This is a genomic window from Duganella sp. GW821-FHT07G03 (assembly GCF_059418605.1).
The window spans coordinates 1-57,671 of sequence record NZ_JBWKQE010000033.1 but is presented as its reverse complement, the minus strand read 5'-3'; the positions used below and the strand labels follow the sequence as shown (position 1 = coordinate 57,671).

52 protein-coding genes (1 of these 52 running past the window's edge) are annotated in these 57,671 nt (G+C 63.3%); 24 read left to right on the top strand and 28 right to left on the bottom strand.

From position 1 onward, the window contains the following. Positions 1–650: the 3' end of a gamma-glutamyltransferase gene (gene ggt, locus AC07OK_RS28680; protein WP_494693462.1), read on the top strand. Its footprint begins 1,111 nt before the window's first position; the window shows 650 of its 1,761 coding nt (coding positions 1,112–1,761); its start codon lies beyond the left edge, outside the window; it ends in the stop codon at positions 648–650. Positions 651–654: 4 nt separating this feature from the next. Here the strand turns inward: ggt and AC07OK_RS28675 are convergent, their stop codons facing one another. Then, positions 655–1,785, bottom strand: a complete 1,131-nt coding sequence (locus AC07OK_RS28675) for a cytochrome P450 (protein ID WP_494693461.1) — start codon at positions 1,783–1,785, stop codon at positions 655–657. Positions 1,786–1,907: 122 nt separating this feature from the next. Here AC07OK_RS28675 and lepB point away from each other — a divergent pair, with 122 nt between their 5' ends. Continuing rightward, positions 1,908–2,588 (top strand): signal peptidase I, encoded by a 681-nt coding sequence (lepB, locus tag AC07OK_RS28670; protein ID WP_494693460.1) that lies wholly within the window; start codon positions 1,908–1,910, stop codon positions 2,586–2,588. A gap of 101 nt (positions 2,589–2,689) precedes the next feature. On the opposite strand, the gene AC07OK_RS28665 is transcribed toward lepB, so the two are convergent. Beyond that, a complete protein-coding gene (locus AC07OK_RS28665) occupies positions 2,690–5,458 on the bottom strand; it encodes a TonB-dependent receptor (RefSeq protein WP_494693459.1) in 2,769 nt (922 codons plus the stop codon). Positions 5,459–5,884: 426 nt separating this feature from the next. Between AC07OK_RS28665 and AC07OK_RS28660 the strand changes: the two genes are divergently transcribed. The 5 genes from AC07OK_RS28660 to AC07OK_RS28640 all read left to right on the top strand — a co-directional run bounded on the left by AC07OK_RS28660 (position 5,885) and on the right by AC07OK_RS28640 (position 13,273). Next, positions 5,885–7,882 carry a glycoside hydrolase family 97 protein gene (locus AC07OK_RS28660; protein WP_494693458.1) on the top strand — a complete coding sequence of 666 codons (1,998 nt, stop codon included), beginning with the start codon at positions 5,885–5,887 and terminating at the stop codon, positions 7,880–7,882. Positions 7,883–7,959: 77 nt separating this feature from the next. Then, a complete protein-coding gene (locus AC07OK_RS28655) occupies positions 7,960–8,700 on the top strand; it encodes an ABC transporter ATP-binding protein (protein WP_494693457.1) in 741 nt (246 codons plus the stop codon). Next, entirely contained in the window at positions 8,697–11,084 is a 2,388-nt protein-coding gene (locus AC07OK_RS28650) for a CPBP family intramembrane glutamic endopeptidase (RefSeq protein ID WP_494693456.1), read from the top strand. Before AC07OK_RS28655 ends, AC07OK_RS28650 begins: the two co-directional genes overlap by 4 nt. 100 nt (positions 11,085–11,184) lie before the next feature. Next, entirely contained in the window at positions 11,185–12,255 is a 1,071-nt protein-coding gene (locus AC07OK_RS28645) for a DJ-1/PfpI family protein (RefSeq protein WP_494693455.1), read from the top strand. 22 nt (positions 12,256–12,277) lie between these two features. Next, positions 12,278–13,273 (top strand): GlxA family transcriptional regulator, encoded by a 996-nt coding sequence (locus AC07OK_RS28640; RefSeq protein WP_494693454.1) that lies wholly within the window; start codon positions 12,278–12,280, stop codon positions 13,271–13,273. Here AC07OK_RS28640 and AC07OK_RS28635 read toward each other — a convergent pair. Next, positions 13,270–14,079: an NAD-dependent epimerase/dehydratase family protein gene (locus AC07OK_RS28635; RefSeq protein WP_494693453.1), complete on the bottom strand. Its 810-nt coding sequence runs from the start codon at positions 14,077–14,079 to the stop codon at positions 13,270–13,272. The genes AC07OK_RS28640 and AC07OK_RS28635 overlap by 4 nt on opposite strands. Before the next feature lie 17 nt (positions 14,080–14,096). Then, entirely contained in the window at positions 14,097–15,659 is a 1,563-nt protein-coding gene (gene garD / locus AC07OK_RS28630; RefSeq protein WP_494693452.1) for a galactarate dehydratase, read from the bottom strand. A 282-nt stretch (positions 15,660–15,941) separates the two neighbouring features. Between garD and AC07OK_RS28625 the strand changes: the two genes are divergently transcribed. From AC07OK_RS28625 to AC07OK_RS28595, 7 genes are all read left to right on the top strand, one after another. Further along, positions 15,942–16,685, top strand: a complete 744-nt coding sequence (locus AC07OK_RS28625; RefSeq protein WP_494693451.1) for a FadR/GntR family transcriptional regulator — start codon at positions 15,942–15,944, stop codon at positions 16,683–16,685. A gap of 226 nt (positions 16,686–16,911) precedes the next feature. Beyond that, positions 16,912–19,635: a TonB-dependent receptor gene (locus AC07OK_RS28620; RefSeq protein WP_494693450.1), complete on the top strand. Its 2,724-nt coding sequence runs from the start codon at positions 16,912–16,914 to the stop codon at positions 19,633–19,635. Between the two features lie 11 nt (positions 19,636–19,646). Beyond that, positions 19,647–21,521, top strand: a complete 1,875-nt coding sequence (locus AC07OK_RS28615; protein ID WP_494693449.1) for a glycoside hydrolase family 28 protein — start codon at positions 19,647–19,649, stop codon at positions 21,519–21,521. Between the two features lie 57 nt (positions 21,522–21,578). Further along, complete coding sequence (locus AC07OK_RS28610) at positions 21,579–22,373, top strand: rhamnogalacturonan acetylesterase (protein WP_494693448.1); 795 nt, start codon at positions 21,579–21,581, stop codon at positions 22,371–22,373. Then, positions 22,370–24,997 carry a pectinesterase family protein gene (locus AC07OK_RS28605; protein ID WP_494693447.1) on the top strand — a complete coding sequence of 876 codons (2,628 nt, stop codon included), beginning with the start codon at positions 22,370–22,372 and terminating at the stop codon, positions 24,995–24,997. Before AC07OK_RS28610 ends, AC07OK_RS28605 begins: the two co-directional genes overlap by 4 nt. A gap of 10 nt (positions 24,998–25,007) precedes the next feature. Further along, positions 25,008–26,849: a glycoside hydrolase family 28 protein gene (locus AC07OK_RS28600; protein WP_494693446.1), complete on the top strand. Its 1,842-nt coding sequence runs from the start codon at positions 25,008–25,010 to the stop codon at positions 26,847–26,849. Positions 26,850–26,909: 60 nt separating this feature from the next. After that, complete coding sequence (locus AC07OK_RS28595) at positions 26,910–27,395, top strand: hypothetical protein (RefSeq protein WP_494693445.1); 486 nt, start codon at positions 26,910–26,912, stop codon at positions 27,393–27,395. Between the two features lie 10 nt (positions 27,396–27,405). Here the strand turns inward: AC07OK_RS28595 and AC07OK_RS28590 are convergent, their stop codons facing one another. The 11 genes from AC07OK_RS28590 to AC07OK_RS28540 form a co-directional block, all read right to left on the bottom strand. Further along, the gene (locus AC07OK_RS28590) at positions 27,406–27,666 is read right to left on the bottom strand and encodes a hypothetical protein (RefSeq protein WP_494693444.1); all 261 of its coding nucleotides are present in this window, start codon (positions 27,664–27,666) and stop codon (positions 27,406–27,408) included. After that, positions 27,666–27,887, bottom strand: a complete 222-nt coding sequence (locus tag AC07OK_RS28585) for a ribbon-helix-helix domain-containing protein (protein ID WP_494693443.1) — start codon at positions 27,885–27,887, stop codon at positions 27,666–27,668. Before AC07OK_RS28585 ends, AC07OK_RS28590 begins: the two co-directional genes overlap by 1 nt. A gap of 198 nt (positions 27,888–28,085) precedes the next feature. Then, complete coding sequence (locus AC07OK_RS28580) at positions 28,086–28,964, bottom strand: SMP-30/gluconolactonase/LRE family protein (protein WP_494693442.1); 879 nt, start codon at positions 28,962–28,964, stop codon at positions 28,086–28,088. Further along, positions 28,952–30,526, bottom strand: coding sequence for an aldehyde dehydrogenase (NADP(+)) (locus AC07OK_RS28575; RefSeq protein ID WP_494693441.1), 1,575 nt, complete (start codon positions 30,524–30,526; stop codon positions 28,952–28,954). Before AC07OK_RS28575 ends, AC07OK_RS28580 begins: the two co-directional genes overlap by 13 nt. A 69-nt stretch (positions 30,527–30,595) precedes the next feature. Further along, complete coding sequence (gene kdgD, locus AC07OK_RS28570; protein WP_494693440.1) at positions 30,596–31,507, bottom strand: 5-dehydro-4-deoxyglucarate dehydratase; 912 nt, start codon at positions 31,505–31,507, stop codon at positions 30,596–30,598. A gap of 144 nt (positions 31,508–31,651) precedes the next feature. Continuing rightward, positions 31,652–32,419, bottom strand: coding sequence for a FadR/GntR family transcriptional regulator (locus AC07OK_RS28565; protein ID WP_494693439.1), 768 nt, complete (start codon positions 32,417–32,419; stop codon positions 31,652–31,654). Positions 32,420–32,580: 161 nt separating this feature from the next. Then, positions 32,581–33,399 (bottom strand): HDOD domain-containing protein, encoded by an 819-nt coding sequence (locus tag AC07OK_RS28560; protein WP_494693438.1) that lies wholly within the window; start codon positions 33,397–33,399, stop codon positions 32,581–32,583. 114 nt (positions 33,400–33,513) lie between these two features. Further along, positions 33,514–34,095 (bottom strand): TerD family protein, encoded by a 582-nt coding sequence (locus AC07OK_RS28555; protein WP_494693437.1) that lies wholly within the window; start codon positions 34,093–34,095, stop codon positions 33,514–33,516. A gap of 18 nt (positions 34,096–34,113) precedes the next feature. Next, a complete protein-coding gene (locus tag AC07OK_RS28550) occupies positions 34,114–34,812 on the bottom strand; it encodes a TIGR00266 family protein (protein ID WP_494693436.1) in 699 nt (232 codons plus the stop codon). Between the two features lie 30 nt (positions 34,813–34,842). Continuing rightward, positions 34,843–35,418, bottom strand: coding sequence for a TerD family protein (locus tag AC07OK_RS28545; RefSeq protein ID WP_494693435.1), 576 nt, complete (start codon positions 35,416–35,418; stop codon positions 34,843–34,845). A gap of 95 nt (positions 35,419–35,513) precedes the next feature. Continuing rightward, the gene (locus tag AC07OK_RS28540) at positions 35,514–36,563 is read right to left on the bottom strand and encodes a DUF475 domain-containing protein (RefSeq protein ID WP_494693434.1); all 1,050 of its coding nucleotides are present in this window, start codon (positions 36,561–36,563) and stop codon (positions 35,514–35,516) included. 104 nt (positions 36,564–36,667) lie between these two features. On the opposite strand from AC07OK_RS28540, the gene nhaR reads away from it, so the two are divergent. The 6 genes from nhaR to AC07OK_RS28510 all read left to right on the top strand — a co-directional run bounded on the left by nhaR (position 36,668) and on the right by AC07OK_RS28510 (position 44,179). Beyond that, complete coding sequence (nhaR, locus tag AC07OK_RS28535; RefSeq protein ID WP_494693433.1) at positions 36,668–37,579, top strand: transcriptional activator NhaR; 912 nt, start codon at positions 36,668–36,670, stop codon at positions 37,577–37,579. A 272-nt stretch (positions 37,580–37,851) separates the two neighbouring features. Continuing rightward, positions 37,852–39,534, top strand: coding sequence for an OmpA family protein (locus AC07OK_RS28530; RefSeq protein ID WP_494693432.1), 1,683 nt, complete (start codon positions 37,852–37,854; stop codon positions 39,532–39,534). Between the two features lie 12 nt (positions 39,535–39,546). Beyond that, complete coding sequence (locus tag AC07OK_RS28525; protein ID WP_494693431.1) at positions 39,547–41,076, top strand: hypothetical protein; 1,530 nt, start codon at positions 39,547–39,549, stop codon at positions 41,074–41,076. Beyond that, entirely contained in the window at positions 41,073–41,903 is an 831-nt protein-coding gene (locus AC07OK_RS28520) for a hypothetical protein (RefSeq protein WP_494693430.1), read from the top strand. Before AC07OK_RS28525 ends, AC07OK_RS28520 begins: the two co-directional genes overlap by 4 nt. A 122-nt stretch (positions 41,904–42,025) precedes the next feature. After that, positions 42,026–43,363: a hemolysin family protein gene (locus tag AC07OK_RS28515; RefSeq protein ID WP_494693429.1), complete on the top strand. Its 1,338-nt coding sequence runs from the start codon at positions 42,026–42,028 to the stop codon at positions 43,361–43,363. 15 nt (positions 43,364–43,378) lie between these two features. Then, positions 43,379–44,179: a substrate-binding periplasmic protein gene (locus tag AC07OK_RS28510; protein WP_494693428.1), complete on the top strand. Its 801-nt coding sequence runs from the start codon at positions 43,379–43,381 to the stop codon at positions 44,177–44,179. On the opposite strand, the gene AC07OK_RS28505 is transcribed toward AC07OK_RS28510, so the two are convergent. The 6 genes from AC07OK_RS28505 to AC07OK_RS28480 are packed head-to-tail and all read right to left on the bottom strand — an operon-like array spanning position 44,176 to position 49,240. Beyond that, complete coding sequence (locus AC07OK_RS28505; protein ID WP_494693427.1) at positions 44,176–45,216, bottom strand: AI-2E family transporter; 1,041 nt, start codon at positions 45,214–45,216, stop codon at positions 44,176–44,178. The genes AC07OK_RS28510 and AC07OK_RS28505 overlap by 4 nt on opposite strands. After that, on the bottom strand, positions 45,216–45,815 hold the full coding sequence (locus AC07OK_RS28500; protein ID WP_494693426.1) for an SCO family protein: 600 nt from the start codon (positions 45,813–45,815) through the stop codon (positions 45,216–45,218). The genes AC07OK_RS28505 and AC07OK_RS28500 overlap by 1 nt, the downstream gene beginning before the upstream one ends. 2 nt (positions 45,816–45,817) lie before the next feature. Then, positions 45,818–46,711, bottom strand: coding sequence for a heme o synthase (gene cyoE, locus AC07OK_RS28495; protein WP_494693425.1), 894 nt, complete (start codon positions 46,709–46,711; stop codon positions 45,818–45,820). 27 nt (positions 46,712–46,738) lie between these two features. Next, positions 46,739–47,905 (bottom strand): COX15/CtaA family protein, encoded by a 1,167-nt coding sequence (locus tag AC07OK_RS28490; protein ID WP_494693424.1) that lies wholly within the window; start codon positions 47,903–47,905, stop codon positions 46,739–46,741. Positions 47,906–47,907: 2 nt separating this feature from the next. Then, positions 47,908–48,525, bottom strand: coding sequence for an SCO family protein (locus tag AC07OK_RS28485; RefSeq protein ID WP_494693423.1), 618 nt, complete (start codon positions 48,523–48,525; stop codon positions 47,908–47,910). Then, positions 48,509–49,240, bottom strand: coding sequence for an SURF1 family protein (locus AC07OK_RS28480; protein WP_494693422.1), 732 nt, complete (start codon positions 49,238–49,240; stop codon positions 48,509–48,511). The genes AC07OK_RS28485 and AC07OK_RS28480 overlap by 17 nt, the downstream gene beginning before the upstream one ends. A gap of 39 nt (positions 49,241–49,279) precedes the next feature. Here AC07OK_RS28480 and AC07OK_RS28475 point away from each other — a divergent pair, with 39 nt between their 5' ends. Continuing rightward, positions 49,280–49,483: a twin transmembrane helix small protein gene (locus AC07OK_RS28475; protein WP_494693421.1), complete on the top strand. Its 204-nt coding sequence runs from the start codon at positions 49,280–49,282 to the stop codon at positions 49,481–49,483. A gap of 99 nt (positions 49,484–49,582) precedes the next feature. On the opposite strand, the gene AC07OK_RS28470 is transcribed toward AC07OK_RS28475, so the two are convergent. From AC07OK_RS28470 to AC07OK_RS28440, 7 genes are all read right to left on the bottom strand, one after another. Then, the gene (locus AC07OK_RS28470) at positions 49,583–50,443 is read right to left on the bottom strand and encodes a cytochrome c oxidase subunit 3 (RefSeq protein WP_494693420.1); all 861 of its coding nucleotides are present in this window, start codon (positions 50,441–50,443) and stop codon (positions 49,583–49,585) included. A gap of 16 nt (positions 50,444–50,459) precedes the next feature. Next, the gene (locus tag AC07OK_RS28465; protein ID WP_494693419.1) at positions 50,460–50,666 is read right to left on the bottom strand and encodes a DUF2970 domain-containing protein; all 207 of its coding nucleotides are present in this window, start codon (positions 50,664–50,666) and stop codon (positions 50,460–50,462) included. 11 nt (positions 50,667–50,677) lie between these two features. Next, on the bottom strand, positions 50,678–51,235 hold the full coding sequence (locus AC07OK_RS28460; protein WP_494693418.1) for a cytochrome c oxidase assembly protein: 558 nt from the start codon (positions 51,233–51,235) through the stop codon (positions 50,678–50,680). Position 51,236: 1 nt separating this feature from the next. Next, entirely contained in the window at positions 51,237–51,350 is a 114-nt protein-coding gene (locus tag AC07OK_RS28455; protein WP_020704999.1) for a cytochrome oxidase small assembly protein, read from the bottom strand. Beyond that, the gene (gene ctaD, locus AC07OK_RS28450; RefSeq protein WP_494693417.1) at positions 51,347–52,936 is read right to left on the bottom strand and encodes a cytochrome c oxidase subunit I; all 1,590 of its coding nucleotides are present in this window, start codon (positions 52,934–52,936) and stop codon (positions 51,347–51,349) included. Before ctaD ends, AC07OK_RS28455 begins: the two co-directional genes overlap by 4 nt. Positions 52,937–52,951: 15 nt before the next feature. Then, entirely contained in the window at positions 52,952–54,190 is a 1,239-nt protein-coding gene (coxB, locus tag AC07OK_RS28445; RefSeq protein WP_494693416.1) for a cytochrome c oxidase subunit II, read from the bottom strand. 395 nt (positions 54,191–54,585) lie between these two features. After that, positions 54,586–55,512, bottom strand: a complete 927-nt coding sequence (locus AC07OK_RS28440; protein WP_494693415.1) for a methyltransferase domain-containing protein — start codon at positions 55,510–55,512, stop codon at positions 54,586–54,588. A gap of 71 nt (positions 55,513–55,583) precedes the next feature. Here AC07OK_RS28440 and AC07OK_RS28435 point away from each other — a divergent pair, with 71 nt between their 5' ends. The 3 genes from AC07OK_RS28435 to AC07OK_RS28425 are packed head-to-tail and all read left to right on the top strand — an operon-like array spanning position 55,584 to position 57,585. Then, positions 55,584–56,351, top strand: coding sequence for a ComF family protein (locus tag AC07OK_RS28435; RefSeq protein ID WP_494693414.1), 768 nt, complete (start codon positions 55,584–55,586; stop codon positions 56,349–56,351). A 21-nt stretch (positions 56,352–56,372) separates the two neighbouring features. Next, entirely contained in the window at positions 56,373–56,843 is a 471-nt protein-coding gene (gene trmL, locus AC07OK_RS28430) for a tRNA (uridine(34)/cytosine(34)/5-carboxymethylaminomethyluridine(34)-2'-O)-methyltransferase TrmL (protein WP_026335006.1), read from the top strand. A 4-nt stretch (positions 56,844–56,847) separates the two neighbouring features. Continuing rightward, complete coding sequence (locus AC07OK_RS28425; RefSeq protein ID WP_494693413.1) at positions 56,848–57,585, top strand: substrate-binding periplasmic protein; 738 nt, start codon at positions 56,848–56,850, stop codon at positions 57,583–57,585. The last annotated feature ends 86 nt before the right edge of the window (positions 57,586–57,671 follow it).

Genomic DNA, 57,671 nt, shown 5'->3' with positions numbered 1-57,671 from the left:
AGGCGCCGGCCGGCGATCCGTATCCGTTCCAGAACGACATCAGCGTGCCGCTGCGCCCCAACGCCAACAAGCTGCTGGCCGAAGGCGCGCACACCACCCACCTGACCGTGTCGGACAAGGACGGCAACATCGTCTCCTACACCTACACCATCGAATCCTGGGGCGGCAGCGGCATCGTGGTGCCGGGCTATGGCTTCCTGCTGAACAACGAGATGACCGACTTCGACTTCTCAGGCCCTGCGCCCAACGTGCCGGAAGCGGGCAAGCGTCCGCGCAGCAGCATGTCGCCGACGCTGGCCTTCAAGAACGGCAAGCCGGCGTTCTCGATCGGCAGTCCGGGCGGCGCCACCATCATCACCACCGTGCTGCAAACCATCTTCAACTACGTCGACCTGGGCATGAGCATGCCGGACGCGTTGAACGCGCCACGCCTGTCCGAGCGCAACGGCACGGCGACCGACGTCGAGCCGGGCTTCGCCGGCAGCGCGCAGGCCAAGGCGTTGGAGAAGACCGGCCAGCACTGGAACACGCCGGAAGAAATCGGCGCCGCCAACGCGCTGGTGTTCAACCCGGACGGCACCATCACTGCCGTCAGCGAAGGCCACCGCCACGGCGCCGGCAGCGCGCTGGTGCAGAAAACGGCGCACTAAGCATTCAACTGAAGACCGGCATGCGGGCATTGGGCGAGCGGCGATAAGTCCAGCTCAGCGTCCGCAGCAAAGTCGATTCAGCTTGCGCGTCCAACGCTGACATCAGCGCCTGCATCGCGCCGGTAGCCAAGGCGAGCGCCAGCGCCTGCCCCGGACACGCATGCGCGCCATGACCGAAGCCGAACTCGCGGCCTTCGCCGCGTGGATCGCGCCCTGCTGCGGCCAGCACCAGCAATATCGTTTGCCCCGCCAGCAAAGGCACGCCGCCGATCTCGCAATCGCGCGCCACGAAACGGCGCGTGTTCTGGATAGCCGGATCGAGACGGCTGACCATGCGCACCAGAGCGGCGGCATCTTCCACGCCGCTGCGCTCATCTGACGGTTGACGCGCCAGCGCCAGCACGCTGTTGCCGATCAGGCCGGCCGTGGCTTCGTAAGTCTGCGACAGCAGGCCGACCAGATTGGCCAGCAAGCCATACGACTCGCTCCACCCCACCGCCCGCGCCTCGGCAATCACTTGCGACAGCGGGCTGTCCTGCGCCGCCGATGATGCGGCCTCGCGCAGCAATTCCTCGAAACTGCCCAGCAGCGCCAGCGCCGCCGCATGCGCGCGCGCGATCTGCGACGCATCGCTGTACGGCGACAGGCAAGCCACGAACTCGCCCATCCACGCCGCCACCGCCGGCAACCGGCTGTCCGCAAAACCCAGCAGACTGGCCATCGCCGACACCGGCGCCTCGAACATCCACGCCGCCAGGCCATCGTCACACCACAAGCGCCGGCCGATCAACTCCGCCCGCTGCTGCGCCGCCTGCGCGCTCACGCCGGCCAGCGCCCGCTGCAAGGCCAGCTTGGGCACGGCATGCCGCTCGCCGTCGTTCATGCGCACCAGCGCGCCGAACACCTGCCCCGCCGCGCCGCCCGCGATCGCCGCCGGCACCGGCTCGGCCAGCGGCCGCACGCGACAATCGGGATGCCGCATCACCGCCATCACGTCGGCGGCGCTGGCGGCGATCCACAGCCCAAGATCCGCGTCGAAACGCAATCCTTGCAGTGCCGCCAATTCGTCGTAGTATGGATAAGGGTCGGCATGCGTCACCGCTGCCAGCGCGTGTTGGGGATGGTTTGTATTCATGTGGCCAGCATGCCACCATTTTCACCGCGATAGTTAGGCCTGCGCCGAAGTAAGCCAGCAGCTAAGCCATGTTTAAGAATCAGCCAACAAACTAAGCCACCGACACCACTCTGGGGAATGCAATGAAAAACTGGGCACGCGCCAACAAAGGCTTCTTACTCTTCCTGATGCTGTTCGGGATCTTCCGCACCGCCGTCGCCGACTGGAATCCGATCCCCTCCGCCTCCATGCACCCCAACCTGCTGGAAGGCGACGTGGTGTTCGTCAACCGCCTGGCCTACAACGTCAAGGTGCCACTGACCGACGTCGTCATCGGCACCACCGGCGAACCGCAGCGCGGCGACATCGTCACCTTCTCCTCGCCCAGGGACGGCACCCGCCTGATCAAGCGCGTGATCGCGCTGCCGGGCGACCGCGTCGAAATGCGCAACGAGCAGCTGATCATCAACGGCCAGCAGGCCGGCTACTCGGCCCTCGGCCACGCCACCGAATCCGTCAAGGGCCTGGGCGACATGGCCGCGCTGCACGTCGGCGAAGCCATCGCCGACGCCCGCGCCCACTCCATCCAGCTGATGCCGCAAGTGCAGGCCCGCCGCGATTTCGCGCCCGTCACCGTGCCCGCCGGCCAGTACATGATGTTGGGCGATAACCGCGACAACAGCGAAGACTCGCGCTACATCGGCCTGGTGCCGCGCGCCCTGCTGATCGGCCGCGCCGAACGCGTGCTGGCCTCGGCCGACATCACCGGCAACTGGCATCCCCGCACCGAACGCTTCGGCATGAGCCTCTACCCGTCACCGTAAAAAAAATCGTGGAGCGGCTTGCGCCGTCCACGATATAAAAGTTGCATCGGCAACGTCCGAGCAACTACTGGACACTCGGTCTAGCCCGCAAATACCGGGCCTTAGAACGCCACCCTGACGCCAACGCTGAAGCGTCGGCCAACATCCTCGAAGGTCAGGAACTGGCTCTCGTTATTGGCATATTCATGCATTTTTGAATTGTTCAAGTTAATCGCGTCGACATAGACCGCCACCGAGCGCGACACGTTGTAGCGCAGGCTGGCATCGGTCTGTCCATATGCTGCGCGGGTGCGCGGCAGGGTGCTGCCGCCGCCACAGTCGACCGAAAAACGGTTGCGCCAGTTGTAGCTCATCCGCGCCTGGAAGTCGCCGTTTTCAAAGAAGACCGAGCCGTTATACGATTGCGGCGACAAGCCGGGATAGCCGCAAGCGGGCGCGCCGCTGTCGCTGTCGCGGGTCGCGTTGGCGTCGACATAGGTGTAGTTGGCCGCCACACCAAATCCTTGCAACAACGGAATAGCGCTATCGAAGGCGTATTGACCTGCCACCTCCACGCCCTTGATTTTCCCTTCTTGCCCATTCCGCACGCGGGTGTCATGCACGATCTCGTTGAACTGCGGGATCTTCATGTCCACCAACTTTGTCTCAAGAAAGTTGGAGACCTTCTTCAGAAATATGGCGCCACCGATGAAATTGGTCTTCGACAGATACCATTCATACGACAGGTCCAGGTTTTTTGACTGCATAGGCTTCAGGTATGGATTGCCGCCGCCGGTTTGCACATCGCCGAAGCGTCCGCCGTAGGTATTATCAACACCCATTTGACTCAAGGTCGGGCGCGTCTCCGTTTTGGAGGCCGCCAAACGCAAGAGCATGGCGCTGGTCAGGTCGAACTTCAGATTGGCCGACGGCAGGAAGCTGTTGTAGCTATTGCTGACCGTGGTCGTGGTGCTCGGCCCCCAGTTGGAAATAAACGTCGTATCGTTGGGGCTCTTGACCGCCGACAGCAAGACCCGGCTGGTGCCGGTGGACGTGGAGTTGACGTGCACCATGCGCAGCCCCGCGTTCATGGACCAGCCGGCGCCTTCCCATTTGCTGTCCATGAAGACGCTGGAGACTTTCTCCTTGACGCCCCACATCGACGGCGTCGTGTAGTCGATCGCCATGGGGCCGTTCGGATACTTCGTCAGATTGGAATACGTCGCCGGATCATTGGATTGCCCCAACAACGCGGGCTGATTCAAATAGTTCATGTAGGCATACGGATCGTAACTGAGATAAGCGGCAGGCGTTTGTCCGGCGGCGCCAAAGAAGTTATCCATCGGCGTCACCGTGAACAGGGAGGCCGGCAAAGCAAGGTGATAACCGCTGAAGGAATTCCAGGCGTCGTTCTTCCACTCGGTTCGTTCAACCCCGCGCTGCGAATACGCCATTCCGGCATCAATGCCCTTGAAATAGCCGGCCTCGTGATCCCAGGACAAACTCAAGCGCCCTTCATGCAGGGCGTCGAGGTTGTTGACGTCGCCATTGGATACGGCATGGGCACGCACCGATGTGGGATCGGTGACGCCGTCGCCCAAAGCCAGCACGGGAGTGCTGCCAAAGGTCAGCAGGTCGCCATGTTTGGGCACGATGCCGGCCACCATGAACATATCAGGCGTTTTGGAGGTCGAGCGTGAACTCGACACATCGCCTTCCAGTTTCCAGTCTTGCGACAGCTTCCATTTCGAGTTCAAGCCAAAGGCCTGCGTGATCGACAGGCGGTCGCCGCCCTTGACGATCATGTCGTTGGCGTTGACGTCGGATAAAGGGTTGCCATTCCCCACCAGCGCCGGGTTGTTCGCGTAAAAGATCGAGCCCGGACGAATGAAACTGGTCACCTGCTTGTTGGTGTCATACTTGACAGCGAGCTGGGCTGGATTGTTCCAGTCGCTGAAGGCAAACACATTGTTTTTCTGGTCGAGACGGGAATACAGGGCGTCGGCGGTGATTTTCCAGGTCGGCGACGGGTTGTATTGAACCGTGACATTGGCGACCAGGCGCTTGCGGCTTTCCTCTTCCTGCTGATAGCCGAAGCTCGAAGGCATGTAGAGCTTTTTATTGGACACATTGGCCATCGTCAACCCTTTGGAGTTGAGATCGCCGTCGATCATCGTGACATCCCGGTAAGTCCAGCCGTCGTTGATGGCCTTTTTCTGCTTGGAAGCACGATCGGTGTAGGAGAGCGACCCGACCACGCCGAACGTCCGCGTCTCATTGGCGAAGGACCACATGCCGCTCAGGTTGGGCGTGTTCTTCTTCGAATTCGTATCGTAGGCATCGGAAGCATTGACCACGGCGGAGTAGCCCGCCTTCCCCGAGAGCGGCCGCGCCGTTTGGATGTCCACCGTCGACCCGATCCCGCCCTCCGGCAAGAAGGCTTGCGAGGTCTTGTAGACCAGGACTTTCGAAATCAGGTCGGAGGACAGCAAATCGAAGGAAAATTCCCGGCCGCCGGTGTCGCTGGTGATGGTCCGGCCGTTGACCAGGACGTTGTTAAACTCCGGCCCCAAGCCGCGTACGGAAATGTAGCGCCCTTCCCCGCCATTGCGCTGGATTTGTATGCCGGTAACCCGCTGCAACGATTCAGCGATATTTGTGTCTGGAAACTTCCCGGCATCCTCGGCCGAGACCGCGTCAACCACACCGTCTTGCAGCCGCTTGGTCGATAACGACGAGGCGAGCGAGGCGCGAATACCGGCGACGACGACTCGCTCCAAGTTATCAACGGGCGCTGGCTCAGCCGTGGTTTGCGCGGAGGCGCCAACTGACATCAGCATTTCAGCTATGAGCCCGGCCAATATGGTTTTACGCAAAGTATTTTTCTGCATGTTAATTATCTCCCTGTGTATCTTTTTTATGAATTTTGGAAATTTCCAAGCGCCTGCATGGATAGACCTGTTGCCGGCAGACGCCATGAGCGGCGCGAACATCCGCGTTCAGGCCGGGAATTGAATACTAGATGTGAAATACCTCGATTGCAATCGTTTGCATTGAATGTATTTGAATATCTATCTGGCATTGATTTGATTTGTTGTTAATCACAATTAGCAATAACAATAAACGTATAGATGTATGAAATTTTTCGTGTTTTTGCCCGCACCACATGTACGTGATTAACAACGCATTAACTCATCGGTCCGTATATTTGAATTGCAATCGTTTGCAATATAATTGTTTTGCATCTAGTATTCACCTCGCAATACCGGAACCGAATGCGAGTTTCGAACCAACAACTAATAATTAAGGAGTCGTCTATGTCACCCTATCCTCTCGCCGTCAGCGTCTTGGCGCTGTCCGCGGCATTTTCAACGCCGGCAGGCGCGCAAACCGTCACGGTCACGTCTCCCGATGGCCGCAATGTGGTCACGCTCGATAGCGACAAACTCATGTACTCCGTCAGTCGCGACGGCAAGCCCATCATTAATCCCTCGCCGCTCGGCCTGGTGCTCGATTCGATCCAGCTCGGCGCCGGCGCCAAGCTGGCCGGGCAAGCGGCAAGCAGCGTCAACGACACCTACCACATCGTGGTTGGCAAGGCCGCCAGCGCGCCCGATCACTACAACCAGTCCGACCTGGCGTTCACCGCCGGCGACAAGGCATTCAAGTTCAACATCCTGGTGCGCGCCTACGACAACGGCGTGGCGTTCCGCTATGCGGTGCCGGAGCAGGCCGGCGTGAGCGCCTTCAAGGTGAGGACCGAAACGACCGAATTCAGATTCGCCAAGGATTTCGATTGCTGGGGCTCCAATATCGGCCGCTTCGATTCCAGCTTCGAGGCCGAGTACGACCAGGTCAAGGCATCGAAGATCCGCAACTCCCACAACTTCATGGCGCCGCTGGTGTGCAAGACCGGCCAGGGCCAGACCACCTTCGCCATCGCCGAGTCCGACGTCAATGGCTACCCGGGCTTCTACCTGTCCGGCCGCGGCGATGGCGGCGTGGGTGTGGGAGTAACCCTGCCGCCGCGCTTCGACAGCGATCCTTACACGCGCTTCAAGAGCATCGTTTCCGCCGACGTCAAACTGTCCGGCAAGGGTTTCAAGACGCCTTGGCGCGTCGTCATGCTGGGCGACACGCCGGGCGCGCTGACCGCTTCCTCGCTGATACCGACGCTGGCGACGCCGTCGCAGGTCGCGGACACCAGCTGGATCAAGCCGGCCAAGACCTCCTGGGACTGGTGGAACGACTGGGCCGTCAACCTGCCGAACGCCGGCATCAACACGGCCACCTACAAGGCCTTCGTCGATTTTTCGAAGGAGATGAAGCTGGACGACATCCTGATCGATGAAGGCTGGTCGATCGGCAGCGATATCGAACCGCGGCCGGGCTCGGACGTGACGCGCGCCAAACCGGTCATCGACATGCCGGAACTGCTCAGCTATGCCCAGTCGCAGGGCGTGGGCGTGTGGTTGTGGCTGCAGTGGCAGCAACTGGACAAGCAGATGGACGCCGCCCTGGCGCAGTACCAGGCCTGGGGCATCAAGGGCATCAAGGTCGACTTCATGAACCGCAACGACCAGGAGATGGTCGAGTGGTATCACAAACTGCTGGCCAAAGCCGCGGAGCACCACATCATGGTCGATCTGCACGGCGCCATGCCGCCGAACGGCATGAACCGCACCTGGCCCCACCTGATGACCCAGGAAGGCGTGCTGGGCGCGGAAAGCAACAAGTGGAGCGCGCGCATCACCGCCACCCACAACGTCACCCTGCCCTTCACCCGCATGATACTGGGGCCGATGGACTACACGCCGGGCGGCTTCCAGCATGTCTCCGCCGCCCAGTTCAAGCCGCGCAACCACTCGCCGATGGTGCAGCACACCCGCGGCCAGGCGATCGCCATGTACGTGGTCTACGACAGCCCGTTCCAGATGGTCTCGGACGGTCCCGCCGCCTACAAAACCGCCGATGGCAAGGGCTGGGCCGACGGCGCGGAGTTTATCCAGACGGTGCCAACCTCGTGGGATGAAACGCGCGTGCTGGCTGGCGATATCGGCCAATTCATCGTCACAGCCCGCCGCAAGGGCGACAGCTGGTACATCGGCGCCATGACCAATGAACAGGCACGCAGCGTCAAGGTGTCGCTCGACTTCCTGGGCAAAGGCAACTACAGCGCGCGCGTCATGCAGGACGGCGCCGACGCCAGCCACCTGACCGTCGCCGAGCGCAAGGTGCTGGCAAACCAGAGCCTGACTTTAAAGCTGGCGCCGTCCGGCGGCGCGGTGGTGGTGTTGCGACTCACCAGCCCTTAACGCAGGACCGCCCCTCCCCGCCGGCTCCCGGCAATGCTATGATCAGTAGAAAATCTCATAACATTGTCGGGAACTTTATGATCGAATTCCAGGGACTGTCCAAAGTCTACGGCGGCTTCAATGCCGTCAAACCCCTGAACCTGGCCGTCCGGCGCGGCGAGGTGTTCGGCTTCCTCGGCCCCAACGGCGCCGGCAAGACCACCACCATCCGCATGATGATGGGCATCCTGGTGCCCAGCGCCGGCCAGGTGCTGATCGACGGCCTCGATTGCCACGCCGAGCCGGCCGAAGTCAAACGGCGCGTCGGCTACCTGCCCGACACCCCCATCTTCTACGACTACCTGCGCGGCCGCGAGATCCTGCAATTCGTCGGCGAGATGCACGGCTACTCACGCGCCGAAGCGACCGAGCGCGGCGCCCGCCTGCTGGCCGAATTCGGCCTGGAGGAAGCGGCCGAAGACTACGCCGTCAACTACTCGCTGGGCATGAAGAAGCGCCTCGGCCTGGCCTGCGCGCTGATCCACGATCCGGCGGTGCTGATCCTCGACGAACCGATCAACGGCCTCGATCCGCGCGCCTCGCGCGACGTGCAGGAGCGCCTGCTGGCGGCGGCCGCGCGCGGCGTCACCATCTTCGTCTCCACCCACTTGCTGGACATGGCGGAAAAGCTGTGCGACCGCGTCGGCATCATTCACCACGGCCAGCTGGTGGCCACCGGCACCCTCGACGAGATCCGCGCCGAAGCCTCGGCCAGCGGCTCGCTGGAAGACGTGTTCCTGAAGATCACCGACGAAGCCGCAGAGGAGCACACCCAATGACGCAGCAGGCGGCACAGCCGCTGTCGCCGGCGCGCGCCATCTGGCTGATGACCAAAATGCGCCTGACCCGCCAGCGCAACATGGTGGCCAATAACCTGTTCCGCAAATTCCGTAAAAAGAAGGCGCGCGACGGCATCTCCGGCAAGAAGAGCAGCCTGTGGGTGCTGACCCTGGTCATGGTGCTGTTCATGGCCTTCTCCTTCGTCAGCCTGTCGCGCAACGTGGTGCTCAACATGGGCTGCCACTTGGTCGCCGACAGCGCCTGCCACGTGGTCGACAAGGACGGCGAGCGCCGCGATAACATGGAGCTGACTGCGGACGAGCTGCATCAGGCGCCGTTCCAGCCCGAGCTGGCGCACGGCCTGACGATGGTGGTCACGCTGCTGTTCGGGATCGCCGTCCTGCTCCCGCTGGGCAGCAAGGAACTGGCGCAACCCGACTGGGATATGGAATGGCTGGTCACCATGCCGGTGGAACGCTCCACGCTGTTGTGGGGACGCCTGCTGGAACGCAGTGCCGCCAACTTCAGCGGCATGTTCGCGCTGCTGCCGCCGCTCGGCATCATAGGCTGGTACTCGGGCCTGGGCTGGTTCGCACCACTGGCCGCGCTGGCGGCCCTGTTCGTGCTGCTGCCACTGGCCGCGCTGCTGCATACGCTGGCCGACACCGGCTTGCGCATGTGGCTTCCGGCATCCCAGCTGCGCAACCTGCAAGCCGTCACCGGCTTGTTCAGCATGCCCCTGATGTACTTCGTCATGGCGCTCGGCATGCCCGGCGCCAGCGGCTTCGTGATGGACTGGGCGCGCGCCTTCCCGGCGTGGGGCGGCTGGACGCCTCCCGGCCTGGTGCTGCAAGCGATGCAGGCATCGAGCCTGGCGCACGCCGCGCAGGCCATCGCCCTGCTGCTGGTCCAAACCGCGGTGCTGATATGGGCCGGCGTGGCGCTGATGCGCTACCAGCTGCGCAACGGCGTCGTCAACGCGGGCGCGCGGGAGAGCGTGCGGCGCAAGCAGCCGGCCGTCGCCGGCGCAGCGGCGCGTGGCGGCCTGCGCGCCCGGCTATCGGCCAGCATGTCGCCGATCAAGCGCCGCGAGCTGCGCCTGCTGAGCCGCGACCGCAACTTCCTGGTGCAGACGCTGGTGCTGCCGGTGGTGATCGTGGCCAGCCAGATGATCTTCAACGGTAAATTGAGCAGCTTCGAAGAACTGGGGCAGCACCACACCACCACCGCCGCCATCGCCTTCGGCATCGGCGTCTACGTGCTGATGCTGTCGGCCTTCCAGACGCTGAACAACGAAGGCCAGGTACTCTGGCTGCTGTACACCGTGCCGCGTTCGATCGAGAGCGTGTTGAAGGAAAAGGCCCAGCTGTGGGGCACGCTGACGATGGTCTACCCGCTGGTCGTCATCGGCATCGGCGCCTGGTACACCACGCACTTCGACTGGTCGATGCTGGTGCTGCTGCTGACGGTCTTCGCCGGCATTCCGATCTACTCGCTGATCGCCGTCTCGCTGGGCGTGTTCGCCTGCGATCCGCAGGCGGTCGACGCGCGCGCCCGCGTGCGGCCGACCTACATCTACCTCTACATGCTGCTGGCCAGCTTCTACACCTGGTCGATCTACAGCAACGTGTGGTCGCAGAAACTGGTGGTGATGGTGCTGATCGCATCGATGGCGCTGGCGCTGTGGCAGAAGGCGCGCGACGCCCTGCCCTATCTGCTGGACCCGGCCGCCGCGCCGCCGCCGCGCGTCTCCACCTCCGACGGCCTGATCGCCGCCACCGCATTCTTCATCATGCAGGGCCTGGCCACGCTGCTGATCATGCAGGACACGACGACGCCAACGCTGAAGGCGGTGACCATGGCTTTCGCCGCATCCGGCCTGTTGGTCTACATGCTGATGCGCTTCGTCTACTGGCGCAGCAAGACCACCGGCGTGCCGGCCATCCTGCGCGGCGGCGACATGGTGCTGACGCTGGGCTACGGCGCGATGGCAGCGGTGGTAGCGTGCGCCGTCGGCCTGGCTTACATGGCCGGCCTTCAGCACTCGTCGCTGTGGCCCGAGGTCGCCAGGCAGATGTCCGCGTCGACCGGCACGCGCGGCTGGCTGCTGTTGCTGGCCGTGCTGGCGGCGCCCCTGTTCGAAGAGTTCATCTTCCGTGGCCTGATCTTCGGCGGCTTGCGCCGCTCGATGCCAGCAGTACCGGCAATGATAATGAGCGCCGCCGTCTTCGCCGTCGTCCACCCGCCGGTGTCGATGTTGCCGGTCTTCGTGCTGGGCCTGTGCACCGCCTGGACCTATGAACGCAGCAAGACCCTGCTCGGTCCGATGCTGGTGCACGCCGGGTACAACGCTGTCATCCTGTCCTGGCAATTCTGGATGTAGTTATCAAAAGCCGCCGTGGCAGGAATTGACTGTTTTATGTCATCCTGCCACGTCCCGCGCCCCGGATAATCCCTGCAAAGCCACATACAGGACCATCCCAATGCGCAAACTGATCTACCTCTTCCTGCTGATCGGCCAACTGGCCACCGCCGGCGAAATTCCCGCCTACCAGGACCGCTTCGGCCGCGTCAAACCGGTGGTTGCCGTGGTCGGCGAAAACAGCGGCACCGAATTGACCGATTTCGTCATCCCCTACGGCGTGCTGGCCCGCTCCGGCGGGGTGCAGCTGTTGAGCGTCGCCACGCAAACCGGCCCGTTGACCATGCGCCCGGCGCTGAAGCTCCAGCCCGACGCCACCACCGCCGAATTCGACCAACGCTACCCGCAAGGCGCCGATTACGTGATCGTGCCGGCCGTCGTCAAGCCGGACGACGCGGCGCTGGTGGCCTGGGTTGCCGCGCAAGGCGCAAAAGGCGCCACCATCGTCAGCATCTGCGACGGCGCGCTGGTGGTCGCCAACGCTGGGCTGTTCAAGGGCAAGCGCGCCACCGCGCACTGGGCCACCGAATCCTATCGCAAGGAGCACTACCCCGATACGCAATGGATCAGCAATATCCGCTACGTCGCCGATGGCAAGGCCATCTCCAGCGCCGGCGTCAGCGCCGCCATGCCGACCGCGCTGGCACTGGTGGAAGCCATCGCCGGCGGCGCGCGTGCCAACGAGGTGGCGCAACAGCTGGGCGTCGCCGACTGGAGCACCACCCATGACAGCGACATCTTCCGTCCACGGCTGGGCACCAACCTCACCGCCTACATCACCGGCTACACCAATCAATGGTTCCATGCCCGCGACAGCATCGGCGTGCCGGTGGCCGCTGGCGTGGATGAAATCACGCTGGCCTTCACTGCCGACGCCTGGTCGCGCTCCAAGCGCAGCAAGGTCTACACCGTCGCCGCCAGCGCCGAGCCGTTGCAATCGGCCTCCGGCCTGACCATCCTGCCGGATCGCGTGCAAGGCGCGGCCGACGCGCCCGACCTGCTGCCGGCCAGCGCCGGCATCGCCTTGCCCGGCAAGGCCCTGGACCGCGCGCTGGAAGGACTGGAACAGCGCTACGGCCGCCGCACCGCCCTGCTGGTCGCATTGGAATTCGAGTATCCTTCCTACCATTGAGGCCAACCAAACCAGTTCCGTCATGCCGTCCAAGAAAACCCTGCGCGTCGTACTGCTCGCCTACGACGACATGAACCTGCTGGATCTGTGCGGCCCCTTGCAGGCGCTCGCCACGGCCAGCAAACGCCACACAGGCAAGGGTCCAGCGTTGTACGAAACCATCGTCGCCTCGGCCGACGGCGGCATGATTACCACCAGCGCCGGCCTGCCGCTGATGACGGTCTCCATCGCCAGCCTGGACGGCCTGGTCATCGACACGCTGATCGCACCGGGTGGCTGCAAGGGACAGGAATACTACGCGTCGCCGGCGCTGGTGAACTGGATCGTGCGCCAGGCGCCGCTGGTGCGCCGCCTGTGTTCCGTTTGCGCCGGCGCCTTCCTGCTGGCGGCCGCCGGGCAGCTGGACGGCAAGCGCGCCACCACGCATTGGGAATGGGTAGACCGGCTTCAAAGCCAATACCCCGGCATCAACATCGACGCCGACAAAATCTTCATACAGGACGGTTCGGTGTGGAGTTCGGCCGGCGTCAGCGCCGGCATCGACCTGACGCTGGCGCTGATCGAAGAGGATTACGGCCATCACGTCGCCATCGAAACGGCGCGCCAGCTGGTGATGTTCATCAAGCGCACCGGCGGCCAGTCGCAATTCAGCGTGCCGCTGGCGGCGCAGGCGCACGAAGGCGGACGCTTCGACGACCTGCACGCCTGGGTCGCCGCCAACCTGCACGAAAACCTGAGCGTGGAACGGCTGGCGGAAAAAGCCGGCATGACGCCGCGCACCTTCGCCCGTACCTACGCCAGCCAATCGGGACGCACGCCGGCCAGGATGGTGGAAGCGATGCGGCTGGAGGCCGCGTGCCGCGCGTTGGAGAAGACCATGCTGCCGCTGAAAACCATCGCGGCCAACACCGGCTATGTGGAAGAGCAGAACCTGCGGCGCGTGTTCCAGCGCCAGCTGGGCGTGAGCCCAAGCCAGTACCGCAGCCGGTTCTCCGGCCACGGCGCTGCAGTGAACTAGTCCTTGTACTGCGGACCGGACAACAGAAAGCCGCCCCCCTGGTAAATGGTGGCCACATCATCCTTCGGCGGATAGGCGTCGCTGTCCGGGAAGTTCGCCGCAAACTGCGCCGAGCTGTCCTTGGGATTGAAGCCCAGGTGCGCCGCCTTGCTGTTGTCCCACCAGCTGGCCGGATTGGCCGACGTGCCGAACAATATCGTATGGCCCACGCGCGGCGTGAACAGCGACACCCGCAGCGACTCCACCAGATCATCGTAGCTGAACCACGTCACCAGCATGCGCGGATTGACCGGCTCCGGGAACGATGAGCCGATGCGCAGGCACACCGTCTCGATGCCGGCGCGGTCGTAGTAATAGCGCGACAGCGACTCGCCGAAGCATTTGCTCACGCCGTACAGGCTGTCCGGCCGCATCGGGCTGTCGGCGTCGATGCAGTCGGTGGTCTTGTAGTAGCCGATGGTGTGGTTGGAACTGGCGAAAATCACCCGTTTTACCCCGTGCTTGTGCACCGCCTCATACAGGTTGTAGGTACCGGCGATATTGGCCGCCATGATGTTCTCGAACGTGTTCTCGGTCGAGATGCCGCCAAAGTGCAGCACCGCGTCCACGCCTTCCAGCAGCTTGAACACGGCGGCCTTGTCGGCCAGGTCGCACTGGACGATCTCCTCGCCTTCGCGCGCTTCGCCCATGTCGCCGATATCGGACAGGCGCACCACATCGGCCCAGGGCTTGATGCGGTCGCGCAGGATTTCACCCAGGCCGCCGGCGGCGCCGGTCAGCAGCAATCGTTTGAATGGTTTGGTCATGATTCAGTCTCTTGTTATCAGGTCACCGGGGCCGGGTTGAACAGCACCAGTGCGTTATGCAATTTCCATTTTTCCGCCCATGTGCGGCGGCCGCTGGCGACATCGAGCAGCAGCTGGAACATCTCCCAGCCGACGTCCGCGATCGTGGCCTCGCCGCTGGCGATGGTGCCGGCGTTAATGTCCATCAGGTCATGCCAGCGCGCCGCCAGTTCGTTGCGGGTGGCGACTTTAATGACCGGCACTTCGGCCAGGCCGTACGGCGTGCCACGGCCGGTGGTGAAGATATGCACGTTCATGCCGGCCGCCACCTGCAGCGTGCCGCAAATGAAATCGCTGGCCGGGGTGGCGGCGTAGATCAGGCCCTTCTGCGTCAGCTTCTCGCCCGGCGACAGCACGCCGGAAATCGCGCTGCTGCCGGATTTGACGATGGAGCCCATCGCCTTCTCGACGATGTTCGACAGACCGCCCTTCTTGTTGCCGGGCGTGGTGTTGGCGCTGCGGTCCACGCCGCCGCGCTTGAGGTAATTGTCGTACCACTCCATCTCGCGGATCATCGCCTGCGCCACTTCCGGCGTGGCCGCGCGTGAGGTCAGCTGGTCGATGCCGTCGCGTACCTCGGTCACTTCGGAGAACATCACCGTGGCGCCGGCACGCACCAGCAGGTCGGTGGCGTAGCCGACGGCCGGATTGGCGGTCACACCGGAGAAGGCGTCACTGCCGCCGCACTGCACGCCGACCACCAGCTCGGAGGCCGGCACGGTCTCGCGGCGGCGCAGGTCCAGCGCGGCCAAGTTGATCTCGGCCTGCTTCATGATCGAGTCGATCATCGACATGAAGCCCACATGGGCCGCGTCCTGCAGGCACACCAGCGCCGGATCGGCGCCGCCGCCGTTCTGGATCGGTATCGAACCTTTGGGGAACAGGCGCGCCGGCTGCAGCTTCTCGCAACCGAGGCTGACCACCATTGCCTGCCCGCCGAAATTCGGATTGAGGCTGATATTGCGCAGCGTGCGGATCGGCACCATCGCGCCCGGCGCATCGATCGCCACGCCGCAGCCGTAGGTGTGCTCCAGTCCCACCACGTCGTCGACGTTGGGATACTTGGGCAGCAGTTCTTCCTTGATGCGCTTGACCGCGAACTCCACCACCCCCGCCACGCATTGCACCGTGGTGGTGATGGCCAGGATGTTGCGCGTGCCGACGCTGCCGTCGGGATTGCGGAAGCCTTCAAACGTATAGCCTTCCAGCGGCTCGGCCGGCGGCGGCAGGTTGGTCGATATCGGCAGGTTGACCAGTTCGCGCGCGGGCGGCATCTCCACCTGCGGCTCGGCGACCCAGCTGCCGGCGGCGATGTCGTGCGCGGCGTAGCCGATGGTGACGTTGTAGCGCCGCACCGGATCGCCCTTGGCGATAGCGCACAGCGCCACCTTGTGGCCCTGCGGGACGGCTTCCAGCAGCGCCAGGCCGCTGGCGAAGACCGCGCCGGCAGGCAGGCCGCCGTCGTTGACGACGATGGCGACGTTATCGTGGTCGTGCATGAGGATGTAGCGCGGCGTACCTGTGATCGTCGGTGTCGGCATGTGGATTCCTTGTCTTCCTGTTCCGGGCCCTGCGTCCCGGCGAACGTTGTTTTTCGCGTTATTTGGTGCGCTGCAAAAGTGGTCAGGCCACTTCCCATCGGGCCGGGCCAGCGCGGTTTGTGGCCTAGGCACCACAGGCGGAAACGGCTTGTTTGCTGGGCTACAGCCCTGTAAACTCCCCCTTCCCGCAGCTGCATGACGATTTTAGTATGACAGCTAAAAATTAATTTGGCTAGTCCACATTGCGTATTTGGTCTGACCACCTTAGAATGGCCTGACCAGATGGCGATATCCAGGCCACCCCACGAATACGAGACACAGATGCTGAAAAAGACTGCCGCCCCTGCCGATAGCAACGCCCACGAACCGCGCCTGTACCGCGTAGTGGCCGACCGCATCCAGGACCTGATACGCGAAGAGAAGATCGCCGGCGGCGAACGCCTGCCGTCGGAACGCGACCTGGCCATCAAGTTGAGCGTCAGTCGCGCCTCGCTGCGCGAAGCGCTGATCGCGCTGGAACTGGGCGGTGTGATCGAAGTGCGCGGGGGCTCCGGCGTCTATGTCAGCGAAAAGCCGGAACCCTCGACCGCAGACCTGCCGGAAGCCGGTCCCGGTCCGTTCGAAGTGCTGTCCGCGCGCCGCCTGATCGAATCCGAGATCGCCGCCATCGCCGCCCGCGTCGCCACCGACGGCGCCATCGACGCCATCCTCAAGGCGGTCGTCGAGATGGAACAGAACCACGCCAATTATTCGAGCAATGAGCAGGCCGACCGCAACTTCCACCTGGCCATCGCGCGCGCCACCGGCAACAGTGCGCTGGTCGGATCGCTGAACTACCTGTGGGACCAGCGCGGCCGCCTGTGGCACAAGTTGAAAGAACACTTCCAGACCGAGGAACTGCGCCAGGAAACGCTGAAGGATCACCGCCGCATCCTGGAGGCGATCGCCGCCCACGATCCGGCGGCCGCGCGCAAAGCCATGCGCGCCCACCTGGAACGCGTGACCCGCACCTTCTCGCGCGGATAAAAGAAGTCGTAGCAAGCAGTAAGGCAGCACCGCAGTAACGCAGGGCCGGCCTCGATGCCGGTCCGCGAACAAAGCAATAAGTTATCGACCGTTTTGCGACCTCGGCCCGTGTTCACCACGACGGCCCTCGTCTCAACGGCACGGAGTACGCGAGGTGCTCCAATCACGTCCAGTGCTTTTCCCAGCACGGCGCATAACTTTATTCAAAAAGACTTAGGAGACTAGCATGAACACGTCCGATCACTCGGTCCAGAACCGTTCCGCCCAACCCCGCCTGCTGCTGTCGGCCATCACCGTGGCCGTGCTGACGCTGGCCAACCAGGCGGCCGCGCAACAGAGCGCAGAACCGGCGATGACCCGCGTCGAAGTGACCGGTTCCAGCATCAAGCGCCTGGCCACCGAGGCATCGCTGCCGGTCAGCACCGTCAAGGCCGAGGACTTCATCAAGCAAGGCATCACCACGCTGGCCGACGTCATGATGTCGCTGCCGCAGTCAGCATCGCTGGCGCCGTCCAACGCCGGCTCGGGCACCAACATCAACCTGCGCGGCCTGGGCGTGAACCGCACCCTGGTGCTGCTCAACGGCCGCCGCATGGCCAACGAGGCGATCGCCGACGGCTACGCCAACCTGGACGTGATTCCGATGAGCGCACTGGCGCGCGTCGAGATCCTGCGCGATGGCGCATCGTCGATCTACGGCTCCGACGCCATCGGCGGCGTGGTCAACTTCATCACCAAAACCTCCTACGAAGGCTTGTCGCTGACCGGCCAGGAAGTACAGCCGGAGAAGAACGGCGGCGGCGACGAGCAGCGCGCCAGCATCACCTGGGGCAAGGGCAACCTGGAACGCGACGGCTGGAGCATCTACGGCACCATCGATGCCCACCAGCGCACCCGCCTGGCCGCGCGCGACCGCGCCGACCTGAGCTCCGCCGCCCTGCTGGCCTCCATCGGCCGCGCGCCGACGCTGGGCACCGGCGGCAACGCCACCCCGGCCAACTTCACCACGGCCACCAACAAGACCGCGCAGAATCCATACGCCGCAAGCGGCTGCCTGACGCCCTACTCGATCGTCGGCCAGAAGGGCACCTGCGTCCTCGACGCCAACGAATACGGCACCGCGCTGTACGCCAACCAGCAGGTCACGTTCTACGCCCGCGCAGCCAAGAAGCTGAGCGAAGACCACGTCGTCACCATCGACTACTCGCGCGGCGAGGAGTTCATCCTCGGAACCAAGAACCCGACCAATGCGCTGGCCGTCAGCGGCGTCAGCGCCACGCTGCCATCGACCAGTAAATGGTATCCGGGTAAGAGCGGCGGCGTGCCTGCGGTCGCAGGCCTGAACAATGCACCGCTGATCCTGACCTGGGCCGTGGCCGACCTGGGCCTGGCCACCACCAAGGACGTGCAGCTGAACCAGCGCCTGTCCGTCATGGATGAAGGCACCCTCGCCGGCTGGGACTACAAGGCAGGCTTGGTGGTCGGCGTTTCGCAGCGCGACAACTACTACCAATCCGGCTACGCCAAGGGCCAGGGCCTGCTGGACGGCCTGAAAAGCGGCGCACTGAATCCCTTCGGCGTGCAGGACGCGGCCGGCCAGGCCTACCTCGACACCATCAAGGTCGATGGCGCCAAGAACCGCACCTCCAAATCGACCTTCACCGGCGTCGACCTGACCGCCAGCCGCACGCTGATGGAACTGCCGGGTGGCTCGATGGCGCTGGCGCTGGGCGCGGACTTCCATCGCGACACCACCGAAGACACCAAGCTGCCGATCAGCGCCGAAGTCACCTACGCCAGTTCCTCGCCAGCGCACGGCGAAGGTTCGCGCAACGTCGCCGCGCTGTTCGCCGAGCTGAATGTGCCGGTCACCCAAAAGCTGGAACTGAACGTCGCCGTGCGTGACGACCATTTCAGCGATTTCGGCAACACCATCAATCCGAAAATCAGCTTCCGCTACGAGCCGACCAAGCAGCTGATGTTCCGCGGCTCGGCCAACACCGGCTTCCGCGCACCGACGCTGTTCGACCGCTACGGCTACCGCCTGCCCGGCGCCACCGGCCTGACCGCCGCCAAGTGGGACGATCCGGTGCTGTGCCCTGGCGGTACGCCTGGCGCGGCCGGCACCGGCAAGCCACTGGCCGGCTATGTCGCTTCGGCCGTCTGCAACACCACGCTGCCCAAGCAGACCGGTTCCAATCCTGAGCTGGTGCCGGAAAAATCGAAAGGCTTCACGCTGGGCACCGTGTTCGAACCGACCAAGTCGGCGATGGTGTCGATCGACTACTGGAACATCAAGATGACCAATATGCTGGCCAACTTGCCGGAGCAGGTCTACTTCCTCGATCCAGTCAAATACGCCTCGTTCTTCGTGCGTAACGCCGACGGCACCATCAACTACATCAAGAACACCACGATGAACCTGGGCGGCCAGAAGGCGGCCGGTATCGACGTCTCGGGTTCGTACGCCTTCCCGCACACGGCCTACGGCGACTTCAAGGTTTCGCTCGACGGCACCTACCTGACCCAGTTCGACAACCAGCTCGATAACGGCAGCCCTTACGTGTCGAACATCGGCCAGTTCGGCCTGGCCAGCAACGGCACCACCAGCAGCCTGCCTATCATCACCTTCCGCTGGAAGCACACGCTGAAGCTGAACTGGGCCGCCGGCAACTGGAACACCCAGCTGACCCAGAACTACAACTCCAAGTACACCGACCAGAACCTGGTGGCGCAACAGTACTGGCGCAACATCAACTCGTACAAGGTATGGAACTGGACCACGACCTACACCGGTTTCAAGAACATCCAGGTTACCGCCGGCGTCAACAACCTGTTCAACGTGAATCCGCCTGTGACCAACAGCAGCCTGTATAGCTTCGGTTACCTGAGCAGCGCCGCCAGCCCGATCGGCCGCGCCTACAACGTCCGCGCCACCTATACCTTCTGATGAGAGCACAGATGCATAAAGACGAACAGAAAGGCGGTGGCCTCGGCCGCCGCCGCTTCCTGCAAGCCTTGTCGGCGGCCGGCCTGGCCGGCGGCGCCGGTCCGGCGGCGCTGGCTGCCAGCACCAAGGCGGCCGATCCCTGGAAGGAGGCGCAGGCCATCATCGACCGCTTCAAGAAGCCGTTGAAGTTCCGCGACGAAGACTTCGTGGTGACGGCCTTCGGCGCCGCCACCTGCGTAACCAAACCGGTGACGGCGTGGACCTCGTTCACCGAGTCGGACACGCTGCAAACCCCGGTGGCCGGCTCGCACGACTGCTATCCGGCGATCGCCGCTGCCATCGCGGCCTGCCACAAGGCCGGCGGCGGCCGCGTGGTGATCCCTGCCGGGAACTGGCTGTGCGCCGGTCCCATCGTGCTGCTGTCGAACGTGAACGTGCACCTGAAGGCCGGCGCCCACGTCTACTTCAGCAATAACCCGGCCGACTACGCCAAGTACGGCGCCTATGACTGCGGCAAGAACGGCAAGCTGTCGATCACACGCTGGGAAGGCAACGACCTGCTGAACTACTCGTCGATGGTGTACGCGCACGGCCAGGACAACATCGCCCTGACCGGCGAGGACAACACCGCCATCCTGGACGGCCAAGCCGGTGTCGCCTTCGACGGCGATCCTGATTGCTGGTGGTCGTGGAAAGGCCGCGAGAAGCCGAATTGGGCCGGCGACATCGCCGCCGGCGCGGGCAACTACGTCAAGCACACCAAGGGCAAGACCGAAGTGCACGTCAATCCGGCCAACCCGGCCTCGCTGCGCGAGATCGCGCCGCACCTGAGCGAAGCGGAAGCCCTGTTCATCCAGGGCCCGAACGACAAGTGGCGCACCGACTCCTACTATCTGCGCTCGCTGGCGGAAGCCCGCGTGCCGGTGGCCAAGCGCGTGTTCGGCATCGGCCACTACCTGCGGCCGCACATGGTGCAGTTCATCAGCTGCACCAACGTGCTGTTCGAAGGCTACCAGACCACCAACACGCCGTTCTGGCAGCACAATCCGGTCAACTGCCACGACATGCATGTGAAGAACATCTACGCCAACAGCATGGGCCCGAACAGCGACGGCTTCGATCCGGAGTCCTGCACCAATGTGCTGATCGAGGACTGCCACTTCAACACCGGCGACGATTGCATCGCCATCGATTCCGGCAAGGGCCCTGATATCCAGTTCGGCCCCGCCAAGAACATCGTGATCCAGAACTGCAAGATGCAGAGCGGCCATGGCGCGCTGACGCTGGGCAGCATCATGTCCGGCGGGATCGAGAACATCTACGCGCAGAACCTGGTGTTCGAGAACAGCAACTGGAAAAGCGATCCGCTGAACATCGCGATCCGCCTCAAGACCAATATGAGCCGCGGCGGCTACCTGCGCAATATGCATGTGCGTAACGTGCATATCCCGAACGGCATCCGCACCACGCCGGCGTTTTATTCGACGCTACCAGGCTCGCTGATCCCGACCAAATCGGTGGCCACGTCGGCGGGCGGCATCATCACCATCGACTGCGGCTACGATCCGATCAACGACAACGTGCGTATCCGTCCGCCGAGCGTCAGCCATGTGCGGATCTCGAACGTCACCTGCGCCAACGTCGAGACCAAGGCCGGCAGCTACTCCTGCTACCAGGCCATCGTAATCCTGGGGCCGGTGGCGTCGGACTACAACGGTCCGGGCAAGCCGGTGGTGCTGCCGGTGTCCGATATCGAAATCAGCGACTGCGATCTGGGCACGCCGGTCAACGCCGACAAGCCTATGTATCTGTACAACGTCAAGGGGCTGAAACTGAAGAACGTCAAGATCGGCGGCAAGGCCGTCAACCAAAGCTTCTCCGCCTGAGTCCAGGCGCCGGTCCGCGACGCGGCCGGCGCCTTTTTTTATTCCCCGGATATCGTCATGAACTTCCAGATCCTCACCCTCGCCGCCGCGCTATTGCTGGCCGGCGCCGCGCCGCACGCCGCCGAAACGTCCGCCAAACCAATCCGCGTCATCCTGGTCGGCGATTCGACCATGGCCAACAGCAGCGGCTACGGTGACGCATTCTGCGCGCGCATCAACCGCACCAACACCTGCCTCAATCTGGCCAAGGGTGGCCGCAGCTCCGGCAGCTTCCGCGCCGAGGGCCGCTGGGACGAAGTGGAAGGCCTGCTGCGCGGCGCCGCAGCCTACCGTGCCACCTATGTGCTGATCCAGTTCGGCCACAACGACCAGCCGGGCAAACCTGGCCGCTCGACCGACCTGAAAATCGAATTCCCCGTCAACATGACACGCTACGTGCAGGAGGTGAAGGCGCTGGGCGGCATTCCGGTGCTGGTCACGCCGCTGACGCGCCGCAGCTTCACCAACAAGGTCCTGGAAAACAACCTGCTGCCGTGGGCCGATGTGATCCGCACCACTGCCGCCGCGCAGCACGTCGCGCTGCTGGACCTGAACGCCGACAGCTACGCCGCGGTGCAGGCGATGGGCGAAGGCGAAGCCGATACGCTGGCCGTGGCGCCGCGCCCTGAAAAAATCACCGAGGCCGCGCTGGCGGCCAGCAACGTGGAAGTGGCGGGCGCCGCCAAATCCGCCTTCGACCGCACCCATGTTGGCGCCAAGGGCGCGGCCTACTTTTCGCGCATGGTGATGGACGAGATGAAGCGCGCCTTGCCGGAGACGGCCGGCCAGTTCAAGCCAGAGAGCGAGCAATGACGAAGCGGTTGTCCAACGCAGGCATCGCCTTTCTGCTGGCCACCTCCGGCGTCGGCGCCGCGCAAGCGCAGGACATGCGCACGGTCGTCGAACCAGTCGCGCCGGCGTCCTGCGCGGTGCTGGTGGCCGCTGGCGACGCGCCCGGCAAGGACGATACTGTCCGCATCCAGCACGCCATAGACCAATGCGCGCCTGGTCAGGCAGTGCGGCTGTCCGCACAAAATGATAAGCGCAGCTTCGTCTCCGGCCCGCTCACACTGCGCAGCGGCGTCAGCCTGCTGATCGACGATGCGACCACGCTGTACGCCAGCACCAATCCCAAACTATTTGATCGTGGCGCCGGCACTTGCGGCACTGTCGACAAGCTGGGGAAAGGCTGCAAACCCTTCATCACTGCCGACAAGACCAAGGGCAGCGGCATCTTCGGCGAAGGCAGCATCGACGGCCAGGGCGGCCACGTGGTCGACGGCGCCGGCGAATCCTGGTGGCAGCTGGCGCGCCGCGCGCAGAAGGAAGACGCGCGCCAGAACGTGCCGCGCTTGATCGAAGTCACCGGATCTCAGGATTTCACGCTGCACAAAATCACGCTGCGCAATTCGCCCAACTTTCACGTCACGCTGAACAACGTGGATGGCTTCACCGCCTGGGGCATGCGCATCGACACACCGGCCGCCGCGCGCAATACCGACGGCATCGATCCCGTCTCGTCGCGCAACATCACCATCGCCTACAGCCATATCCGCACCGGCGACGACAATGTCGCCATCAAGGCCGGCAACAACGGACCGACGGAGAATATCTCCGTCCTGCACAATCACTTTTACAGCGGCCATGGCATATCCATCGGCAGCGAGACCAATGGCGGCGTGCGGCGCGTGCTGGTCGATGACTTGAGCATCGACGGCACTACTTCCGGCCTGCGCATCAAGAGCGACGTCTCGCGCGGCGGCGTGGTGGACCAGGTCAGCTACCGGAACGTCTGCCTGCGGGACGTCAAGGCGCCGATAGACATCAGCACCCGCTATAACCCGCATGCGGAAGGCACGCAGGTGCCGGTCTACACCAACATCGCTTTCGACGGTGTGCACAGCGTCACGCCGGGCCGCGTCATCATGCAAGGCTACGACGAGCGGTATCCGCTACAGGCGACGCTGCGCGACGTCGGCATCGCCGGCAAGACGGACAGGAAGATCGAATTCGCCAGCCTCGCCGGCGAGTTCAGCACCACGCCGGCAGCCGTTTGCGCCGACCGGTTCCCTTCCTTCCCTGCTGCCACGACGGCCGCGACGCGCCCGCAACTCAGCATCGAGCAATCCAGGCAATACGCCTACGGCGAAGTGTTGAAATACGTCGGCGTCGCCGGCAGCGAAACCATCGATCCGTGGGACCCGCTGTCCGATCCGCTGGCAAAAGGCGCGGCCTTCACGCCCGACTACATCGTCGACAAATCCACGAAGGCCGACGGCGTCAGGCTGTTCAACACCGTGCAGGAAGCCGTCAGCCGCGCGGTCGCCGACAGCAAGGCCCATCCCGCCAAGCGCCTTTACATGCTGCTCAAACCGGGCATCTACCAGGAGCTGGTCTACATCCCCGCCTCCACCGCGCCGATCACCATGTACGGCGAAGGCAAGGACGCTGGCGCCACCAAAATCACCGCCCGGCTGGACGCCTCCAACACCGGCGCCGACTACGCCCGGCTATACGATGCGCAATTCGCCAAGGCCGCTCCTGCGGTTCAGGCGATGTACGCGACCATCAAGGACCGCGCCCAGATCGGCACCTTCGGCACCGCCACCGTCTGGGTGCAGGACAACGGCTTCCAGGCTCGCAACCTGACGTTCGAAAACGCCTACAACAAAGACACTGGCAATGCCCGCGCCGAAGCGCTCCCCAACGTCAACAACATTCACCACCAGGCGCTGGCGCTGCAAGTGGACGGCGCCGACAAGGCGCAGTTCGAAAATATCCGCCTGATCGGTTTCCAGGACACGCTGTACTTGAAGGCCCCGCAGGTAGCCAACACCTCGCGCAGCTTCTTCAACAAGTCCTACATCGAAGGCGACGTCGATTTTATCTTCGGCGACAGTACCGCCTACTTCCACCAGACCGAGATTAAGTCTCTGGGCGACCGTGGCCTGTCCTACGCCGCCGCGCCGGATACACACGTCAAAACCCGCTACGGCTTCGTTTTCGACAACTGCCGCTTCACGCACGACAGTTCGCCAAACGCCAGCGCCGGCGCGTTCTACCTGCTGCGCCAATGGTTCCACAACTCGCGCTGCACGCCCTACGACAAGGTTCCCGTCGACGGCTACGCCTGCACCTTCGGCCCCGCCAACGGCTACCAGGCGCCGAAAGGCACTGTCGCCAGGAACTCGCTGGAAGCGGTCGGAAAAATGGTCGTCATGAATTCGCGCATCGGTTCGCACATCAACCGCGCGGCGCCATGGTCGGACTGGAACAAGAAAGGCACGCTGGCCTACCGCCCTGCCCAATACAACTCCGACGACCATTGGAACAACCTGATTAAAGCCGGCATTGATCCCGTCAAGGATCTCGGCTACACCGCAAAGCCATCGCCGGCGGAAGTCTTCCTCGGTGAGTTCAACAATTCGGACGAATAAGGAATACCGCATGACTATCAACACCCAGCGCCGCAGTCTGATGAAAGCCCTGCCGGCCGCCGGCCTGTCGCTCGGCATGCCGGCACGCGCTGCCACCGCGCCCGATCCGTGGCTGCAAGCGCAAGCCATCATCGACCGCGTCTCGCGGCCACTCACGTTCCGCAAGCAGGACTTCGTCATCACCGCCTACGGTGCGCAGACCTGCAAGATAGTCAAGGTCAAGGCCTGGATCTCGTTCGAAGAACAGGACACCGTCGATACCCCTGCCGCCGGATCGAACGACTGCTACGCCGCCTTCAAGGCCGCCATCAAAGCCTGCCACGAGGCGGGTGGTGGCCGCGTGCTGATCCCGGCCGGGAACTGGTACTGCGCCGGCCCTGTCGTGCTGCTGTCGAACGTGAACCTGCATCTGAGCGCCGGCGCGCAGATCTACTTCAGCAACAACCCGGCCGACTACGCCAAGTACGGCGACATCGATTGCGGCAAGCAGGGCAAGCTGTCGATCTCGCGCTGGCAGAGCAACGACTGCCTGAACTTCTCGTCGATGATCTACGCGTACGGCCAGGACAACATCGCCCTGACTGGCGACGACTGGACCAGCACCCTGAACGGCCAGGGCGGCGTACCGTTCAACGATGAAGGCGACTGCTGGTGGACCTGGAAGGGTAAGCTCAAAACGTTGAACGCGGTGGCGCAAGGCTCCACGCCCAATTTCACCAAGGGGAAGATGTCGGAGAATACCGAGAATCCGCTGAACGCCGAGTCGCTGTCCACCATCGCGCCGCGACTGACCGAAGCGGAACGCCAGCTGATACAAGGCGAAGGCGCCCGCTGGCGCGCGGACGCGCAATACCTGCCGGCGCTATCGGAAGCGGGCGTGCCGCTGTCCCGGCGCGTGTTCGGCTTGGGCCACTTCCTGCGGCCGCCGATGATACAGCTGATCGGCTGCACCAACGTGCTGCTGGAAGGCTACCACGTGACGCACACGCCGTTCTGGCAGCACCACCCTGTCCACTGCCGCAACATCGTCATCCGCAAGGTCCACTGCGAAAGCCTGGGTCCCAACAGCGACGGATTCGATCCGGAAGCGTGCGACCATGTGCTGATCGACGGCTGCACCTTCGACACCGGCGACGACTGCATCGCCATCAAGGCCGGCAAGGATCTCGATACGCAGTATGGCCCGTCGCAGAACATCGTGATCCAGAACTGCACCATGCAGAGCGGCCATGGCGCCGTCACACTGGGCAGCGAGATGGCGGGCGGCATCCAGAACGTCTTCGCGCAGAAGCTGGTTTTCCAGAACATCAACTGGGCCACCAATCCCTTGAACACGGCAATCCGCCTGAAGACCAACCTCAATCGCGGCGGCTACCTGCGCAACTTCCATGTGCGCGACATCTCGATACCGAACGGCGTGCAAACCAGCCCTTCGTTCTACGCATCGCTGCCGGGATCGCCGATACAATCGAAGACCGTCGCCACGGCGGCAGGCGCCATCGTCACCTTCGATTGCGACTACACGCCGCTCAGCGACAATGTCCGCACGCGGCCGCCGGTGGTCAGCAACGTCCACATCTCCAACGTCAAGGTCGGCAACGTCAAGACCAAGGATGGCAAGGTGGTGTCGTGCTACCAGGCCATCGTGATCCTCGGCCCCGTGGCATCGGACTACAACGGCCCGCTGCCGATGCCGGCCGTCGTTCCCGTCACCGACGTCACCATCACCGACTGCGACTTCGGCCTGCCCGCCAACATGGCGCAGCCCTGGTTCCTCTACAACGTGCAAGGCCTGACGCTGAAAAATGTCACGATCGGCGGCAAGGTGCATAACACGACGCTGTCGGCCTAAGCAGCGGGACCTGGTATGAATTCGCATATACTGACGTGACTTACACGTCCGGAGTCCGCCATGCGACCACTGTTGATGCTGCTGTTGTTGTCATCCGCCGCCACGCAGGCGGCGCCTGTCGAGGCGCTCAAGCCGATGGCCTTCCTGGCCGGGCATTGCTGGAAGGGTGACTTCCCGGAAGGTAAGCAGAGCGACGAGCATTGCTTCCAGTGGCAATACGACGGCAATGTGCTACGCGACATGCACACCGTGCGCACGCCGGGCAAGCCGGACTATATCGGCGAGACGATCTATTACTACGATTCAGCGGCCAGGCAGGTGGCGTTCCTGTACGTTGAAAACGGCGGCGGCTACAGCCGCGGCACGATGACGCCGACCGCCACCGGCCTGGAATTCCCCGCCACACAATACATCGCCGGCAACCAGTCCCTCACCTACCGCGTCCGCTGGACACCCGCCGGTGCCGACGCCTACGAGGCCTTCAGCGAAATGAACATCAAGGATAAATGGGTCACGCAGTTCAAGCTGGTGCTGAAGAAGCAGTAAGCTGCAGCGGTCACTTCTTGGAGCCGTTAGTGAAGTAAAACGAGATGACGAGCGTAACCAATGGAAATGCTCCTATCTTTACCAGCTCAAACATCTGCGCCAGCGCCGGGTTCTCAGGGTAACAGGCATAGCCAGCCATCTCGCACGTACACAGCAGCGCCAATCCCAGCAGTATCTGCTTGGCGAACTTCAGCCGCTCACTTTCACTGACGCTGACGCTGCTCGATGTCAGATCGGTGACATCAAGTTTCCGCTCAGGTTCGGCATCCATCAGACACCCGTTACAACGCCCACTGCCTTCAGGGTGTTATCGGGCATCCGCCGTACAAATCCTAATGATGAGCCATCGCATTTTTGCTTTTCTTCAAACGCGACTTTGAGCAATAGGAATGCACGTCGCATCGCCTCGCCTTTACTAATCCCCCTCGCACAAGCAATCATGGTAAGGGTATCGTCAATTTCTGGCGACATTTCCACAGTCATGCTTCTCATGATGCACCTCCATCGCAGCACATTTGATAAAAATTATACTGCGCCTTTTTCGGCCGGTTTGTTTGAGAAAAACCAAACGGGCGGACTAGGGTGTGAGGTGGAAATAGTCGATATCGGCATGGCCCGGTGCGGCGCCACATCCAGCCAGCAAGGCCGCAAACAGAAAGGGCAGAAGCCTGTTCAGCATCTGCCCCGTCATTACAGTCCGAACGGCGTTTCCGCCACGCCTTGCACGCCCGGCCGCAGCAGCACGACTGCGCCGCCCCACTCCGCGTCTTCCGGCTTGCCGGAGACGATGGACGTCACCATCAACGTATCCAGATCCTTGCCGCCGAACGCGCACATGGCCGGCTTGAGCATCGGCACGTCGATGCGGCGATCCAGCTTGCCGTCCGGCGTGAAGCGCAGCACGCAGCCACCGTCGTTACCGCAGATCCAGTAGCAACCGTCGCTGTCGATGGCGGCGCCGTCGGGACGGCCCACATACGTCGACATGTCCGCGAACACGCGGCGGCCGGACGGCACGCCGTCGTTGGTGTCGTAATCGAACGCCCACACCATGCGCCGCGCCGGATGCGAATCCGACAGGTACATGGTGCGGCCATCCGGCGAGAACGCCAGGCCGTTCTGCGTGATCAGCTCCGACACCACCGGCGCCGAAATGCCGCGCACCGCATCGTAGCGATACAGCTCGCCGACCGCGCGCGCGGCCGACATGTCCATGAACATGGTGCCGCTCCAGAAGCGCCCCTGACGGTCGCAGCGGCCGTCGTTGAAGCGCATGCCCTCGCCCAGCCCGGCGGCGGGCGCAGCCAGCCTGGCCTGGACCGCGGCTTCCGCCTCGCCCAGCTCCAGGCTGAAAATGCCCGTCTCCATGCCGGCGATCAGCCCACCGCCCGCCTTGGCCGCCACGCAGGCGACCATTTCGGTGGTGGTCCAAAAGCGCGCCGCGCCGCTGGCGCCGTCCAGGCGCCATACGCGTTTGGCGGGAATATCGACCCAGTACCAGGCCGATTCCGCCACACTCCACGTTGGGCTTTCGCCCACCGTGCAACGAATGTCGCTTATGCGTTCCATGCCAGGTCGCCGTTGACGACGCGCGGCAGGTTCTGCGGATTGGCGTCAGTCAGCGATTCAGGCAGCAGATACGCAGGCACATCCTGGTAGCACACCGGACGCAGGAAACGGTCGATGGCCGAAGCGCCGACCGACGTCGTCCGGCTGTCGGAGGTCGACGGGAACGGGCCGCCGTGCACCATCGCGTGCGACACTTCGACGCCGGTGCCGAAGCCGTTGAACAGGATGCGGCCCACTTTGCGTTCCAGCGTAGGCATCAGGCGCGCCGCCAGTTCGCGGTCGTCGGCGGTGGCGTGGACGGCAGCGGTCAGCTGGCCTTCCACGTGTTCGGCCACGGCCAGCATCTGCGCTTCATCGTCGCAGACAACCAGCAGCGAGGTCGGTCCGAAGATCTCGCCTTCCAGCGCGGTGTTGCTCAGGAAGGACTTCGCGTCGACCTGGTACAGGAAGGCTTGCGCAGCGCATGGGGCATCCGTACCCTGGCCGGCGGCGACCTGCTGCACGCCGTCGATGGCGGCCAGGCCGCTGACGCCGGAGACATAGGCTTTGTGGATGCCAGGGGTCAGCATGGTGGTCGCACTTTTCGCGCCCAGCGTGCCCGATACGGCGGCCACGAAGGCTTGCAGCTTGTCGCTCTTCAGGCCGACCAGCATGCCAGGGTTGGTGCAGAACTGGCCCGAGCCCAGGGTCAGCGAATCGGCGAAGGCTTGCGGCAGCTTGGCGTTATCCAGCGCGCCAGGCAGCAGGAAGACCGGATTGATCGAGCTCATTTCGGCGTAGACCGGGATCGGCTCTTTGCGCGCGGCGGCGGTGCGCATCAGCGCCAGGCCGCCGGAACGCGAACCGGTGAAGCCCACGGCCTTGATCGCAGGATGGCTGACCAGGTTCTGGCCGATAGTCTGGCCGGAACCGATCAGCATCGAGAACACGCCTTCCGGCATGCCGCATTCTTGGGCGGCCTTGGCGACAGCCTTGCCGACCAGTTCAGAAGTACCCAGGTGGGCCGAGTGGGCCTTGACCACGACCGGGCAGCCGGCAGCCAGCGCCGACGCGGTATCGCCGCCGGCCACCGAGAACGCCAGCGGGAAGTTCGATGCGCCGAACACGGCGACCGGGCCCAGGCCGATCTTGCGCAGGCGCAGATCGCTGCGCGGTGGCGTGCGTTCCGGCAGCGCGCTGTCCAGCGTGGCGGACTGGAAGCGGCCGTCGCGCACGACTTTCGCGAACAAACGCAGCTGGTTGCAGGTACGGCCTCGCTCACCTTCGAGACGGGCTTGCGGCAGGCCGCTTTCCTGCATCGCGCGTTCGATCAGCGCAGGGCCGATGTCCATGATGCGGTCAGCGATGGTTTCCAGGAACTTGGCGCGCGCTTCCAGGCCGGTGGCGCGGTAGATGTCGAAAGCCTGATCGGCCAGTTCGCAGGCGCGCTGCAGGTCGGCGGCGCCGGCCAGGCCGAAGGCCGGTTCGATTTCCACGTTACGCGATGGATCGATCGCCTTCATCGTACCTTCTTTGCCCAGGACCGCGCTGCGGCCGATAACCATTTCACCAGCAACTTGCATAATGACTCCTCAATGTATGAAAAGCGCGGACGAGCCGCGCTTGTTTTATATTTGTCGCCGCCGCAGGGATTACTGAGCGCCTTGTTTGCGGATCAGTTTATCCAGCATGTCGCATTCTTCCGCAGTCAGATCGGTCAATGGTGCGCGCACCGGGCCTGCATCATGGCCCACCAGGCGTGCCCCCGCTTTCACGATACTCACTGCGTAGCCGGCCTTGCGGTTACGTATCTCCAGGTATGGCAGGAAGAACTCGTCCAGCATGCGGTTTTGTTCGGCGTGATTGTCCGACGCGACGGCATGGTAGAAGTCCATCGCCAGTTTCGGCATGAAATTGAATACCGCCGATGAGTATACCGGAGTACCCAAAGCCTTGTACGCGGCCGCGTAAACTTCGGCGGTCGGCAGGCCGCCCAGGTAGCTGAAGCGGTCGCCCATCTTGCGCCAGATCGAAACCATCAGCTCGATGTCGCCGACGCCGTCCTTGAAGCCGATCAGGTTAGGGCAACGGTCGGCCAGCTTGGCCAGCGAGTCCGGCGTCAGGCGGCAGTTGGCGCGGTTGTAGACCACCACGCCGAGGTTGGTTGCCTTGCAGACTTCGGCCACGTGTTCGATCAGGCCATCCTGGCTCGCTTCGGTCAGGTAGTGCGGCAGCAGCAGCAGGCCCTGCGCGCCAACGCGCTCGGCTTCCTTGGCGTAGGCAGCGGCCACGCGGGTCGGGCCGCCGACGCCGGCCAGAATAGGCACCTGGCCGGCGCAGGTGTCGACGGCGGTCTTGATGATGTCGGTGTATTCGTTGGCCGTCAGCGAGAAGAACTCGCCCGTGCCGCCGGCGGCGAACAGCGCGGTGGCGCCGTAGGGAGCCAGCCATTCCAGGCGCTCGATATAGGTCGACTTGCGGAAGTTGCCTTCAGCGTCGAAGTCGGTGACCGGGAACGACAGCAGGCCGGAGGAAAGAATTTTTTTAAGGTCATTCGGTTGCATAAGGTCTCCAATAATCGACAGCGCATCTCAGGACGGGGAATTTGGCAGCTGTGCGCCACCTGTTGTATGACATCGTACAACTATCTTCGTGAGTGAGCAAGCGATTTAGCGAAATCCGCCGAATCGCCCTGCTCTCGTTGCTTTTTATGCAGTCTGGCCGGAGGCGATGCCTTCTTGCGCGCGGCGCAGGCGCTCGCGGCTGTTGCTCAGGTGGGTGCGCATGGCGGCGCGGGCCGCCTCGGCGTCCTTGCGCAGGATGGCGTTGTAGATGTCGTCGTGTTCGCGGTTGAGGCGCTCCAGGTACACGGCCGGATCGTCATGCGCCAGCTGCGCCGAATTGACGCGCGCGCGCGGGATGATGGTGTTGCCCAGGTCGCTGAGGATGTCGACGAAATAGCGGTTGCCGGTCGCTTGCGCGATCAGCAGGTGGAAGGCGACGTCCGATTCCACCGAGCCGGGACGGCCCTGCGAATGCTGGATGCGCTTGAGCACCGCGCCCATCTCCTGCACCTGCTCTTCGGTGCGGCGGGTGGCGGCCAGCCAGGCGGCCTCGGTCTCCAGGCTGATGCGCAGTTCCAGGATGGCCAGCACGTCGCCGATGGTGCGGATGGTGTCGGCCGAGATGCGCAAATTGGCCGGCTGCGGCTCCAGCACGAAGGTGCCGATGCCGTGGCGGGTCTGCACCAGCCCCGCCGCCTGCAGGTGCGAGATGGCCTCGCGCACCACGGTGCGGCTGACGCCGTGGATCTCCATGATGACCGACTCGGTCGGCAGCTTTTCGCCCGGCTTCAGCGTGCCGGCCTGGATGCTGTTGGTGAAGGCCTCGACCACGCCCTGGGCGAGGTTGCGATGCTTCTTCTTCGGCACGAGGACGGTAGGAGCGGACATGGGAGCGGCGGCGGTCTGGTTCATGGTCTTTTTACTGTTGTATGACGACTGTTAGCATACACGCTTCTGACGTGTCGCACGATCCGCATATTGCCAGACTTTGGGCAACAATTGTGCCTTAGACACTATTTTCGGCACGATTAGTGCATATGGACTAGTACGTTAAACAACACTCAGGCCAATACTCAGGCCAACAACGCGGCGCTCATGGAGGCAGCCTCGTCGGCAGATTCGAACAGGATTTGTTCCAGCGCGGCGTTGTCGTCGAAGAAGCCGGCCAGGCTGGCGTGTTCGCGTTGCGGCGCCAGCGGCGACGGCACGGGGGCCAGGTGCTTGGCGATCAGCAGGGTATCGCGCAGGCCCAACGGCGGCGGCGTCAAGGTGGCGCCGCGCAGTGAGACGATGGCCTGGCTGACCGGCTCCGGGATCGCCATCTTTTTCATGATTTCGCGGGTGATGATTTCCTGCGCCGCGCCCATCCAGTCTTCGGGGTCGTCCAGCAGGCCGGGGATGTCGTCGGCGCGCGCCAACAGGTAGAAGCCCCCCGCCTCGTGCACGATGCCGGCGAACAGCGCGGTATCGGCGTCGGTGCGAGTCAGCTTGCGGGCGATCACGTGGGACAGCGCGGCCACGTGGGCCGTGTGGCGCCACAATTGTTCAGCCTGGGCGCGCAAGGCGGCGTCGCGGATGCGGCTGCCGAACTGGCGCACCACCATCGCGGCGGCCATCGTGTACAGGTTGCGGAAGCCGACCCGCTGCACCGCCGCGCGCACGCTGGTGACCGGCGCGCCGCCGCGGTTGAACACCACCGCATTGGCCAGCGCCACGGTGCGCGCGGCCAGCAGCGGCTCGCCCAGCACCTTGCGGATCACATCCTCGATATCGCAATCGGGATCGGCCAACGCCAATTGCAGTCGCAAAGCGGCATTGACGCTGGTAGGAAAAACCAGCTCCCCCTTTGAAGCCTGGGCAACAATCTCGGCGTAGTCTTTTAGTTTTTCCATGGAAACATTATACCGTGGAAAACTGGGGTCAAGTCTGACATTCGGACACGAGCTCCGCCGTATTTGTTCGCTACGGCGGAGCTCGTGTCCGAATGTCAGACTTGACCCCGGGGCTTACAGGTGGGCGGCGATCTGCGGCAGCAGCTCGTCGAAGGTGCGGCCTTTGCCGTTTTCACCGATGGCGTGCATCTTCCATTCACCGTTGTGGCGATACAACTTGGCCATGATCTGCGCCGAGTGCGGGCCCTGCACGGACAGGTTGAAACGCGCCACTTCCTTGCCGCTGCTGGCGTCCAGCAGGCGGCAGTAGCCGTTTTCCACTTGCTCGAAAGTCTGGCCGGTGAAGCTGTTCACCGTGAACACCAGGCTCTTGATCGTGGACGGCACGGCGCTCAGGTCGACGTTGATCTGCTCATCGTCGCCATCGCCGGCGCCGGTGCGGTTGTCGCCGGTGTGCTGGATGCTGCCATCCTTGCTCTTCAACTGGCGGAACCAGATCACGTCGACCGGCGCGCCGGACTCGTTGAACATCACGCACGAGGCGTCCAGGTCGACCGCCTCGGTCTTCGAGCCGAAGCCCAGGAAGCCCTTGGTCTTGATCGCATCCCAGCCCAGGCCCATGGTCACGCGACCCAATGCGCCGCCCGATTCCTTGGCCAACGAGATCTTCTGCCCCTTGCTTAAACTGACTGTCATCTTGCTACTCCTTTGAATTTACTGCGCAACGCCGCGCTGCGCCCAGGCCTGGAATGCCGCGCCGTTACGCGAGCAGATCAGGATTTTTCCGTGGCCGGAAAAGCGCAACACCATGCCTTCGCCGCTGGTCTGGCTGTTGACCAGATTGCTCAGAAAGCCGCTGTTGCCGCCGGTGGTGACCGAGATTTCGTAGCGCAGCGCGCTATCCCATGCCACCACATGCGAGTTATCGATGATCACGTCGCGACCCGGCGTGACGTCCAGCTGCGAGATCGAGCCGAAGCCCGATACCGCCACCTGGCCGACGCCCGCGGTCTCGGTGATAAAAAAGCCGCCGCTCTGCGCGAACAGCGCATTGCCCAGGCTTTGGGTACGCACCTTCAGCTCGACGCCGGAGGTGGCGGCGACGAAGGCGCCGTCGCTCAGCATGTACTGCTGCTGGCCGACGTCGAGCACCTGCATCGCTCCCGGCAGGCGCGGCGCCAGCAGGCAATCGCCCTCGCCGCGCACTGCTTCGATGTGTTGCTGGAAGAAGGACTCGCCGTTGGCGAAGCGGCGCATGATGGCCGCGCCGATGCCGCCGGTGACCTTGCCCTTCAAATCGAGCGCCGCTTCCATCATCACCATCGCATCCGACTCGCAGTAGATCTTTTCACCGTGAGCCAGCGAGACGTGCAGGAAGGGATCGATGTCGCCGGTGATCGAAAATTTAGGCATGATGCAGTCCTTTCTTCTTCAGGTTAAAAATTAAACGCTTACGCCGAACGACGATGCCAGCGGACCGAGGCCGCCCTTGAAGCCCTGGCCGACGGCCTTGAACTTCCAATCGGCGCCGTTGCGATACACCTCGCCGAAGATCATCGCCGATTCGGTCGAACCGTCTTCGGACAAGTCGTAACGGGCGATCTCGCCGTTGCCGGCGCCATTGACGCAGCGGATGAAGGCCTTCTGCACCATGCCGAAGTTCTGGCGGCGCTCGTCGCCCTCGTGGATGGTGGCGCAGATGGCGATGCGTTCCACGTCGGCCGGCACACGGGTCAGGTCGATGGTGACGGTTTCGTCGTCGCCATCGCCGGCGCCGGTGCGGTTGTCGCCGGAGTGGCTCACCGACTGGTCCGACGATTTCAGGTTGTTGTAGAAGATGAAGTCGTTGTCGGCGCGGACCTTGCCGTCCACTTTCAACAGGAAGGCCGAGCCGTCCAGGTCGAAGTCCTTGCCGTCGGTGCTGCGTACATCCCAGCCCAGACCAACCACGATTTTCGACAGGCCTGGCGCTTCTTTGCTCAGATTGACGTTGCCGCCTTTTTGCAGACTGATTGCCATGATGTGATGCTCCTAAAAAGAGAACCGGACTTTATTGCTTACTTCCGTACTACAGGCGGCGGACCGTGTCCGTAATTAACGGTCCGCCGAATTCTTTACGCTGCGATAGCGACAGCAGCTTCCTTGTGACGGCGATGGCGCACCGAGGACCACAGCGAGGCGCCGATGAAGGCCACGCCTATCAGGCCGGTGAACAGTTCCGGGATGTGGAACTTCATACTCGCCAACATGATCGCGGCCAGGATACCGATCGCATAGTGCGCACCGTGCTCCAGGAAGACGAACTCGTCGAGCGTGCCCTTCTTCACCAGGTAGACCGTCAGCGAGCGAACGAACATCGCGCCGATCGCCAGGCCCAGCATGATGATCACGACGTCGGTGGTGATGGCGAACGCGCCGATCACGCCGTCGAAGCTGAACGAAGCATCGAGCACTTCCAGGTACAGGAAACCACCGATTCCGCCCTTCTTGACCAGGTCTCCGACGTTGCTGCCTTCTTCTTCCTTCTCCAGCAGGTTGCTGACCGCGTCGACGCCGACGTAGATCAGGATGCCCCACAGGCCGGACACCAGCACCACCAGCTTTTGCGCCTCGCCTACCAGGCCCATAGAGCCCAGTAGGACGGCCAGCGCAATCATTACCGAGATCGAGGAGACCTTGCCCAGCGAGCCGAGTTTCTTCTCGACGTTGCCCAGCCAGTGGACTTCTTTCTCGTCATCGAACAGGAAGTTCAGGAACACCAGCAGCAGGAACATGCCGCCGAATGCCGCCACTTCCGCGTGGTGATTCGTCAGGTGCATCGAATACGTTTTAGGGTCGTTCAGCGCCAGCTGCCACACATCCATGATGCCGATGTCCGCCGCCACCGCCACGATCACCAGCGGGAACAGCAAGCGCATGCCGAACACCGCGATGATGATGCCGACGCCGAGGAACAGCTTCTGCCAGTAGTCGTCCCAGGTCTTGAGCACGGAGGCGTTGACCACCGCGTTATCGAACGACAGCGACACTTCCATCGCGGCCAGGATCGCGGCGATACCCACGGCGGACAAGGCGCCGCTCCAGCCAGACAGTTCGTAGCCCCACCAGCCCGCTGCAGCAAGGCAGAGGAACGTGACGAGGAATGACACTTTGAAGTGTTTCATTCTTTTCTCTCATGGTTATAAATCGATGGGATGCAGTGTAGAGAACAATGCGTTTTTTAAAAATAGAAGATAATTGAAGTATTACTTCGTAAAAGCAGAAGATCATGAAAACCAGTGGACTCAATTTCCGGCATCTGTATTTCTTCTGGATGGTGGCCAAGGAAGGCGGCGTCACGCGCGCGGCCGAGCGCCTGGGGCTGGCCGTGCAGACCATCAGCATGCAACTCGCATCGCTGGAACAATCGATCGGCAAGCAGCTGCTGGAGCCCCAGGGCCGGCGCCTGGTGCCGACCGAAGCGGGCAAGCTGGCGCTCACCTACTGCGACCAGATCTTCCTGCTGGGCGACCAGTTGCAGGACGCGCTGGAGGAAACGGAAGCGAGCAAGATGCGGCTGACGGTCGGCATCTCCGACTCGCTGCCCAAGCTGATCGCCTACCGCCTGCTGCAGGCGACGCAGCAGCTGGAGCAGCAGGTGCGGCTGGTGTGCATGGAGAACGAATTCGAAGCGCTGCTGGCCGACCTGGCGCTGGGCAAGCTGGACGTGGTGCTGACCGACCGCGCGGTGCGCGCCGGCGGCAGCCTGAAGGTGTTCAGTCACTTGCTGGGCGAAAGCGACATGAAGCTATACGGCGTGCCCAAGCTGGCGCGCAAGTACCGGCGCAACTTCCCGGACAGCCTGCACGGCGCGCCGCTGCTGCTACCGACCCGCAACAATGCCCTGCGCGGCCGCATCGACGCCTGGCTGGTGCAACACAAGGTGCGGCCGGACATCGTCGGCGAGTTCGAGGACAACGCCATGCTGAACACCTTCGGCCGCAACGGCCTGGGTCTGTTCTTCGCGCCGTCGGCGCTGGCGCAGGACATCGAGGAGCAGTTCGGCGCCGTGCTGGTGGGCGACGCGCCCGAGCTGCGCGAACAGTTCTACGCCATCTCCAACGCCCGCAAAATCACCCATCCGGCGATCGAGGCCATCCTGTCGGCGGTCCATAGCGGGCCCTTCGCCATCGCCGACTAATCTTTTTAATAACCCTGTCCTGTCTCAAATGTGCGGACCCGCTCAAATTTAAAATAAGAGCATTATTCGCGCGCGCATGGATTGTTATATTTGGAGAGAATTGAACGCCGAAATTTCCGATTAGCTGGATGAAATGCGCAAATATGTTGCAGAATATTTTTTATTTTATTAAACAACTTTCATATAATAAAAATTATTAGCCAAGCAACGGCAGATATGCCATTATGTTGATTCAGCGCAACAAATTTGCCTAACCAATAACGGAGACCATCTTGAATGCAGCCGCCACCCAGCGCCGTATGCGGCGCCTTTCTCCGCAACTGACAACCAAGTTGCTGTGCGCGGCAGTGTGCACCACCATGGCCAGCGGCTGTGCAACCGATCCGCGCACCGGCCAGCCATCGTTCCAGCAAACGTTCGCCAGCCAGGACCCATGCTCGAACAATGCACGGAATATTGGTATCGCGGTCGGCGCCATCGCCGGCGCGATACTCGGCAACCAAGTCAAGCATTCAAATGGCGCCCGCGTCATCGGCGCTTTGGCCGGCGCAACCATGGGTGGTTTGATTGGCCGCGATATGGACCAGCGCCGCTGCGAACTGTCCAAAATCGCAAAACAATATGATTTGAATCTGAAGACGTCGACCATCAGCGCCGACGGCGCAGTGATCGACGACAGCCGCCTGAATGCGTCGTCCAATGCCGAGGCCATTAAAAAGAATGCGGTCGGCATGACCGTGGAACTGCGCGAGCAATTCGGCAAAGGCGGCCATTTCGAAACCAATTCAGATCAATTAACCGAACAGGCCCAGCGTTATTTTTCGGCCATAGCCGATTCTTATAACGCCAGGCTCATCGCCAATAACATCAGCGATCCGCAAGAAAAAGCCAGCTATATTGCCCAGGTCAGCCAACGCAAAATCTTGTTAATCGGCCATACCGACGATACCGGCAGTTCGCGTTTGAATGCCGACCTGTCGGAACGCCGCGCGCAAGCCGTGGCGGCCTATATGGAAAGACGCGGCATACCGAAAGACTCGCTGTATTTCCAGGGCGCCGGCGAAGCCTATCCGATTGCCGACAACGACAGCGATAACGGCCGCGCCCAGAACCGCCGCGTGGAAATTGTCGAGATCGCCGGGGAGGCCAATTTCAACCGCTACCTGGCGGAGCGCAAGCCGCGCTATGAATTCTATCGGGGCAGCGCGACGCCGCCGCCGGCCACGCAGGTGGCGGCAGCAACGCCTGCCCCAGCGGCCGCCACCAAGCCGGCGCCGGTCAAGGTCGCGCCTGCAAAGGCCGCGCCGACCGCCGTCGCCAAGGCGCCGGAGACTGCGGTGGCGGCTGCCGTTGCGGCGACCACCATCGCCGACGGCATCGATTTCGGCGGCACGCCATTGTCCACCGTCGCCGCCGTCGACCTAGGCCAGCTCAATTCCAAGTCCGGCGGCAGCTTCCACCTGATCAGCAACGCCTACGCCGACGAGCCGCCCATCATGTCCGACTGTTCGCGCGACCGGCCGCGCGTGGCCCACGGCGTCAAGGCCCTGGCGGACGGCAAGAGCTACCGCATCAGCGAGTACCTGCCCGGCCTGTACGGCAAGACCTGGACCGAACAGGTCAACGGCCACCAGATCGTGCTGAACAAGTTGACGGTATTGGCCAGCAACGGCGCGGCGGCCAACCCGCCGGAGTTCAAGGTGTACACCAACTACAACGCCGCCAAGAACGCCAATCCGACGGCGGCGCTGGCCATCAATCCCGAAGTGAATACCTACCTCGGCAACAAGGGCTTGTTATACCGAATGTTCTTCAACGGCAAAGGCGGCCTGTCCTGCGCCGACGTCGTGTTCGGCAGCGATGGCGGCACAGCGGCCAAGGGCGGGCGGCTGATCTATGCGCGCGGCGCGCGGCTCATGTCCGCCGACTTCAAACCAACGTTATATCAAAAATAAAGGGATGAACTCATGAAGGAATTTATCAGCACGTCTCCGGCACTGGCCTGGAGCATCGTCAGCGTGGTGCTGGCCTTGGCCGTGATCGCCATGTTGTGGCAGCAGGTCAAATGGTGGTGGTTCAACACCTGGGTCAATTTCCCCTTGGTCGGCCGCATCGCCACGCTGGCGCGCGATGCCAACGAAGATGTCGCCTATCCTGGCTGGTTTTCCGGCGAGCGCACGCTGTGCCAGGAATACAAGAACTTCGTGCACGTCCAGGACGAGCATGACTTCAACGAAAAAATCACCTACCTGACCAAGGCCGGCGACAACGGCCGCCACAGCACGCCCCGCTGGATCTGGCTGCTGACGGTGTCGATGGTGTTTGTCGAAGCGCTGGGCTTCTCGTATGTGCTGGCCGGCTACACCATTCCCGGCGCCAGCGAAAACCTGCAACAAAACGGCGCCTACGGCATCGCCTTCCTCATCTCCGTGATCCTGGTGGCGTTCACCCACTTTGCCGGCCACGAGCTGTACAAATCCGGCCGCATCAAGAACGCCCGCCGCGAATGGGTGGAAGACAAGCGCCAGTCCAAGCTGTCCACCGGCACCATTCCGCTGGCGCGCCCGCAGAACAGCGACGACGGCATGCCCGCGTACACCCAGCTGTGCAATCGGGTCGGCGCCCATCCGACCTACCTGGTGTCCATCGCCACGCTGGTGATCGTGCTGCTGATCGCTGGCGCCGCCACCTATGTGCGCGGCCAGGTGCTGGAAAAGGAACTGGTGGCGCGCGTCACCCAGGTCAACAAGCAGATCGACAGCGGCAATCAGGCCGCCACCGACAGCCTCGATATGAGCAAGCCCAGCGTGACGCTGCCGGACGCGGACGTCGCCGCCAACCACAGCGCGGACAAGAAAGTGGCCGTCGAGGAAGCCGACATCGACCGCCATGGCGGCTGGGCCACCTTCATCGTGCTGGCTTTCGTGTTTGTCTTCCTGCAGCTGCTGGGCGTGATCTTCGGCTATCGCTGGGGTTTCGCCGGCGAGAACAGCACCGAGGCGTACCGCGATATCGGCGGCGGCCGCTATTCCAGCTACACCGCGGTGCGCGAGGCGTATCGCCGCGTGGCCGATACCGCACAAGCGCGCCTGGCCGTGTTACAGCAAAAGATCATGGCCAAGAACAGCCATGTCGGCACCTCGGGCCAGCACCTGAGCAAGACTTTCCGCGACTATGTGCAGGAAACCCGGATCGCCGACCAGGCCGAACGTCAGCACGAGCGCCATCACGCGCAGGCCGTCAAGGCGCAGGCCGAAGCGCCCACCCCGGCTCCTGCTCCCGCAGCGGCTCCGGTTTCGGCTTCAGCTCCACAGGCCGGCTCTGCCGCCGAGGTGCTGCAACAGCTGAACGCGCTGGGCGACGACAAGCCGGCCAAACTGGCCCTGCTGGCAAGCTTGCCCGACAGCCTGAACGCAGAAGTGGTCGCGGCGCTGAAACTGCAGAAGGAAGAGAAAGCCCGCCAGGCCCGCAATGCCGAACTGGAGGATTTGCTGTGAAGTGGGGCGCCTTGCTGCTGCAACTCTGCCTGTCCGGTGCCGCTGTGGCGGCCAATACCAACGCCGTCCAGAGCTGCCAGGACAAGTCGCTGCCGCCGTTTCCGCCGACGGCGCGCGAACTGCTGGTGGTGATAGACCAGACCACGCCCCTCAGCCCGGCGCTGCAACAGCTGGTCGCCAACAACATCAAGCCCTTCCTGGCGCCGGGCAACCGCTTCAGCGTGGTGGTGTTCTCGGCTTACACCCAAGGCCATTACACCGAGCTGCTGACGGCCGGAACGCTGGATGCGGCGCTGCCTGGCGAAGCCCGCAACGACATCGCCAAGCCTGCGCTGACCAAGCTCGACCTGTGCCTGCAACGCCAGCCGCAGCAGGCGGCGCAGGCGGCCGGACTAGCGTTGCGCGCGGCCTACCAGGGCACCAGCAGCAATATCGCAAAATCCGATATCTTCGCCAGCCTGAAGTCCATCGCCAGCGTCATCAAGCAGTCCACCGCGCAGGACAAAGTGGTGCTGATCGTGTCCGACATGCTGGAAAATTCGTCGGTCAGCAATTTCTACGCCGAACAGGGCAAGTCGGTGCGCAATGTGGTGCCGGCCAAGGAAATGCGCGCGGTCGAAGACAACCACCTGCTGGCCGACTTTGGCGGCGCACGCACCTATGTGATCGGCGCCGGCCTGCTGGCGGACGACGCCATACACAGCAAGAACTATCGCGATCCGAAGACCATGCAGTCGCTAAGCGCTTTCTGGAGCGAATACTTCAGCAAATCCAACGCCAAATTGCTGGAATTCGGCCAACCCGCATTGCTGAACCCGGTACGTTAAACCCCTCCCAGGCGCCGGCGTCGGCCGGCGCCATCCCCCTCTGCGCCGCATATTTTGCGATGCATAATCGCACCGTCGTTTAAGATGTTCGTTTTAACTACCTGAACTGCCGTTCGGCCCCTATGCAAAACCTCATGCTTGTCGTGCTCGCCGTGTTCCTGGTCGCGCTCAATGGATTCTTCGTGGCGGCCGAATTCGGCATCGTCACGCTGCGCAAGACGCGCGTGCGCGCCATCGCCAAGACGCAGGGACTCAGGGGCCGCATCCTCGGCAAGGTGCACGGCCAGCTGGACGCCTACCTGTCCGCCTGCCAGCTGGGCATCACGCTGGCCTCGCTGGGACTGGGCTGGGTCGGCGAGCCGGCCTTCGCCAGCCTGCTCGAGCCGCTGCTGCGCGCGGTCGGCGTCAGCTCGCCGGAGATCGTCCACGGCATCGCCTTTGTGTTCGCCTTCTGCGTGATCTCCTTCCTGCACATCGTGGTCGGCGAACTGGCGCCGAAGTCGCTGGCGATCCGCATGCCGGAAGTGATCGGCCTGTGGAGCGCGCTGCCGCTGTACGGCTTCTACTGGGCCATGTATCCGTTCATCTGGGTGCTCAACGCCAGCGCCAACATGGTGCTGAGCCTGGTGGGCCTGGCCGGCAAGGGCGGCCACGACAGCCACTATTCGGTGGACGAACTCAAGCTGATCCTGCGCACCAGCCAACCGGGCGAGAAGTTCAACGAGGACGAACGCAACATCCTGGCCCACTCGCTCGATTTCAGCGACCTGGCGGTGTCCGACCTGATGCGCCCGATTAACGAGGTGATCGGCCTGTACGCCAACCGTCCGCTGAACGACAACCTGCAAACCATGCTGCGCAACCGCTTCAGCCGCTACCCCTACTACGACAAGGACGGCGAGACCGTGCTGGGCGTGGTGCACCTGAAGGACCTGTTCTTCGCCCAGCAGTCCGGCAAACCGGTGACCGACCTGGTGCCCTTCCTGCGGCCGGTGGAGACGATTTCCGCCCGCACCCCGGCGCTGGAGCAGTTCCGCCGCTTCCGCGACGGCGCGCCCCACTTCGCGCTGATCGGCGAAAAAGGCAAGCGTCCGCTGGGCTTCATCACGCTCGACAACCTGCTGGGCGCGATGGTGGGCGAAATCCACGACGAATTCCGCCTCAACGAGAACGATTGGCTCAAGCAGCCCGACGGCACGCTGGTGGGCAAGGCCAGCTTGCCTATCTTCTCGCTGGAGCGCACACTGGGCATCGACATCGAAAACGAAGAGCTGGGCCTGGAAGAGGTAGAATCGGTAGGCGGCCTGATCATGCTGAAACTGGGCGATATCCCGAAACAGGGCCAACGCATCAGTTTCCGCGGTTTCGACATCGTCGCCAAGAAAATGAACGGTCCACGCATCCTGCTGGTCAAGGTCATTCCCAAGGATGACACCGAGGATAACGCCGACCTGGACTAACCGATGGGAGGAGTCATGCTCGGTCGCCTTGTCCTGAGCTGTACCCTGCTCTGCGCCGCCGGCGCCGGCGTGGCCGAGCCGCGCAGCGGCTGCCAGCATCTGCGCGTCGCCTTCTACGAGGACGGCGCGCTGTTCTACCACGCCGCCGGCGGCGGCTGGACCGGCATCGACAAGGACGTCGTCGATGAGGTGGCCCGCCGGCTCGGCTGCACCATCGACGCCAGCGTCGACTCCCGCGTGCGCATCTGGGCCGGCCTGGGCGGCGGCAGTATCGATATGTCGGTGTCCGCCATTCCCCTTCCTGAACGCGAAAAGATCGGCCGCTTCGTGCCGTATATGACGGGCCGCAATTTCGTCCTGTTGCACAAGGAACTGAGCGGACGGCTGCGCGGCATGGATAGCTTCCTGGCCGATCCCCGGTACAAGATCGGCGTGGTCAAAAGCTACAAGCATGGCCCGGCCTACGATGCATGGCTGGACAAGCTGCGCGCCCAGGGCCGCGTGTTCGAGACGGCCGACAAGCTGTCGATGATGCGCTTGTTCAAGCTGGGCCGGGTGGACGCGGTCATGGCCACGCCCACCACCTGGTATCCGCTGGTCAAGCAGGAACAATTGGCCGGCACCTACAACGTGATGGACTGGGCGCCGCGCGAGAATATGGTGTCGGGACTGGTGCTGTCGCGCCAGAATGTCGACGCCGCCACCGTGGCCCGCTTCAGCCAGGCGATCCGCGCGATGCGCGAGGACGGCACGCTGCGCCGCATCTTCGAGCGCCACACCGACGCCGAGCGCGCCGGGCAGATGATCAATTTCTAGACGGTTTCGTCGCCGGTCCAGTTGCGCAGCAGGCCCAGCGCCACCGCCAGCAAGGTCGGGCCGATGAACAGACCGACGAAGCCGAACGCCAGCACTCCACCCATCACACCCAGCAGCACCAGGATGAACGGCAGGCTGCTGCCGCGGCTGATCAGCATGGGCTTGACGACGTTGTCGACGCCGCTGATCACGAACAGTCCCCACACCAGCATGAAGACGCCCCAGCCGGTATGGCCTTCGTTGAACAGCCAGATCGCCGCGCCGCCCCAGATCAAGGGCGGGCCGACCGGGATCAGCGAGAACAGGAAGGTCGCCACCGACAGCAGCGCCACGGCCGGCACGCCGGCGATCAGGAAACCGATGGCCGCCACGCCGGCCTGCGCCAACGCCGTGCCCAGCAGGCCGTACATGACGCCGCGCACGGTGCGGCTGACGGTATCGGCCACGGCCGTGCTGTGTTCGCCGATCAGCTTGTTCATCAGCGAGGCCAGCGAAGCGAGCAGCGTCTGGCCGTCGCGGTACAGGAAGAAGCTGACGAACACCGCCAGGCTGACCTGGACCACGCCGCTGCCCAGCACCATGCCGCCGCCCAGCACAAAGCGGCGCGCCGGCTCCAGCAGGTTCTTGGCGACGTTGAGCAATTCCTCGCGGCTGCCCAGCAGCTTGCGCAGATAGGTGTCGGCCGCCTCGCCCACCAGCGGCAACTCCTTCAGCCAGGCCGGCGGCGCCAGTGTGCCGCTTTCGAGGCTGGCCTTGGCCTGGTCGTAGAAGTCGCTGGCGTTGTCGGCCACGTTCCACGTCACCAGCGCCAGCGGCACGATGATCAGCACGGTCAGGCAGACGCTCATGATGAGGGCGGCCAGCCAGCGGCGCTGCCGGCAGCGCGCCAGCAGGCGCAGGTACAACGGCCAGCTGGAGATGGTGATGGCGGCGGCGAACAGGATCGCGGCCAGGAACGGCCGCAGCACGGTCAAGCAGCCGATCACCAGCAGGACGATGGCCGCGAGGCGGGTGTACGGCTGGAAGCGTTGCTGCATCAAGGCTGGGCTAGCAGCAACTTCAGGTCATGCACGATGGGCGCCGGGCCCTGGCCGGAGCGCACCAGCAGGCGGATCTTGCCCTGCTTGTCGAACACATAGCTGGCGGCCGTATGGTCCATCGTATAGCTGCCCGGCGTCTTGCCCGGCACCTTGGCGTAGAACACCTTGAACTCCTTGCCGACGGCGGCGGTCTGTTCTGCGGTGCCGACCAGGCCGAGGAAGCGCTTATCGAAGGCCGGCACGTATTCGGCCAGCAGCTGCCGGGTGTCGCGCTCGGGGTCGACGGTGACGAACAGCACCTGCACCTGGTCGGCCTGCGGGCCCAGCTCCTTCATCGCGGCCGCCATCTCGGCCATCGTGGTCGGGCACACGTCCGGGCACTGGGTATAGCCGAAGAACATCAGCACGACCTTGCCCTTGAAGTCGGCCAGGGTGCGCGGCTTGCCGTTGTGGTCGGTCAGCGCGAAGTCCTTGGCGTATGGCAGGCCGGTCAGGTCGGTGTTGGTGAACTCCGGGCGCGGTGCGGCGGCGCGGCGCTCGCAGGCGGCCAGTAGTGCGGACAGGGCCATCAGGCCGATGACGAGCAGTTTTTTCATGGTCAGTATTTAAAATAGTGGTCCACCAGCAGCGCCAGGAACAGCAGCGACAGGTAGATGATCGACCAGGTGAAGGCCTTGCGGGCGATCAGGTCGGTGTAGTGGCGGTAGATTTTCCACGCGTGGTGCAGGAACACGGCGTTCAGCGCGACGGCGCTGGCCAGGTAGATCAGGCCGCTCATATGCACCGCGTACGGCAGCAAGGTGGTGGCGGCCAGCGCGATCGAATACAGCCAGACGTGGAACTGCGTGAACTTCATGCCGTGCGTGACCGGCAGCATCGGCAGGCCGGACTTGGCGTAGTCGTCGCGGCGGTACATGGCCAGCGCCCAGAAGTGCGGCGGGGTCCAGACGAAGATGATCAGCACCAGCAGCCAGGCTTGCATCGGCACGTCGTTGGCGACGGCGGCCCAGCCCAGCGCCGGCGGCATCGCGCCGGACAGGCCGCCGATGACGATGTTCTGCGGCGTGGCCGGCTTCAGTATCATGGTGTAGATGATGGCGTAGCCGACGAAGGTGACAAAGGTCAGCCACATGGTCAGCGGGTTCACCAGCGCGTACAAAATCCACATGCCGGCGCCGCCGATGACGGTGGCGAAGATCGCGGTCTGGGTGACGCTGATGTCGCCCATCGCCATCGGGCGGCGGGCGGTGCGCGCCATGCGGGCGTCGATCTCGCGCTCGGCCAGGCAGTTGACGGCGAAGGCGGCTCCGGCCAGCAGCCAGATGCCGACAGTGGCGGCCACCAGCAAATGCCAGTCCGGCATGCCGTCGCTGGCGAGGAACATGCCGATCACGGCGCAGAAGACGGCCAGTTGCGTGACACGGGGCTTGGTCAGCGCCCAGTATTGGGAGGCGCGGCTGGCGGGTTTGGATGTGGCGGTATGTGTGGTCATTAGTGGGGCTTGGGGGCTTAGTGATGCTTACTTTTGCCGGGCAGCGGGAGTGTGCGAGGATGCCGCGCCCGAGGCTGCCTTTTTTGCAATATCGTACTGGTACTTAGCCTTGTAGTTTAACATGGTCAGCAGCAGGACCAGCAGCGCCGCCCCGGCGTTATGCAGCACCGCGATCGCCAGCGGGAAGCTGAGGTAGATGGTGGCGACGCCGGTGGCGATCTGCGCCGCCAGCGTCAGCGCCAGGTAGCGGGCGGTTTTGTGCAGCGCCCGGTGTTCCCAGGCGCGCCAGGCCGTGTAGCCGGCCACCAGCGCCACTAGCAGGCCGAAGTTGCGGTGCACCCAGTGGATCGCCGTCAGCGCAGCGAACGGCAGGTAGTGGCCGGCGGCGGTCTTGCCCAGCTCGCGCCACAGGGTGAAGCCGTGTTCGAAGTCCATGTCCGGCACCAGCTTGCCGCCGCACAGCGGGAAATCGGTGCAGGCCAGGGTGGCGTAGTTGGTGCTGGTCCAGCCGCCCAGCGCCAGTTGCACCAGCAGCAAAATTGCCGAGGCGCCCGCCAGCAGGCGGATGTTGCGCATCGCCGGCGGCGAGGCCGTCACCGTGCGCACCGGCGCGATCAGCTGGTTCTGGCGGCCGCCGTACCAGGCCAGCAAGGCCAGCAGGCCCATGCCCAGCAGCAGATGGGTGGTGACGATCACCGGCTGCAGCTTCAGGGTCACGGTCCAGGCGCCGAACGCGCCCTGCAGGCAGACGAACAGGAACAGCACGGTCGGCAGCCACGGCGCGTATTCCGCGCGCGTGCCCTGCGACTTGCGCCATTGATACCAGGCCTGCGCCATCATCGCCACGATCAGCACGCCGATCGCCATCGCCAGGTAGCGGTGGATCATCTCGATCCAGGCCTTGAACACGGTCACCGGGCCGGTCGGCAGCAGCGCCTCGGCCGCCGTGATCTGCTCGTGCGCCAGGAAGGGATTGGCGGCGCCGTAGCAGCCCGGCCAGTCCGGGCAGCCGAGGCCGGAATCGGTCAGGCGCGTGAAGGCGCCGAACACGATCAGGTCGAAGGTCAGGAACACGCAGACCCAGACCAGCTTGCGGTATTTGTTGGCGTCGGACGAGGTCCACACCAGCGACAGCGGCAACAGCGCCACCAGCAGCGCCGTCACGGCCATTTGAGCGAGAGTGGTGGAATGCATGATCAGCCTATCGCGGAAGCCTTCAGCAGCTTGCTGATGTCCTTGTGGACTTTCTTCACCTTCTCGGTGTCGCTGGAGACGGCGCCTTTCGGGAAGCGCATCATCAGGTTGCCCAGCGGGTCGATCAGGTAAACGTGGTCGGACACGCGGTCGCCGGCGCCCTGCTCCAGCGGCAGCCATTTGTCGATGACGGCGGCCGGCGCGCGCAGCATGCGGGTGCCGTCGTTGACGCGCATCAGCAACGTATCGAGCGGCTGGTCGTCGGTGATCATCCACACCCGTTCGATGCGCTCCATCTCCTTGCCCTGCATGGTGCGCAGCTGGCGCATGGCGAACAGCTGGTCCTGGCAATCCTGCTTGCAGTCGGACGGGCCGACCTTGAGCATGATCCACTTGCCCTTGTAGCTCTCCAGCGTGGCCGGCTTGCCGTCCAGCGTGGTGCTGGCCATGGCCGGGATAGGATGTTCGCGCGGATCGATCAGCGCGCCGAAATTGGTCACGCCGCCCTTGGGCTTGATGACGTAATAGGTCAGATAAGACCCCACCAGCGGCGCCGCGCACACGGCCAGCACCAGCAACAGCTTCCAACGACCACGGCCTTGATTACTTTTGTTTTCCACGTCTGAATCCGTTCACCACAAAGAAGATAACAGCCATCGCCGACAGTGCGTACCACTGGAAGGCATAGCCCTGATGTTTTTCCACGCCCAGCGCCGGCGCCGGCCAGTCGCGCACCATCTGCGCGTCGTCGCCGGACGGCTGGGCCGCGGCGGTTTGTTCGATCACGAACGGCTGCATCGTCAGGCCGCTGTCCCTGGCCACCTGCAGCGGATCGGCGTTCTGCACGATGGCCTTGGGCGTCAGGGTCGGCGTCTTGGCCAGTTCCATCACATGGCCGGCGTCGAGCCGCGCCATGCCTTGCAGGGTCACCGTGCCGGACGGCGTGGCGTAGGCCGGCAGCCGGGCGCGATCGGCCGGATCGCGCGGCAGCCAGCCGCGCGCCACCAGCACATGCATGCCCGTGCCCGCAATTTTAAACGGCATCAGCAGGTAAAAACCGGAGCGGCCCGCCGACGGGCGATTATCCAGGTACAGCGGCCAGTTGGCGACGAACTCGCCGGTGACCGACATGCGGCGGAACTCCACCGCCTCGGCCGCCAGCGGCGCGCCGTCCAGCTGCACCGGCGCGCTGGCGTTGCCCTGGGCCAGCTTGGCCTGCAACACGATTTTCTGCGCGGCGCGGCGCTGCTGCCAGTTGCCCAGCTGGATGCCCAGCGCGACCACCAGCACGGTCGCCACGAAAGGGATCAGTTTAAATCGGAACGCAATACCCATTACAATGGAACCCTCTTCAATTCACTCTCCAAGCCCGCCATGAAAATTGCTGTCGCCATCGCCTTCATCCTGATCATCGGCAGCCTGGCTTCCGCGTTCTTCTTCCTGATGCGCGACAAGGGCAAGAGCAACAACACCGTGCGCGCGCTGGCGGTGCGGGTCGGGCTGTCGATCGCCCTGTTCGTCGCCCTGCTGGTCGCGTACAAGCTCGGCTACATCCAGCCCACCGGCATCAGGGGCTGAAGCGGCCAAGGCGGCTAAAATAAAAAAGCCGCATCCGGTGTCTACCGATGCGGCTTTTCTTCAGCGCCGCAGCAGCATCGCTGCGGCATTATAGCCTCGTTACAGCCAGTACACGACCACGTACAGGCCCAGCCAGACCACGTCGACAAAGTGCCAGTACCAGGCCGCGCCTTCGAAGGCGAAGTGGTTGTCGGCCGTGAAGTGGCCCTTGAGCACGCGGAACAGCACCACCGACAGCATGATCGCGCCCATCGTCACGTGGAAGCCGTGGAAACCGGTCAGCATGAAGAAGGTCGAACCGTAGATGCCCGAGGTCAGTTTCAGGTTCAGCTCGGTGTAGGCGTGGTGGTATTCGAAGGCCTGGAAGCCCATGAAGATCGCGCCCAGCGCGATGGTGGCGAACAGCCAGAACGCGGTCTGCGCGCGATGGCCGGCGCGCAGCGCATGGTGCGAGATGGTCAGGGTCAGGCCCGAGGTCAGCAGCAAGGCTGTGTTGATGGTCGGGATAGGGAACGGACCCATGGTCTTGAATTCCTGCACCGTGCCGGCCGGACCAACGTTGCCCCAGTGCGCGGCGAAGTCAGGCCAGATGAACTTGTGGTCCAGGTCGCCCAGCCACGGCATCGAGATGGTGCGGGCGTAGAACAGCGCGCCGAAGAAGGCGCCGAAGAACATCACCTCCGAGAAGATGAACCAGGCCATCGACCAGCGGTAGGAATGATCGACGCGCTGGCCGTACTGGCCGGCCTCGGATTCCTTGATGGCGTCGCCGAACCAGAAGTACAGCACCGAAATGATGGCGGCCAGGCCCACGAGGTTCACGGCCGGGCCCCACGACACATCATTGACCCAGGCCGAAGCGCCGATCATGGTGGTCAGCAGGGACATGCCTGCGAACAGCGGCCATTTGGATGGACCAGGCACGAAGTAGTACGGTGCCGAGGCGTTATGTGAACTCATCTTCATCTCCCTAAATTTATTTTGAAACTACAACCTTAACGATAGTGATCAGCAGTCCAATAAAACACGCCACGCCGATCAAGGCCGCGATGATGATGTGCACCGGATTCAGCTTGGCCGAATCGGCGTCGAAATCGCTTTTGCGGCGCAGGCCGAAGAACGACCAGAACACCGCTTTCATCGAATACATGAACGACGCTTGTTTCTTTTTCTCTTGTTCCATGCCGCCCACCTTTACTTGGATGCAGTCTTGTCCAGACCGCCCACCTCGAAGAAGGTGTACGACAAGGTGATGGTCTTCACTTCCCTCGGCAGGGCCGGATCGATGAAGAACACCACCGGCATCTGCCTCGCTTCGTTCGGCTTCATGGTCTGCTGCTTGAAGCAGAAACACTCGACCTTTTTAAAATGCGGCATCGCGCTTTGCGGCGCGTAGCTCGGTATCGCCTGCGCGCTGACTTCGCGGTTCTGGGTGTTGACCACCTCGTACATCACCGTCGCCAGCTCGCCCGGATGCACCGTCATGCTGCGCGTCACGGGGCGGAAACGCCACGGGCCTTGCGCATTGCCGTCAAACTCGATCACCACATCGCGCGTCTTGTCGATTTGCGTGTTGGTGTCGGCGCTGACCGTGCCATCCTTCTGCGTCAGCACGTTGATGCCCAGCGCCTCGCAGATCTGGCGGTAGAACGGGTTGAGCGCGTACGCAAACCCGAACATCAACACCGCCACCACGATCAGCTTGCCCAGCAGCGTGCGGTTCAGCCCGCCAGTTTCCTTATCTTCGCCCACGTCAGCTCAACCACATCCGCTTGACAAACACGGACAGGAAAAAGAACAGGGCCACGCCGGCCAACAGCAGGCCGGTCCTTGCGTTATTCGGCTTCTTCTGTTCGCCCATGATCATTTGAACTGCGGTGGCGTTTCGAAGGTGTGGAACGGCGCCGGCGACGGCACGGTCCACTCCAGGCCTTCAGCGCCATCCCATGGCTTGTCTGCGGCTTTCTTGCCGCCACGGATGGTCGGCAGGATCACGAAGAACAGGAAGAACACCTGCGACAGGCCGAAACCGAAAGCACCGATGGTGGCGATCATGTTGAAGTCCGTGAACTGCGCCGAGTAGTCGGCGTAGCGGCGCGGCATGCCTGCCAGGCCCAGGAAGTGCATCGGGAAGAAGGTCACGTTGAAGGTGATCAGCGACAGCCAGAAGTGGGTCTTGCCCATCGCTTCGTTGTACATGTGGCCGGTCCACTTCGGCGACCAGTAGTAGAAGCCGGCGAACAGCGCGAACAGCGAACCGGCCACCAGCACGTAGTGGAAGTGCGCCACCACGTAGTAGGTGTCCTGCAGCTGGATGTCGATCGGGGTCACCGCCAGGATCAGGCCGGTGAAGCCGCCGATGGTGAACACGAAGATGAAGCCGACCGCGAACAGCATCGGGGTTTCGAAGGTCATCGAACCCTTCCACATGGTGGCGATCCAGTTGAACACTTTCACGCCGGTCGGCACCGCGATCAGCATGGTGGCGTACATGAAGAACAGCTGCGAGGTCACCGGCATGCCGGTGGTGAACATGTGGTGGGCCCAGACGATGAACGACAGGATGGCGATCGACGCGGTGGCGTACACCATCGAGGCGTAGCCGAACAGCTGCTTGCGGGCGAAGGCCGGCAGGATCTGCGAAACGATGCCGAACGCCGGCAGAATCATGATGTAGACCTCCGGGTGGCCGAAGAACCAGAAGATGTGCTGGTACATCACCGGGTCGCCGCCGCCGGCGGCGTTAAAGAACGAGGTGCCGAAGTGACGGTCGGTCAGGGTCATGGTGATCGCGCCAGCCAGAACCGGCATCACGGCGATCAGCAGGTAGGCGGTGATCAGCCAGGTCCAGCAGAACATCGGCATTTTCATCAGGGTCATGCCAGGGGCGCGCATGTTCAGGATGGTGACGATGATGTTGATCGAACCCATGATCGACGAGGCGCCCATCAGGTGCATCGCGAAAATCGCCATGTCCATGCCTGGGCCCATCTGGGTCGACAGCGGTGCGTACAGCGTCCAGCCGGCCGCGGTGGCGCCGCCAGGGACCAGGAACGAGGTCGCCAGCAACAGCGCCGCCGGCGGCAGCAGCCAGAACGAGAAGTTGTTCATGCGGGCGAAGGCCATGTCCGACGCGCCCACTTGCAGCGGGATCATCCAGTTGGCGAAGCCGACGAAGGCCGGCATGATGGCGCCGAACACCATCACCAGGCCGTGCATGGTGGTGAGCTGGTTGAAGAACTCCGGCTGGAAGAACTGCAGGCCCGGCTTGAACAGCTCGGTGCGGATCATCAGTGCCAGCACGCCGCCGGACAGCAGCATGATGAACGAGAACCACAGGTACAGCGTACCGATGTCTTTGTGATTGGTGGCGAACAACCAGCGCCCCAAACCATGGGGATGGTCGTGAGCGTGATCGTGATCGTGTGCGTGATCCAAGGTGCTAGTGCTCATTTGTAACGCTCCTGATTACTTACGTGCAGCCACAACTTCGGCTGGTTGAACGATGTTTTCGGCGGCCTTGTTCGACCAGCTGTTACGGGTGTAGGTGATGACAGCCGCAATATCCGTATCCGACAGTTGCTTCCATGCCGGCATTTCAGCGCTGTACTTGCCGCTCTTCTTACCGTGCAGCAGAACGTTGATCTGTTCCGCCTTAGGACCGTTGACCGTTTCCGAACCGTCCAGCGCGGCGAACGTGGCTGGCACGCCCTTGCCGTTGGCCTGGTGGCAGACCACGCAGTTGGCGGCGTAGACTTTTTCGCCCTTGGTTTTCAGCTCGTCGATGGTCCAGGTTTTAGTTGGATCGTCAGCCAGCGCGGCCATTTCTTTTTTCTTGCCGTCGACCCAGACCTTGTACTCGTCGTCGGTGACGACCTTGACCACGATAGGCATGAAGGCGTGTTCCTTGCCGCACAGCTCGGAGCAGTAGCCGCGATAGGTGCCGGTGTGTTCGGCCTTGAACCAGGTGTCGCGCACGAAGCCTGGGATGGCATCCTGCTTGACGCCGAAGGCCGGGATCGACCACGAGTGGATCACGTCGTTGGCGGTGGTGACCATGCGGATTTTCTTGTTGACCGGGACGACGACGTCATTGTCGACTTCCATCAGGTAGTTGTCGCCGCGCTTCTCGGTCGGCTCGAAGCCCGGGGCGCCCACTTGCGAGCGCGGGGTCGACAGCGTGGACAGGAAGGAAATGCCTTCGCCCTCGCCCTTCAGGTAGTCGTAGCCCCACTTCCACTGCATGCCGGTCACTTTGATGGTGATGTCGGCGTTGGAGGTGTCTTTCATGCCGACCACGGTGCGGGTCGCTGGCAAGGCCATGCCGATGACGATCAGGAATGGTACGACGGTCCAGGCGATTTCAACGGCGGTCGATTCGTGGAAGGTGGCTGGCTTGTGGCCCAGCGATTTGCGGTGCTTGAAGATGGAGTAGAACATCACGCCGAACACGGCGACGAAGATGACCAGGCAGACCAACATCATCCAGGTGTGCAGATTGTAGATTTCGGTCGCGATCTGGGTCGCTGGAGGTTGCAGATTAAGCTCGCCGGGAACCGGACCGCCGGTACCGCCGGTCGCTGCGGCATAGGTACCCACTGCAGTGCCTACCGCGGTTGCCGCCTTGTCAGCCGCCCACGCTGGGATACTTGCCGCCGTTACCGACAGCCCGAGCATCAACGATTGAAGTCGCTTCGCATGTTTCATGTTTTCCCCAACCACCCAAGAAATTAAAATATTTTTTTAACGACTCCGGATTTCGGTGAACTGAACCGGCGCCGCTCCTTAAACAACTTCAGGCCCCTTGCCAGCCTCGTCCGAAAAATTCTTCGTGACGCGACCCCGGCGGGACCTTGAGGCCTTCTACTTCATCCCCAGATACTGCCCAGGGACAACGCAAAAGCCTGATTCTGCTTAATTCAAATGCTCGTTCGTGCTCGTCTTTACCTGCTCATGGTGGGCGCCGCTGGTTTATAGCTGGCGTCGTGACATGCTGGCAAAATTAGTCAATGATTATATATAACAACAACGCCCCGCTCAAGAAATAATCCATATCACAACTATGGCGTAGCCCGTGGCACCACAGTGTGCCCGCAAAGCCGCTACTGGCGCGGCTTTCGTGGTAAATCAAATCGGATGATCGCTTCGCCCTTGGAGGTCATTTTGGGCGCCGGACGGAAGGCGTGGCCGTAAATCACCTCGAAAGTCAGGCCCAGCTTGCCATCCGGACGGCGGCCTTTTTCCAGCGTGGCCAGCATGCGCTGCCATGCTTGCCTGCCCATCAGACCGCGCCGCAGCGTGCTCAGCGGGTTACCGCCCAGCGCGCGCACATCGGCCAGCAGGGCCTGCGGCGTGTCGTAGGTGACGGTGATGACTTCCATGTCCAGCACCGGTGTCGAAAAGCCAACTTCCACCAACTGGTCGCCAAAATCGTGCATATCGACGAAAGGCAGCGCGTGCTGGGCCAGGTCGGCCTCTGCAAAGGCGGCGCGCAGTTCGCGCAAGGTGTCCGGGCCGAAGCAGGAAAACATCAGCAGGCTGTTCACGCGCAGCACGCGGCGCCACTCGGCGAACACGCGGTCCGGCTGCGGATGCCAGTGCAGCGCCAGGTTGGACCAGACCAGGTCCACCGTGTTCGGTCCCAGCGGCAGCTCGGCGAAGTCGCCGCACAGCAGGTCGACGCCGGTCTTGGCCGGCAGCAGCTTGCTCAGCAGCTGGTTCAGCGACGATGGTTTCGCCGCCGGGCCTTGCGCGGCGCGCACCATGGCTTCGGCCGCATCAATGCCGAGGATTTGCGCGGCCGGATAGGATTTCTGCAACAGTGACAGATCGGCACCGACGCCGCAGCCGGCGTCCAGCACGCGCTGCGGAACAACCTTGATCAGTTCCAGCCGGTCGAACATGCGCGAGGCGACTTCGCGGCGCAGGAAATCGGACGGCGCGACGCGCTCGGGGCGGTTGAACAGCGCGCGCACGCGCTCCTGGTCGATCGGGGCGCTCAACTTCGGGGGATTTGCGGGGACTTGCATGATGTGGTTCGGTGTAGTGCGATAATGTCGGCAGTGTACATGGTTGAACGCAAACGCGTCCTGGAGCTTTGATGCTTGCCACTCCGAGAATCGGCACGATCGGCACGATCGGCGCCCTGCTCCATCGCGGCGGATCGGCCTTGCTGCGCGGCCTGCTGCCGGCCTCCTGTGCGCTGTGCGCCGCCGCCAGCGGCGAATTGCTGTGTCCCGCCTGCGCCGCCCAGTTCTTCGGCGCCGAGGCCGCCATTGTGCGCTGTCCGCGCTGCGCCAACCCCTTGCCGGACACGGCGCAGGGCCAGCTGTGCGGCGGTTGCCGCGTCGAGCCGCCGGCCTTCGACGTCACCCTGGTCGCCGCCGACTACGCCATGCCGCTGGACCAGCTGGTATTGCAGCTGAAGTTCGGCCACCGTCTCGCGCTGGCAACACTGTTTGCCCGCCAGCTGCGCGACGCCGTCCTGCAACAGCCCGGCTTCACCCTGCCCGCCCTGCTGTGTCCGGTGCCGCTGGGTCCCCGCCGGCTGGCCGAACGCGGCTACAATCAAGCCCTGGAGATCGCGCGGCCGCTGGCGCGCAGCCTGGGCGTGGCGCTGCATCCGCGGCTGGCCTGCCGCGTGCAGGAAACCGCGGCCCAGAGCAGCGTCGCGCCCGAGCAGCGGCGGCACAATATCGCCGGCGCGTTTGCGATCCCGGACGCCGCGCTGGTGCAGGGCCGCCACATCGGCGTGGTCGACGACGTCATGACCAGCGGCCGCACGCTGAACGAACTGGCGGCAACGCTGAAGCGCCACGGCGCCGCGCGCGTGAGCAACCTGGTGTTTGCCCGCACGCCGCCGCATTGAATTTGAAAGAGGAGAACCACTTTGTTTCACGTCGTACTAGTCCAACCCGAAATTCCCCCGAACACCGGCAACGTGATCCGGCTGTGCGCCAACACCGGCGCGCAACTGCACCTGATCGAGCCGCTGGGCTTCCCGCTGGAAGACTCCAAACTCAAACGTGCCGGCCTGGACTACCACGAATACGCGCAGATGAAAGTCCATCCTGACTGGGCGGCCTTCCTGGCCGCGGTGCAGCCGGACCCGGCCCGCATGTTCGCCATGACCACGCACGGCTCGTCGCCGTTCGCCGACGCCGCCTTCCGGCCGGGCGACGTGTTCGTGTTCGGCTCGGAAACGCGCGGCCTCGATCCGGCCTTCCGCGAGAGCTTCCCGCCGGCCCAGCGCATCCGCCTGCCGATGCGTCCCGACAACCGCAGCCTGAACCTGTCGAACACGGTGGCCGTGGTGGTGTTCGAAGCCTGGCGCCAGAACGGCTACGCCGGCGGAGCATAAGTCCATGCTGATCCGCTCCGCCTTGTTGTGCCTGACGCTGCTGGCCAGCGCGCACGCGGCGGAGCCGATGACCTTGTACACGGAAGACTATCCGCCCTTCAGCTGGGTCGATAAAAACAGCGGCAAGGTGGTCGGCCTGTCGGCCGAGATCGTCGCCGAGCTGATGTTGCGGGCCGGCGTGCCGACCACGCCGCCGATCGTCGCGCCGTGGGCGCGGGCGATGGTGCTGACCATGAGCACCGCCAATTCCTGCCTGTACACCACGGCCCGCGTGCCCGAGCGCGAAGACAACTACCAGTGGATCGGCCCGATCGGCCAGAACAACTGGGTGCTGTTTGCCCGGCGCGACGACCACATCAAACTCAACAGCCTGGACGAAGCGGCCGGCTACCAGATCGGCACCTTCATCGGCGACGCCTCGGTGACTTTCCTGCGCGAGCACAAGCTACGCGTGGCGATCGTGCCCAACGACAGGCTCAATCCGCCCAAGCTGCAGAAGCAGCGCATCCAGCTGTGGTCGGTGGGTCGGATGTCGGGCCTGTTCCTGCAACGCGAGCTGGGCATCGACGACTTCGAACAGGTGCTCGCCTTCGCGCACGCAGAGATGTACCTGGCCTGCCACAAGGACATGGACAAGGCCGAGGTGGCGCGACTCAACGACATCCTGCGCGGCATGTATCGCGACGGCACCATCCGCCGCATCTACCTGCAATATGGCTACGAGAAGGAAATGCCGCGCTAGCCACACCGAGGGTCAAGTCCTGAACCTTCCCCTCAAATTTTGAAGATAGCGATTAACGATCTCAGCTCGCCAAGAGCGATGGTGAG

Coding starts and splice junctions, on each gene's coding strand:
- AC07OK_RS28665 (WP_494693459.1), bottom strand. CDS start 5,458: ATGCAGAAAAATACTTTGCGTAAAACCATATTGGCCGGGCTCATAGCT.
- AC07OK_RS28555 (WP_494693437.1), bottom strand. CDS start 34,095: ATGACAGTCAGTTTAAGCAAGGGGCAGAAGATCTCGTTGGCCAAGGAA.
- AC07OK_RS28590 (WP_494693444.1), bottom strand. CDS start 27,666: ATGGATGCCGAACCTGAGCGGAAACTTGATGTCACCGATCTGACATCG.
- AC07OK_RS28470 (WP_494693420.1), bottom strand. CDS start 50,443: ATGAGTTCACATAACGCCTCGGCACCGTACTACTTCGTGCCTGGTCCA.
- AC07OK_RS28600 (WP_494693446.1), top strand. CDS start 25,008: ATGACTATCAACACCCAGCGCCGCAGTCTGATGAAAGCCCTGCCGGCC.
- AC07OK_RS28645 (WP_494693455.1), top strand. CDS start 11,185: ATGCGCAAACTGATCTACCTCTTCCTGCTGATCGGCCAACTGGCCACC.
- AC07OK_RS28675 (WP_494693461.1), bottom strand. CDS start 1,785: ATGAATACAAACCATCCCCAACACGCGCTGGCAGCGGTGACGCATGCC.
- AC07OK_RS28480 (WP_494693422.1), bottom strand. CDS start 49,240: ATGGGTATTGCGTTCCGATTTAAACTGATCCCTTTCGTGGCGACCGTG.
- AC07OK_RS28575 (WP_494693441.1), bottom strand. CDS start 30,526: ATGCAAGTTGCTGGTGAAATGGTTATCGGCCGCAGCGCGGTCCTGGGC.
- AC07OK_RS28540 (WP_494693434.1), bottom strand. CDS start 36,563: ATGAAACACTTCAAAGTGTCATTCCTCGTCACGTTCCTCTGCCTTGCT.
- nhaR (WP_494693433.1), top strand. CDS start 36,668: ATGAAAACCAGTGGACTCAATTTCCGGCATCTGTATTTCTTCTGGATG.
- AC07OK_RS28585 (WP_494693443.1), bottom strand. CDS start 27,887: ATGAGAAGCATGACTGTGGAAATGTCGCCAGAAATTGACGATACCCTT.
- AC07OK_RS28475 (WP_494693421.1), top strand. CDS start 49,280: ATGAAAATTGCTGTCGCCATCGCCTTCATCCTGATCATCGGCAGCCTG.
- lepB (WP_494693460.1), top strand. CDS start 1,908: ATGAAAAACTGGGCACGCGCCAACAAAGGCTTCTTACTCTTCCTGATG.
- AC07OK_RS28440 (WP_494693415.1), bottom strand. CDS start 55,512: ATGCAAGTCCCCGCAAATCCCCCGAAGTTGAGCGCCCCGATCGACCAG.
- AC07OK_RS28510 (WP_494693428.1), top strand. CDS start 43,379: ATGCTCGGTCGCCTTGTCCTGAGCTGTACCCTGCTCTGCGCCGCCGGC.
- AC07OK_RS28490 (WP_494693424.1), bottom strand. CDS start 47,905: ATGCATTCCACCACTCTCGCTCAAATGGCCGTGACGGCGCTGCTGGTG.
- AC07OK_RS28615 (WP_494693449.1), top strand. CDS start 19,647: ATGCATAAAGACGAACAGAAAGGCGGTGGCCTCGGCCGCCGCCGCTTC.
- AC07OK_RS28580 (WP_494693442.1), bottom strand. CDS start 28,964: ATGGAACGCATAAGCGACATTCGTTGCACGGTGGGCGAAAGCCCAACG.
- AC07OK_RS28640 (WP_494693454.1), top strand. CDS start 12,278: ATGCCGTCCAAGAAAACCCTGCGCGTCGTACTGCTCGCCTACGACGAC.
- AC07OK_RS28500 (WP_494693426.1), bottom strand. CDS start 45,815: ATGAAAAAACTGCTCGTCATCGGCCTGATGGCCCTGTCCGCACTACTG.
- AC07OK_RS28635 (WP_494693453.1), bottom strand. CDS start 14,079: ATGACCAAACCATTCAAACGATTGCTGCTGACCGGCGCCGCCGGCGGC.
- AC07OK_RS28560 (WP_494693438.1), bottom strand. CDS start 33,399: ATGGAAAAACTAAAAGACTACGCCGAGATTGTTGCCCAGGCTTCAAAG.
- kdgD (WP_494693440.1), bottom strand. CDS start 31,507: ATGCAACCGAATGACCTTAAAAAAATTCTTTCCTCCGGCCTGCTGTCG.
- AC07OK_RS28435 (WP_494693414.1), top strand. CDS start 55,584: ATGCTTGCCACTCCGAGAATCGGCACGATCGGCACGATCGGCGCCCTG.
- AC07OK_RS28550 (WP_494693436.1), bottom strand. CDS start 34,812: ATGCCTAAATTTTCGATCACCGGCGACATCGATCCCTTCCTGCACGTC.
- ctaD (WP_494693417.1), bottom strand. CDS start 52,936: ATGAGCACTAGCACCTTGGATCACGCACACGATCACGATCACGCTCAC.
- AC07OK_RS28465 (WP_494693419.1), bottom strand. CDS start 50,666: ATGGAACAAGAGAAAAAGAAACAAGCGTCGTTCATGTATTCGATGAAA.
- AC07OK_RS28620 (WP_494693450.1), top strand. CDS start 16,912: ATGAACACGTCCGATCACTCGGTCCAGAACCGTTCCGCCCAACCCCGC.
- AC07OK_RS28650 (WP_494693456.1), top strand. CDS start 8,697: ATGACGCAGCAGGCGGCACAGCCGCTGTCGCCGGCGCGCGCCATCTGG.
- garD (WP_494693452.1), bottom strand. CDS start 15,659: ATGCCGACACCGACGATCACAGGTACGCCGCGCTACATCCTCATGCAC.
- AC07OK_RS28515 (WP_494693429.1), top strand. CDS start 42,026: ATGCAAAACCTCATGCTTGTCGTGCTCGCCGTGTTCCTGGTCGCGCTC.
- AC07OK_RS28545 (WP_494693435.1), bottom strand. CDS start 35,418: ATGGCAATCAGTCTGCAAAAAGGCGGCAACGTCAATCTGAGCAAAGAA.
- AC07OK_RS28455 (WP_020704999.1), bottom strand. CDS start 51,350: ATGATCATGGGCGAACAGAAGAAGCCGAATAACGCAAGGACCGGCCTG.
- AC07OK_RS28595 (WP_494693445.1), top strand. CDS start 26,910: ATGCGACCACTGTTGATGCTGCTGTTGTTGTCATCCGCCGCCACGCAG.
- AC07OK_RS28605 (WP_494693447.1), top strand. CDS start 22,370: ATGACGAAGCGGTTGTCCAACGCAGGCATCGCCTTTCTGCTGGCCACC.
- AC07OK_RS28625 (WP_494693451.1), top strand. CDS start 15,942: ATGGCGATATCCAGGCCACCCCACGAATACGAGACACAGATGCTGAAA.
- cyoE (WP_494693425.1), bottom strand. CDS start 46,711: ATGACCACACATACCGCCACATCCAAACCCGCCAGCCGCGCCTCCCAA.
- AC07OK_RS28425 (WP_494693413.1), top strand. CDS start 56,848: ATGCTGATCCGCTCCGCCTTGTTGTGCCTGACGCTGCTGGCCAGCGCG.
- AC07OK_RS28525 (WP_494693431.1), top strand. CDS start 39,547: ATGAAGGAATTTATCAGCACGTCTCCGGCACTGGCCTGGAGCATCGTC.
- AC07OK_RS28660 (WP_494693458.1), top strand. CDS start 5,885: ATGTCACCCTATCCTCTCGCCGTCAGCGTCTTGGCGCTGTCCGCGGCA.
- AC07OK_RS28610 (WP_494693448.1), top strand. CDS start 21,579: ATGAACTTCCAGATCCTCACCCTCGCCGCCGCGCTATTGCTGGCCGGC.
- coxB (WP_494693416.1), bottom strand. CDS start 54,190: ATGAAACATGCGAAGCGACTTCAATCGTTGATGCTCGGGCTGTCGGTA.
- AC07OK_RS28655 (WP_494693457.1), top strand. CDS start 7,960: ATGATCGAATTCCAGGGACTGTCCAAAGTCTACGGCGGCTTCAATGCC.
- AC07OK_RS28505 (WP_494693427.1), bottom strand. CDS start 45,216: ATGCAGCAACGCTTCCAGCCGTACACCCGCCTCGCGGCCATCGTCCTG.
- AC07OK_RS28565 (WP_494693439.1), bottom strand. CDS start 32,419: ATGAACCAGACCGCCGCCGCTCCCATGTCCGCTCCTACCGTCCTCGTG.